At 35.7% G+C, this 48,017-nt stretch carries 43 protein-coding genes, 1 tRNA gene and 1 pseudogene (1 of these 45 only partly in view); 35 read left to right on the forward strand and 10 right to left on the reverse strand.

Going from position 1 to position 48,017, the window contains the following annotated elements:
• From KA909_RS10820 to KA909_RS10830, 3 genes are all read left to right on the forward strand, one after another.
• A protein-coding gene (locus KA909_RS10820) for an MBL fold metallo-hydrolase (RefSeq protein ID WP_193838702.1) crosses the window boundary here: on the forward strand, positions 1-546 show its 3' portion. 120 nt of this gene lie to the left of the window's left edge; 546 of the gene's 666 nt are visible here — the last part of the coding sequence; the start codon falls outside the window, past its left edge; the stop codon is at positions 544-546.
• Between the two features lie 38 nt (positions 547-584).
• Entirely contained in the window at positions 585-1,121 is a 537-nt protein-coding gene (locus KA909_RS10825; protein WP_193838703.1) for a VOC family protein, read from the forward strand.
• Between the two features lie 250 nt (positions 1,122-1,371).
• Positions 1,372-1,662, forward strand: coding sequence for a hypothetical protein (locus tag KA909_RS10830; protein ID WP_193838704.1), 291 nt, complete (start codon positions 1,372-1,374; stop codon positions 1,660-1,662).
• Between the two features lie 239 nt (positions 1,663-1,901).
• Here the strand turns inward: KA909_RS10830 and lip are convergent, their stop codons facing one another.
• Positions 1,902-4,118 carry a YSIRK-targeted triacylglycerol lipase gene (gene lip, locus KA909_RS10835; protein WP_210130200.1) on the reverse strand — a complete coding sequence of 739 codons (2,217 nt, stop codon included), beginning with the start codon at positions 4,116-4,118 and terminating at the stop codon, positions 1,902-1,904.
• A 359-nt stretch (positions 4,119-4,477) separates the two neighbouring features.
• A tRNA-OTHER gene (locus KA909_RS10840) sits at positions 4,478-4,567 on the reverse strand.
• A gap of 237 nt (positions 4,568-4,804) precedes the next feature.
• Here KA909_RS10840 and KA909_RS10845 point away from each other — a divergent pair.
• Positions 4,805-5,668: a trypsin-like serine peptidase gene (locus KA909_RS10845; RefSeq protein ID WP_193838705.1), complete on the forward strand. Its 864-nt coding sequence runs from the start codon at positions 4,805-4,807 to the stop codon at positions 5,666-5,668.
• A 70-nt stretch (positions 5,669-5,738) separates the two neighbouring features.
• Positions 5,739-7,088, forward strand: coding sequence for a hypothetical protein (locus KA909_RS13865; RefSeq protein WP_210130201.1), 1,350 nt, complete (start codon positions 5,739-5,741; stop codon positions 7,086-7,088).
• Between the two features lie 256 nt (positions 7,089-7,344).
• Here the strand turns inward: KA909_RS13865 and KA909_RS10855 are convergent, their stop codons facing one another.
• Complete coding sequence (locus KA909_RS10855) at positions 7,345-8,211, reverse strand: helix-turn-helix transcriptional regulator (RefSeq protein WP_193838707.1); 867 nt, start codon at positions 8,209-8,211, stop codon at positions 7,345-7,347.
• A 243-nt stretch (positions 8,212-8,454) separates the two neighbouring features.
• On the opposite strand from KA909_RS10855, the gene KA909_RS10860 reads away from it, so the two are divergent.
• From KA909_RS10860 to KA909_RS10885, 6 genes are read left to right on the forward strand one after another with little or no spacing between them, the layout of a single operon-like run.
• On the forward strand, positions 8,455-9,426 hold the full coding sequence (locus tag KA909_RS10860; RefSeq protein WP_210130202.1) for a LacI family DNA-binding transcriptional regulator: 972 nt from the start codon (positions 8,455-8,457) through the stop codon (positions 9,424-9,426).
• On the forward strand, positions 9,423-10,304 hold the full coding sequence (gene rbsK, locus KA909_RS10865) for a ribokinase (protein ID WP_193838709.1): 882 nt from the start codon (positions 9,423-9,425) through the stop codon (positions 10,302-10,304). The genes KA909_RS10860 and rbsK overlap by 4 nt, the downstream gene beginning before the upstream one ends.
• Positions 10,297-10,686 carry a D-ribose pyranase gene (gene rbsD, locus KA909_RS10870; protein ID WP_193838710.1) on the forward strand — a complete coding sequence of 130 codons (390 nt, stop codon included), beginning with the start codon at positions 10,297-10,299 and terminating at the stop codon, positions 10,684-10,686. Before rbsK ends, rbsD begins: the two co-directional genes overlap by 8 nt.
• A 12-nt stretch (positions 10,687-10,698) precedes the next feature.
• A complete protein-coding gene (locus KA909_RS10875) occupies positions 10,699-12,195 on the forward strand; it encodes a sugar ABC transporter ATP-binding protein (protein ID WP_193838711.1) in 1,497 nt (498 codons plus the stop codon).
• Positions 12,176-13,114, forward strand: a complete 939-nt coding sequence (locus KA909_RS10880; RefSeq protein WP_053030146.1) for an ABC transporter permease subunit — start codon at positions 12,176-12,178, stop codon at positions 13,112-13,114. Before KA909_RS10875 ends, KA909_RS10880 begins: the two co-directional genes overlap by 20 nt.
• 19 nt (positions 13,115-13,133) lie before the next feature.
• Positions 13,134-14,051 (forward strand): D-ribose ABC transporter substrate-binding protein, encoded by a 918-nt coding sequence (locus tag KA909_RS10885; RefSeq protein WP_053030145.1) that lies wholly within the window; start codon positions 13,134-13,136, stop codon positions 14,049-14,051.
• A 341-nt stretch (positions 14,052-14,392) separates the two neighbouring features.
• On the opposite strand, the gene KA909_RS10890 is transcribed toward KA909_RS10885, so the two are convergent.
• A complete protein-coding gene (locus KA909_RS10890; protein WP_210130203.1) occupies positions 14,393-15,241 on the reverse strand; it encodes an oxidoreductase in 849 nt (282 codons plus the stop codon).
• An 81-nt stretch (positions 15,242-15,322) separates the two neighbouring features.
• On the opposite strand from KA909_RS10890, the gene panB reads away from it, so the two are divergent.
• The 4 genes from panB to KA909_RS10910 all read left to right on the forward strand — a co-directional run bounded on the left by panB (position 15,323) and on the right by KA909_RS10910 (position 18,463).
• A complete protein-coding gene (gene panB / locus KA909_RS10895) occupies positions 15,323-16,141 on the forward strand; it encodes a 3-methyl-2-oxobutanoate hydroxymethyltransferase (RefSeq protein ID WP_210130204.1) in 819 nt (272 codons plus the stop codon).
• Positions 16,134-16,988 carry a pantoate--beta-alanine ligase gene (gene panC, locus KA909_RS10900; RefSeq protein ID WP_193838713.1) on the forward strand — a complete coding sequence of 285 codons (855 nt, stop codon included), beginning with the start codon at positions 16,134-16,136 and terminating at the stop codon, positions 16,986-16,988. Before panB ends, panC begins: the two co-directional genes overlap by 8 nt.
• Before the next feature lie 3 nt (positions 16,989-16,991).
• Positions 16,992-17,375 (forward strand): aspartate 1-decarboxylase, encoded by a 384-nt coding sequence (panD, locus tag KA909_RS10905; RefSeq protein WP_011274512.1) that lies wholly within the window; start codon positions 16,992-16,994, stop codon positions 17,373-17,375.
• Between the two features lie 185 nt (positions 17,376-17,560).
• The gene (locus KA909_RS10910) at positions 17,561-18,463 is read left to right on the forward strand and encodes a hypothetical protein (protein ID WP_228480646.1); all 903 of its coding nucleotides are present in this window, start codon (positions 17,561-17,563) and stop codon (positions 18,461-18,463) included.
• Positions 18,464-18,490: 27 nt separating this feature from the next.
• Here the strand turns inward: KA909_RS10910 and KA909_RS10915 are convergent, their stop codons facing one another.
• Positions 18,491-19,165 (reverse strand): M15 family metallopeptidase, encoded by a 675-nt coding sequence (locus KA909_RS10915; protein WP_210130205.1) that lies wholly within the window; start codon positions 19,163-19,165, stop codon positions 18,491-18,493.
• Between the two features lie 187 nt (positions 19,166-19,352).
• Here KA909_RS10915 and KA909_RS10920 point away from each other — a divergent pair, with 187 nt between their 5' ends.
• The 8 genes from KA909_RS10920 to KA909_RS10955 all read left to right on the forward strand — a co-directional run bounded on the left by KA909_RS10920 (position 19,353) and on the right by KA909_RS10955 (position 26,276).
• Positions 19,353-20,204 (forward strand): MurR/RpiR family transcriptional regulator, encoded by an 852-nt coding sequence (locus tag KA909_RS10920; protein ID WP_193838715.1) that lies wholly within the window; start codon positions 19,353-19,355, stop codon positions 20,202-20,204.
• A 13-nt stretch (positions 20,205-20,217) separates the two neighbouring features.
• A complete protein-coding gene (locus KA909_RS10925; protein WP_193838716.1) occupies positions 20,218-20,520 on the forward strand; it encodes a PTS sugar transporter subunit IIB in 303 nt (100 codons plus the stop codon).
• A 24-nt stretch (positions 20,521-20,544) separates the two neighbouring features.
• Entirely contained in the window at positions 20,545-21,840 is a 1,296-nt protein-coding gene (locus tag KA909_RS10930) for a PTS sugar transporter subunit IIC (protein WP_193838717.1), read from the forward strand.
• 14 nt (positions 21,841-21,854) lie between these two features.
• The gene (locus KA909_RS10935) at positions 21,855-22,172 is read left to right on the forward strand and encodes a PTS lactose/cellobiose transporter subunit IIA (RefSeq protein ID WP_193838718.1); all 318 of its coding nucleotides are present in this window, start codon (positions 21,855-21,857) and stop codon (positions 22,170-22,172) included.
• 294 nt (positions 22,173-22,466) lie between these two features.
• Positions 22,467-23,555, forward strand: a complete 1,089-nt coding sequence (locus KA909_RS10940; RefSeq protein WP_193838719.1) for a DUF871 domain-containing protein — start codon at positions 22,467-22,469, stop codon at positions 23,553-23,555.
• A 13-nt stretch (positions 23,556-23,568) separates the two neighbouring features.
• Entirely contained in the window at positions 23,569-24,573 is a 1,005-nt protein-coding gene (locus KA909_RS10945) for an N-acetylglucosamine kinase (protein ID WP_193838720.1), read from the forward strand.
• A 144-nt stretch (positions 24,574-24,717) separates the two neighbouring features.
• Complete coding sequence (locus KA909_RS10950) at positions 24,718-25,584, forward strand: hypothetical protein (protein ID WP_210130206.1); 867 nt, start codon at positions 24,718-24,720, stop codon at positions 25,582-25,584.
• A gap of 140 nt (positions 25,585-25,724) precedes the next feature.
• Positions 25,725-26,276 (forward strand): DUF805 domain-containing protein, encoded by a 552-nt coding sequence (locus KA909_RS10955; RefSeq protein ID WP_193838722.1) that lies wholly within the window; start codon positions 25,725-25,727, stop codon positions 26,274-26,276.
• A gap of 91 nt (positions 26,277-26,367) precedes the next feature.
• Here KA909_RS10955 and KA909_RS10960 read toward each other — a convergent pair whose 3' ends face one another.
• Positions 26,368-27,549, reverse strand: coding sequence for a DUF418 domain-containing protein (locus tag KA909_RS10960; protein WP_193838723.1), 1,182 nt, complete (start codon positions 27,547-27,549; stop codon positions 26,368-26,370).
• A gap of 165 nt (positions 27,550-27,714) precedes the next feature.
• The gene (locus KA909_RS10965) at positions 27,715-29,322 is read right to left on the reverse strand and encodes a MutS-related protein (RefSeq protein ID WP_193838724.1); all 1,608 of its coding nucleotides are present in this window, start codon (positions 29,320-29,322) and stop codon (positions 27,715-27,717) included.
• Between the two features lie 266 nt (positions 29,323-29,588).
• Between KA909_RS10965 and arsB the strand changes: the two are divergent.
• The 3 genes and pseudogenes from arsB (at position 29,589) to KA909_RS10980 (ending at position 33,679) form a co-directional block, all read left to right on the forward strand.
• Positions 29,589-30,878, forward strand: a pseudogene (gene arsB, locus KA909_RS10970) (arsenite efflux transporter membrane subunit ArsB).
• A 470-nt stretch (positions 30,879-31,348) separates the two neighbouring features.
• A complete protein-coding gene (locus KA909_RS10975; RefSeq protein ID WP_210130207.1) occupies positions 31,349-32,050 on the forward strand; it encodes an NAD(P)H-dependent oxidoreductase in 702 nt (233 codons plus the stop codon).
• 234 nt (positions 32,051-32,284) lie between these two features.
• Entirely contained in the window at positions 32,285-33,679 is a 1,395-nt protein-coding gene (locus KA909_RS10980; RefSeq protein WP_193838726.1) for a YfcC family protein, read from the forward strand.
• Positions 33,680-33,838: 159 nt separating this feature from the next.
• Here the strand turns inward: KA909_RS10980 and KA909_RS10985 are convergent, their stop codons facing one another.
• Positions 33,839-35,035 (reverse strand): MFS transporter, encoded by a 1,197-nt coding sequence (locus tag KA909_RS10985; RefSeq protein ID WP_193838727.1) that lies wholly within the window; start codon positions 35,033-35,035, stop codon positions 33,839-33,841.
• A 142-nt stretch (positions 35,036-35,177) separates the two neighbouring features.
• Between KA909_RS10985 and KA909_RS10990 the strand changes: the two genes are divergently transcribed.
• The 8 genes from KA909_RS10990 (at position 35,178) to KA909_RS11025 (ending at position 44,064) form a co-directional block, all read left to right on the forward strand.
• Positions 35,178-36,080, forward strand: coding sequence for a LysR family transcriptional regulator (locus KA909_RS10990; protein WP_193838728.1), 903 nt, complete (start codon positions 35,178-35,180; stop codon positions 36,078-36,080).
• Positions 36,081-36,184: 104 nt separating this feature from the next.
• Positions 36,185-36,424: a hypothetical protein gene (locus KA909_RS10995; RefSeq protein WP_193838729.1), complete on the forward strand. Its 240-nt coding sequence runs from the start codon at positions 36,185-36,187 to the stop codon at positions 36,422-36,424.
• Positions 36,425-36,575: 151 nt separating this feature from the next.
• On the forward strand, positions 36,576-37,103 hold the full coding sequence (locus KA909_RS11000) for a YfiT family bacillithiol transferase (RefSeq protein WP_193838730.1): 528 nt from the start codon (positions 36,576-36,578) through the stop codon (positions 37,101-37,103).
• 140 nt (positions 37,104-37,243) lie between these two features.
• The gene (locus KA909_RS11005; protein ID WP_193838731.1) at positions 37,244-38,278 is read left to right on the forward strand and encodes an SDR family oxidoreductase; all 1,035 of its coding nucleotides are present in this window, start codon (positions 37,244-37,246) and stop codon (positions 38,276-38,278) included.
• Positions 38,279-38,459: 181 nt separating this feature from the next.
• Positions 38,460-40,070, forward strand: coding sequence for a xylulokinase (locus KA909_RS11010; RefSeq protein WP_210130208.1), 1,611 nt, complete (start codon positions 38,460-38,462; stop codon positions 40,068-40,070).
• Positions 40,071-40,104: 34 nt separating this feature from the next.
• On the forward strand, positions 40,105-41,385 hold the full coding sequence (locus KA909_RS11015; RefSeq protein ID WP_312883894.1) for an MFS transporter: 1,281 nt from the start codon (positions 40,105-40,107) through the stop codon (positions 41,383-41,385).
• Between the two features lie 14 nt (positions 41,386-41,399).
• Positions 41,400-42,182 carry a glucose 1-dehydrogenase gene (locus KA909_RS11020; RefSeq protein ID WP_053030120.1) on the forward strand — a complete coding sequence of 261 codons (783 nt, stop codon included), beginning with the start codon at positions 41,400-41,402 and terminating at the stop codon, positions 42,180-42,182.
• Positions 42,183-42,360: 178 nt separating this feature from the next.
• Positions 42,361-44,064: an ABC-ATPase domain-containing protein gene (locus KA909_RS11025; protein ID WP_193838732.1), complete on the forward strand. Its 1,704-nt coding sequence runs from the start codon at positions 42,361-42,363 to the stop codon at positions 44,062-44,064.
• Between the two features lie 52 nt (positions 44,065-44,116).
• Here the strand turns inward: KA909_RS11025 and KA909_RS11030 are convergent, their stop codons facing one another.
• The gene (locus KA909_RS11030; protein ID WP_193838733.1) at positions 44,117-44,515 is read right to left on the reverse strand and encodes a hypothetical protein; all 399 of its coding nucleotides are present in this window, start codon (positions 44,513-44,515) and stop codon (positions 44,117-44,119) included.
• A 149-nt stretch (positions 44,516-44,664) separates the two neighbouring features.
• On the reverse strand, positions 44,665-46,323 hold the full coding sequence (locus KA909_RS11035) for an FAD-binding dehydrogenase (protein ID WP_193838734.1): 1,659 nt from the start codon (positions 46,321-46,323) through the stop codon (positions 44,665-44,667).
• A gap of 161 nt (positions 46,324-46,484) precedes the next feature.
• On the opposite strand from KA909_RS11035, the gene KA909_RS11040 reads away from it, so the two are divergent.
• A complete protein-coding gene (locus tag KA909_RS11040; protein WP_053030116.1) occupies positions 46,485-47,867 on the forward strand; it encodes an NAD-dependent succinate-semialdehyde dehydrogenase in 1,383 nt (460 codons plus the stop codon).
• Positions 47,868-48,017 lie beyond the last annotated feature (150 nt).

Below are 48,017 nucleotides of genomic sequence, written 5' to 3' on the forward strand. Positions count from 1 at the left end.
GCAGGCAATATCATCATATATCACTCTCCTGGGTTAAATGAGGCAGATTCAGATATTCAATTATTAGGTGGTGCGACGCGCGTTTTAATGAATCATGAGCATGAATCTCTAGGTGGACACCCTCAGATTGATGTACCGTTTTGGATTCATCGAGATGATGTAGCCGCTATACGTCATACAGTGGCCATTGATGGGCAATTCGAACAACGTGAAACAATTGCAAATGATTTGGAAGTCATTCCTACACCTGGACATACGCCTGGTACAACCATGTTTCTATGGAATAATGGTGAACATCGTTTTCTGTTTACTGGTGATTTTTTATGTGTAGAAGGTGGCGAATGGCGTACTGTGATATTGCGTTCAAGTAATCGAGACGCATCGATTAAAAGCTTGGAAATGATTCGTGATTTAGCGTTTGATGCGATTGTACCTTGGGTTGCGATTGAGGGTGAAGATGCAATTTATTATGTTGAGAATGAAGAGGATAAACAAAATAGAGTGCAAAAGATAATTGACCGTATACGTCGTGGTGAAAATACGTAAACATAATATGAATAGCTTATTAAACGGGGTGATAGCATATGAATATCAATAGAGGCATTAATCATATTGGACTGACTGTACCTGATATCGAAGCGGCGACAGCCTTTTTCAAGGAGGGCCTTAATGGCAAGATTGCCTATGATAGTCAACGAAAGAACGACGCGCCACGTGGTGGAGAAACGGTTGAACGCATACTTGGCTTAGAAAAAGGGGCCGCCATTATTCATAAACGTATGATGGTCTTTGGCAATGGACCGAATATCGAAATGTTTGAATTTAAAGATGCGCATCAAGGTCAAGCGCAATCATTACAGGATATTGGTTTTACGCATATTTCATTTTATATCGAGGCAGAACATTTTGATGAAGCTGTTAAACAGTTAACACGTGCTGGTGGACAGCCAATATCTGAGCCTCATGCGAATACAAAATATGAAGATACGGAAGGTAACCGTACCGTTTATGTGAAAAGTCCATGGGGAAGCTTAATCGAATTACAAACCGTGCCGAATGGATTTTACTATCCAGATGATAGCGAAGCAGCCGTTTTTGTGCCGAAAAAGTTAGACGATTGATTAGTGAAAAATATATCAATATTCATTAATATGATACATTTGTCATATTTAAAAATTTAAGTATTTTCTCCTTTTGAATTAAGGTATAATGCCTTTATCAAGCCTTTCAAGGGGCTTAATGAGCTAGATGTTATAGGGGAGTTCGGGTTGTTTGATAGATACTATTTTGAATATCTATGCTTAAAAAGGGTATAAATTTAAAGACATAATTTTTTTGATATGTCAACAAAAATTTAAGGGAGTAATAGTCATGATTGATATTCAAATTCAAAAATCAGAATTAATCGAAGCAATTGAAAGTATTGTAAAAGAAAAAGTATATGTTGAAAGTGACGATGCATGTGAAGTATTAGCGACTGAGATTGTCAATGGCTTGGAAGAGTTGAATAGCGATGAAACGCAAGCGAATAATTTGCTAGGTCTAAATAGTGAATTGCAGCACAAGGTTGATCAATCAAATGACGCGATCGATAAAGTAACCGTCTCCACTGCAGGTAATGCCTCCAGTAACGTACAATCTATGAATGCGCGGGCAAAATAGTCAGTCGTGGTTAACGTAATCATGATGCACATGAGACTTTCAAGTACAATGGCAATCAACGACAAATGATAAGCACCACCTATGTTAAGAAGCAAATGCTTTTTAAGATAAGTGGTGCTTATTTGATTTGTCATTTATTTATGAAAATAAGACTTTCAAAATATTAAATAAAGAACCTATTAATTGAAGCACAGTACCAGACATGAGAGGACCTCCCTTCGGTTAGATTGAAATATGTGTTAAGCCTCACGTGTTAGCGACTCACTTTGAACTAAATCATCGGCTAAACTATGCCAAAATTGTTGTAGTTCGTCTCTAGTACGCTTCGTATCAGAACTATCTTGACCTACAAAATCGACATGGTCCCAATCGTGTTTCGTTGGAGTGACTTGCCAAACGCCTTTTTGATTCGTATCTGTAGCTTGAGTAAAGGCTTGATTAAATGGATGTTGTGACGAAATAACAGACACTAAGCCATCATTTTCTCGCCATTCCTTTTCAGCTACTTTGCCGATCACATTAGCAGTAAGGGTGAACGGGAAATATAAATTTAAATCTGATTTTTGACGTCCGAATAATGATGCATGTGTTGATTCACCAGTGTATGTTTTATATACAATATTTGGATTTAAAGATGTTTGGCGATTAAGGTTTGTCGCGCCTTCACGTGTTAAATCATAAAAGCCATTGTCTTTTGTATGCCATAATTTAGAATCTTTAACTCGTTTGGCGTAGTCGATATAAGATTCATTCGGTTGTTGTTTTAGACCCCACTGAGACAGACCGAAGTCTACACGTGAATCTTTATTGCCAAGTACTTTTCCTGCGTCAAAGACAATTTGACGAATAAGCGCCTCGTTACCTAATAAATCTGATGCATGTGTACCGTTATGCGGCGTACCAAGCGTCGTTATAGAAGAAATCATATTGTCGTGTTGACCTTGGTATAATGGTGAAATGTCACCACCATGAACACGTTGGTATTCCTGTTCTTCTGGATTACCATTTCTTAATAATGCCTCTAATTGACGAATGGTCTGACCACCCATACTATGTCCGACTAGATGTACTTTTTGGCCTGGTTGCCAATCTTTATAGACACCTTCGTATGTTTTGCCGTAACGCTCATGACCATATTTAGCAGCGTGTGCAGCCCCATAATCAACCGTTCCACCTTTAATATAGTAATAAAGTTCAACGGCACGATCGTAGTTACTACCAAACGCACTAATACTTGCTTCATAAGATTCATAACCGTTTTCTTCTAAATCTTGGCGAATGTTTAATTTATCGCCGCCCCAATAATGTGCTAATACGGATGGGTTTATATCATCAGTAAAACCACTAAAGCCATGAACTAAAATAATAGGATCTTGGTTTTTATACTGAGCTTGTTTCGCAACTTTATTGGTTTGATCTTTTGTGCCACTTGCCACTTGAGATTTAGATTGCGTATTAGTTGTTGCGACTGAATTATTTTTAAGTGTATTTAACCCTGATTGTGCATCTTTATCTTGCTTAGAAGGGTTGTCGTTATTGAAAGGGTTAGTTTGTGCATCAATAGAAATGTTAGCATGATCGTCCTTTTCTGTGTTGAGATCTTGTGATGCTTGAGTTGTCGTTGCTTCTTTTTTAGTTATCGTTTGTTGCTGTGACGGTGTGGTTGCTTTAAGTGCCTCGCTTTGATGGTTATCTTTTAGTTGTGATGACGCTTGTTGATTGTCGTCTTTGGATTGAGTGGATTGCGTTGACTGTTGTTGTTCAGTTGCTGCACTTTTGCTCGAATGTACGTCATTTGAAGACACACTTGTATCCTTAGATTTAACAGTATTTGAATGTGGTTGATTTAAGTCCTCTTGTTTAGTTTCAGATGTTTGGTTAGCTTGTGATTCAGTATGTGGTGTCACTTTCTTAGTTGAATCATTCGTCTTCGATGATGGTTCAGATGATTGTAAAGATGGTTCATCTTGCTCTGATGATGCTGTGTGTTCTGTTGATGTGACTTCGTTTGTAGTTGTTTTAGAAGTTGGTGTTTCAGTTGAATGTGTTTGTTGAGAAGTTGATGTCACTTCTGTATGTTGATTGTCTGTATTTGAATCTGACTTCTCAGATTCTTCAGTAGAAGGTTGATGCGTCTCTTTGGAAGAAACATGATCCTTAGATGCATCCGTTTGATGAAGTTCATTATGTAAGCTTGTTTGATTTTTATTTTCATTTTTAATTTGAGACACATCGTGCTTTGCTTGTTCAACGGATTGAACTTGTCCCTTTTGAGCCTCTGGTGTGTCATTATCCCCAATAGATTGTGCTGACGCCGTATCAGGAGTTCCCACTTCCTGTTGTTTCTCGGCTGCCTGTGCTGAGCCACCTCCCATGAATAGCAAAGTCGCTACTACAATTGATGACGCACCTACGCTTAATTTACGAATACTAAATCGGTTCTCTCTTGTTTTCATAAACAGCACCTCTATTTTATTTAATTTTTGAAAATGTAAATCAGTGAATCCATGTTAGATAAATAAATTAATAATTACACGTGGTAAGAATTCAAACAATTTGCTAAATATCGCCTTAATTTCTTCCATAATGACCTTCCTTTCTTTTGAAAAGAGAAAGCGTTTGCAGAACTAGATAAAAAAATATGTATTGATAAGGACAGTTCAAGTGGAGAAACGTATCTCTTTCAAAGTAATTTAAACAAATAGTAACCTTGCGCGCAGATAATTGTCAACTCATGCCAATATATAATTGTAGCGTCTGAGACGTAAACCATAAAAAAAAGACTGAAACGATCATCGTTTCAGTCTCAAAGTAGCGGAGAGGGAAGGATTTGAACCAACGCGAGCAAAAAGCTCCTACCAACCATAAATGATTGGCCTCTTTAGCCAGGCTTGAGTACCCCTCCATAACTATCTATGTGATATGTTGTATAGTTTACATGTAAAAATTTATTTTGTAAACAAAAAAATATTTTATATTTCTTATTAAATTTGAAAATAAGTATAAAATCTTAATAATTTATATATCTAAAGACGTATATTGTCCGTCTCATATTATATAATTATATTGAAAAATGATGATATTGAGCGATGTATGTCGTAAAATCGTTACTTTATTTAAGAAAGGTATTGAGGAGAAGACGATGTGGAAAACAAAAGTTGGTAAAACGTTTATTGCTAGTGTAGTGATTGGAGCATCGATGTTTGGTTATGCTGGACATCATGAAGAAGCGCAGGCTGTTGGTAATTATTACTATGATGGCACGCATGCAGGTGAGTATTCAGGGTATTTAAAAGCTAAAAAAATTGCAAAAAGTTCAATTTCTAACCAATATTATCCAAATGCATCTAAAAGTAATTTAAAATCTATTGGTCGTGTGTCGAATCTAAACGGTTGGAAGGTTAAAAACCCATACTATAAAGGTCAGGACTCAATGGGTACAGGTACGGTCATTGGTGCGCATACCTTTATTACAAATGCACATGTGATTGATGATCGCTTTGGTAAAGCTGCAGCACCAAAATATATTACCTTTCAATTGAATCGTAATGGTAAATCTATCCCGTATGCTTTTCATGCGAGTGAAGTGATTAAAGTACCGCAGTATGATATTGCCATCGTCCATACAAAAGAAAATATGTCGAAGTATGCTAAACCGATACGTATTGCAACAGATTCAGAAATTAAAAAATTGAAATTTAATACACCATTATATTCTTTAGGTTACTCAAAAATAAACGGAGACAACACGAAACCATATTACAGTAAATTACGTGTTACACAATTTTCTCCTAATGGCACCGAAATTCAAACGAAAGACTTTTTTAGATCAGGTGCGTCTGGTTCACCGATGTTAAATAGTAAATATAATACAATGTACGGTATGAGAACGTATGGCCATAATTTAGGTGGTACCGCGACTGATTTGTATGGTAAGCAAGAAATGGCTGGCGGAGAGTCATTTAAAGGGTACGCTGGTAAATTTGTCCGTCAGCATATTAAGTAAGTTGATTGAATAAATGGAATGACAAGCGTTTTGCAATTTATCTTACAAAGGGAATAAAGGGTGGCGAGAAATGAAGAAACAGTATTTAATGATTGGTGCAATAACGGGGACAATGTTATTAGCTGGTTGTAGTTTAAGTGACTTTGGACTTGGAAATGGAGCATCCGACGATAATAACAAATCATCACAAACGGATAAATCAAATAAAGATAAGGATTCTAAGTCTGATAATAGTACGAATCACACTAATAAGAATGAACAGGCCCATTCTGACAATAGCGTTGAAGATTTAAATCAAGCAGAGAAAGTGGCATTAGCGCTAAGTGATGACCGTGTGTCTAATATAGCGATAACTGCCAATGATTTAAAGCGTCATTCATACATTGAAAATAGTAATACTGGAAAAAGGCAACAAAGTATAGATAAATATGAATTACAAGCAACTGGAGAAGCAGTTGAAGACGCACCAGAAGGGATGACATTTTATAGTGCTTCACCTGGCAAAGGATCCTTTGCGACGTTAATCGGTGTGAGTGAGGATAAAGTAGCAGTAATAGGTACGCAAAGTCCAGGCAAATACCAACAATTTATTCAATCCGACTTAGGATACGAGCTTGATTTAAATGCGTTATATCGAAAGTATGGTAAGGATTCAGATTATAAAAAAGTGGCAAAACAAATTTCAATTAGTGGCGGTTCTAATAGTACGCATTCGGCCGACAGTAATGATAAAAATACGAAAGAATACTTTGCTAAAGTATGGCTGACAGCACGAAATGACGCGGATGAAATATTTAATGGAGAAGACCATACGTATGAACCTATAGATATGTCGGGCAAACCGATTAATTCATATAATGAAGATGCGTCAGAAGTGTATCCGGAGGGAACTATTGTATTAAGTCCATCTGTTACAGCGCTTGGTCACATTACGTTTAAAGATAATAATGATGGGACAGTCACATTTTATGATGTGCCAAGTCATTTCCAAGACCATCGTTGGATTGAAGATGGTTACTCTAAACAAGAAACTGCTCGAATTTTAAATAATGGTCAAACGAAGAAGTTGAAGAACGCGTCAGATTCAGAAATTGAAAAGGTAGCAAGTCATATTACGTCAGAAACAGCTAGACAACCTGAAGATTTCGATAGTTCAAACTCAGAAGATAGTAGTTCAGAAGATAACGATAAGAGTTCAAGTGATGAAACGGTGACACGCGATAATGTGATTGATAAAGTCGAAGCATACGAAGGGCATACCTTAGATACAGACACATACACCTATAAAGAACCAGAAAAAAATGCTGACGGCGATTGGGGCTTCTCATTTACTGATAAAAATGGTGAGTTAGCTGGATCATATATAGTAACCTCAGACGGTAGCGTTACGAAATATGATGAAAATGGTGAAGAAGAATAAGTTAATAATATATAAGGCACCTCGTTAATTTAGTTTAGTGATGTTTACTAAATCAACGAGATGCCTTTTTTGTAATTGGTCGTTACATTGATGAGGGATTGGGACAGAATGTGTTTTAAATTCATCTTTCCCAGCTGCTTTGCTTATAAAATCACTTTCGCGATTGTTTGTGCTGTGGTCCCGACCCCCAGCTTGCTTTGGCTGTGGACTTGCTTTGAATTTAGGGTTTAACTAAAAGACGTTTCGTCGAACCCTTCTATGATCGATATATGTCTTTAATTTCATCTAATCTATCCACAAAGCTATCAATGTACGATTGTGGTTTTAGAATTTTGGCGTATGGCGCTAACTGATAGGCAATATAATACGCATCAAAACGCGTACAATTCACCCATACCGTGATACTATCTTCGCTGTGTTCAACGACTTCCTTAATTGAAAACTGTTGTTGGAATTGGTTCCAAAAGTGTGTGTGAATTTGGAATAACACAGGATTACATGTGCCATCTTTCTTAAATTTTAAATTTAAAATCTTAACAGACAGAATATCTCGAAGAAGAATCGTTTCAATCTCATGGTCTTCCTCATATGTAAACCAATAGTCATAATGCATATATAAGATAGATAATGGTTTAACCACTATCTTTTTATCTTGAAGTTCAATGCGAACAATTTCTTTATTCACGATTGCTTTTTGCAGGAGCATAAGATGTTTCCCAGGCAATAATTCTTGTCTGATTTTAAATTGATGTAACGTACTCATTAAAACATGTTTATCTGAAACTTTCATTGAAGTAATTGAACTAAGTAAAAATTTATGAATATCGTGATGCAATATAGGCGTTAAGCTTTGAAGTTTAATGAGCAGACTCAAAATGCCCAAACTGTGTTTACTTTGAGTATCCTGCTTAAGTTCGTATCCTGCCAATTGATGATTATAAACGACTCTAGTATTACTAGGATTCCAAAACTCATTTTCATAAAAGAAAGTGTTAATCGTATTAATATCACGTTGAATTGATTTTTTACTTACATCAGTGAATTGATTTAAGTCTTGTTGCGTAACAACATAACCTTTAAGAAGCAAAGTTAAAATATTTAGTATACGAGTTGATTTATCCAAGAATTGGGTCCCCTTTGCATCAATTCTATATTTACTTTGAAAATTAATTATATAGTATCATATTATTTTTGCAATGTGTATAATTCCAAATTTAAAAAGTAGCGATATATCAATAAACATAACTAATAAGATAGCGTACATTTACAAAAGTAATAATCTATAAATGTTTTATTTAATATTGCATTTAAAAGAAAAAAGTGATAAATTTTTGTGTAAGCGGTTACACATAAAAGGAGTGGCAAAGTGAGAACGATTAAAGAAGTGGCTAAACAAGCAAATGTTTCAGTAGCCACAGTTTCAAGAGTGATTAATAAAAGTGGTTATGTTAAAGAAGCAACACGTAAAAGAATTGAACAAGTCATCAAAGACCTAGATTATTATCCAAATGAAACTGCAAGAACCCTATTCACAAAGAAATCTAAAACGATTGGACTGCTTTTACCAGATATGAGTAATCCATTTTTTACAATTGTTGCTAAAGGTGTTGAGGATACTGCAATTCAAAAAGGGTACCATGTCATGATTGGTAATGGTGAAATGCAAGAACATAAAGAACTTAACTATTTAACCACATTTAAAGTAAATAATTGCAGTGGCGTTATTGCTTCACAATTATCGACGCAATTTGCTTTTGATCAATTCAACTCCTATCAATTACCCTATGTTCTCATTGACCGCGTTACAGATAATCAACAATGTATCGAAGCAGATCATTATAAAGGTGGTCAATTACAAGCTGAGGCAATTATAGAAGGCAATGCGCAACGTGTATTAGTGATACATCAAGACCTGAATTATCGTTCGTTTGAAGAACGATTCAACGGTGCAAGAACGACGTTAGAAAGTCAGGGCATTCAATTATGGATTGAAGATGAGCGTGATATCACTATGGATAAATTACAGCGTTACATTAAGCACAATGATATCGATAGTGTGATATGTAGCAATGATGTATCAGCACTGAAAATGATGAAATGGTTACATGATTTACATATTACTATTCCAGATGACGTACAAGTCATTGGGTATGATGATATCCCGTTAGCTAAGCTATTTTATCCAAGTCTCACAACAATCAAACAACCTGCATATGACATTGGTAAGAAAGCAGCATTAGGTTTGATTCAACAATTAGAACATAATGACATCACAACGAAGGTAGTATTAGATGTTGATTTAATTTATAGAGAATCTACAAGGAGGAAGACAAAATGACAAGTATTTATGTAGTTGGAAGTTTATCTATTGATTTAGTCGTTTCTACGAATCGAGTACCAAGTAAAGGCGAAACCGTACTAGGTGAGTCATTCTTTACGACACCTGGAGGCAAAGGTGCGAACCAAGCTGTAGCAGCTGCCAGACTTGGTGATGATGTGTATATGGTAGGACGCATTGGGGATGACGATTTTGGAAATCAAATTTTCACAAATTTAGAAGACAACCATGTTTTAACGACATTTCTGAAACCCGTTACACATTCAGCATCAGGGACAGCGCATATTACATTATCAGACAATGACAATAGCATTATTGTGGTGCCTTCAGCTAATAATTATGTGACTTCAGCGTATGCATTGGAAGCATTAGATCAAGCGCAAGCAGGTGACATTGTATTAATTCAACAAGAAATTCCTGCCGAAACAGTTAAAGACGTCATAACTTATTGTGACGATCATGATTTAATCTCGATTCTTAACCCGGCACCATTCCGAGAAGTAGAATCAGAAGTCATTGATAAAGCGACATATATTACACCTAACGAAACAGAGAGTAACGCAATGTTCCAGACTAACATTGATGAAGCGTTAGCACATTATCCTAACAAACTGATTATTACATTAGGGGATAAAGGTGCTATGTATCATAACGGCACTAAAAAGGTTCATATAGCAGGATTTAAGCGAGAAGTTAAAGATACCACAGGTGCCGGAGATACATTTAATGGTGCTTTCGCAGTAGGATTACAAAAAGGATATTCCATTGCACAGGCCCTTACACTTGCGAATTTAGCAGCAAGTCACTCAGTAACAGGTATGGGGGCTCAAGGTGGTATGCCGACCTTTTCAGAAATAGAAGGTGAATTCGATGTATAAAACAGGCATATTAAACAGCGATATTTCAAAGGTACTTAGCGACTTAGGACATACAGATCAAATTGTAATTGGCGATTGTGGGCTACCAGTGCCTAAAGATGTTAAGAAGATTGACCTAGCATTAACGTTAGGGAAGCCTAGTTTCCTAGACGTTTATGACGTCCTTAAGCAACACATGGAAATTGAACATATTACGATAGCTGAGGAAATGGAAGTCAACAATGCACCTATTTATAAGCAAGTGACACATGACTTTTCAGACATAACACAAGTCGATCATGAAACATTTAAAGCATTAACGAAGGATGCGAAAGCGATTATACGTACAGGTGAAGCAACACCATATGCAAACATCATACTTCAAAGTGGTGTCATATTTTAAGGGGTGAGATTAATGATTCAAATGACTAATATTCATAAAGCCTTTGGTGATAACGAGGTGCTTAAGGGTGTTGACTTTACTTTGAAACCAGGTACCGTCCATGCCTTAATGGGAGAAAATGGGGCTGGAAAATCGACGCTAATGAAAATTTTAGTAGGTATTCATAAGAAAGATCAAGGTGTCATGACGTATTCTGATGTTGAAATAGAATATAGCAATCCTAAAGAAGCGGAAGAAAAAGGATTAACCTTTATACACCAAGAATTGAATTTATATCCAGAATTAACAGTACTCGATAATTTGTTTGTAGGAAAAGAAATCCGCAACAAAATGGGCATACTCAATACAAAAGCAATGAAACAACAGGCGGAACAAGTATTTAAAGAATTAGATTTTTACATTCCGTTAAATAAAGTAGTTAAAGATTGCTCGATTGGTGAGCAACAAATGATAGAAATCGCTAAAGCGATGATGACGAAAGCACAAATCATTATTATGGATGAACCGACAGCTACCTTAACAGACAAAGAAATCCGACGTCTATTCGATATGATTCGTAATTTAAAAGCAAAAGGTGTTGCCTTTGTTTACATTTCGCATAGAATGGCTGAAATATTTGAAATTTCAGATGAAATAACGGTCATGCGTGATGGCGTTTCTGTTATGTACGATGAAACACGTCATCTAACGTACAACCAAATTGTGAAAGCAATGGTAGGACGTGAATTAGATGAACAATTTCCACATAGAACGTATGAACCACAAGATATTATCTTAAATGTAAAACGTCTCAATAATCCGCTACATCACATTGAGAATCAGTCATTTTATCTTAAAGAAGGTGAAATATTAGGTGTAAGTGGCTTGATGGGTGCAGGACGTACGGAAATGATGCGCAGTTTATTTGGTGTGGATAAAGCAGACAATGACATTGAAATTAAAGGTCAACCAGTGACGATCACGTCCCCAATTGAAGCGATGAAACATGGACTTGCTTTTATAACCGAGAATCGTAAGGAAGAAGGATTAATTTTAGACTTCTCCATTCAAGACAATATGGTGTTACCTTCGTTATTTAGCTTTTCAAAACGTGGCATCGTAGACGATAAGAGTTCTGAGCAATTTGTTGATACGATGCGCAAAAGACTGAACATTAAATCGCCAGGCAAGCTACCAGCTGGTTCATTATCAGGAGGTAATCAACAGAAAGTCGTATTAGCTAAGTGGATTGGTACGGGTGCGCAAATCATCATATTGGATGAACCTACAAGAGGTATTGATGTTGGCGCTAAGAGAGAAATTTATCAACTTATGAATGAACTTACAGATCGTGGTGTGTCTATTATTATGGTCTCATCTGAATTACCAGAAGTCATTGGCATGAGCGATAGAGTGATGGTCGTGCATGAAGGTAATATCAAAGGAGATCTTACAGGAAATGAAATTACAGAAGAAAATATTATGACGTTAGCTACAGGGGGAACTTTAAATGAAACAGTTAACAGCTAAAACATCGTTCATGGAAAAGATCATTCCATTTATTGGTCTGATTTTATTAATTATTGTAGTGAGTATTTTAAATCCATCATTTTTAGATTTATCTAATTTACTCAACTTATTAAGACAAATTTCTATCAATGGTCTGATTGCCTTTGGGATGACATTTATTATCTTAACTGGTGGCATAGATTTATCAGTAGGTTCAATCCTTGCTTTATCATCTGCGTTTATTGCACTGATGATTACAAGCGGCGTTGATCCAATTATCGCCTTAATTATAGGTGTACTGATAGGCTTCGTTTTAGGTGCAGTCAACGGTTTACTAGTGACGAAAGGGAATATGGCGCCATTTATTGCAACACTTGCGACAATGACGATCTTCCGTGGATTAACATTAGTCATTACTGACGGCAATCCAATCACTAATTTAGGTGATAGCTATTTATTCCAATTATTTGGTAAAGGCTACTTTATTGGTATTCCGGTACCAGCAGTAACGATGATTATCGTATTTATCATTTTACTTATCATTCTTCAAAAAACAACGTTCGGTCGTCATACATATGCAATTGGTGGGAATGAGGTAGCAGCTAAAATTTCAGGTATTAAAGTGAATAAAATTAAAATCTTTATTTATGGTATTTCAGGATTAATGTCAGCGTTAGCCGGCGGAATACTAACATCACGTCTGAATTCTGCACAACCAACAGCAGGTATGTCTTATGAGTTAGATGCGATTGCCGCGGTCGTGCTTGGTGGTACGTCATTGACAGGTGGTAAAGGACGAATTGTTGGAACACTTATAGGTGTACTTATCATTGGTGTTTTAAATAATGGATTAAATTTACTCGGTGTGTCTTCATTCTATCAACAAGTCGTTAAAGGTGTAGTCATTTTAATTGCGGTATTAATTGACCGTAAAAAATAAGAGAAAGCAGGATAACAATATGAAGAAATTATTAGCCATTACATTAGCACTCGTCCTATTTTTAGCAGCGTGTTCCTTAGAATCACCTTTGAAAAATGATAAAAATGGTAAAACAAATAAGAAAAAATCAGAGATTACAATTGGTGTAAGTATTTCAACGTTAAACAATCCATTCTTCGTTAAAATTAAAAATGGTATTGAAAAAGATGCCAAAGCACAAGGGATGAAAGTCAAAGTTGTAGATGCACGAGATGATTCAGCAAAACAAACGAATGACATTGAAGATTTAATTCAACAACAAGTAGATTACTTAATTGTTAACCCGACAGATTCAAGTGCAATCTCAAGTGCGGTAGAATCAGCTAATAACGAGGGGATTCCGGTAATTACGTTAGACCGATCTGTAGATAAAGGTGATGTAGCGTCATTTATTGCGTCAGATAACGTTGAAGGTGGTAAAATGGCTGGAAATTACTTGGTAGATAAAGTCGGTAAAAATGCCAAAGTGGGTGAACTTGAAGGTGTACCTGGGGCAAGTGCGACTAGAGAAAGAGGTAAAGGGTTCCACGATGTTGCGGATAAGCAGTTAAAAGTCATCGCCAAACAAAGTGCAAAGTTTGATAGAGCAGAGGGGTTAAATGTAACGCAAAACATGCTTGAAGCACACCCTGATATCCAAGCAATCTTTGCCCAAAATGATGAAATGGCTTTAGGTGCAATAGAAGCAATTGGTGGTAAGGATATTCAAGTCATTGGATTTGATGGTAATGAAGATGCGATGAAATCTATTAAAAATGGCAAACTAGATGCGACAATTGCGCAACAACCTGAACTTATGGGTAAAGAAGCAATTAAAGTAGTTAATGGTCTAATGAAAGGCGATTCTGTCGATAAACAAATTAAAGTGCCATTAAAGTTAAAACAAAGTAAGAGTTAACTAGAAAAAAGAGCCTGGGACATATATCAATCAATGTCTCAGGCTACAAATATATATTGGCAGTAGTTGACTGAACTGAGAATGCGCTTAAATTAAGCTTTTCTCAGTTCTAGTCATCCTTGTCGGCGGGACCCCAGCAAAGAGCATTTCACTAAGAAATGATAAAAACAAAGCAAGTTGGGGTTCGGGGCCCCAGCAAAGAGAATTTCATCAAGAAATGCTACAAGCAAAGCAAGTTGGGGTCGGGGCCCCAGCAAAGAGAATTTCATCAAGAAATTCTACAAGCAAAGCAAGCTGGGAGTGGACGACGAATTTAAAAAGAATGCTGTTTCATTCCCTTTTTATTTTGCAATAGAATGATGTGACAGTAAAAGGGCGTAAACAGTGTCTAGGTGGGGTGTGTTGAGATTATAGTATCTCGCCTTGCTATAGATAAAGCCTTGAATGGCTTCAACTTCAAGCGGTTGGCTATTGATCACATCATAATACATACTCGTACCCATATGGTCAGGATAACCTGCATAAATCTGCATAATATCATCGACCAATGAATCAGGAAGCGTAATGCCCTCTGATAAAGCTACGTGTTGTCCCTCGTATAATAAGTTTCTACATAATTGTTCCACTTCTTTAATTTTTAAGATTTGAGCGGTATTATGACCAAGCGCAGTAATAGAATTAATGCCGAGGTTAACTAATAATTTATACCAAATTTTGTCTTCAATATGGTCTTCAAGTACGAGTTCAATTTTTGTGTGATCAAGTAATTGTTTTAAGCGCATTGTTTGAGCATCTTTTTGGACATGTAAGCGATAATCACGAAAATGTACGACTTCGTTTCCCGACTTTTGGCCACTAATATAAACAACAGCTTGGTAAGTGTGTTGAAATGGAAGACGAGATAGTAGGCCGTAGCCATTTTGAGCTAAAATAAATAGCGTTTCGTCATGGGCTAAACGATGTAACTTTGGAATTAAATGATTAAGCTGATGTGTTTTGACAGCAATGATTATAACGTCAAAGGTCGACGTCACGTCATCTATATTAAATACTTCTACCGCTTGATTTGCGGGTTGAATGGTTATGTATTTATTAGAACGACCAATTAGTGTGACGTTTGGCAACGATGTTTGTAGTTCATAGGCGATCGTAGTGCCAACCGCACCTGGTCCAATAACAGCAATTTGCATTTAAAACTTTCCTTTCTAGGTATTCTTACATATAATTATACGTATTATTATCGAACTTTTAATATAGGAGTTAATTTAAAAATGAAAAATTTAGCAAAATTAGTTGAAATGAAACAAGAAAAAACAAAAATTTCGATGATTACGGCATATGACTTTCCAAGCGCAAAACAAGCACAAGATGCAAATATAGATATGATTTTAGTGGGTGATTCACTTGGAATGACAGTGCTTGGTTATGAGACGACAACACAAGTGACGCTAGATGACATGATTCACCACGGCAAAGCGGTACGCAGAGGCGCAGATGATACTTTTGTAGTAGTAGATTTACCAATTGGCGCAGTTGGTGTGAGTGACGAACATGATTTGAAAAATGCGCTCACACTTTATCAACAAACAAATGCGAATGCGTTAAAAGCAGAAGGTGCACATTTAGTTAATTTCATTAAGAAATCAACGCAAATTGGAATACCAATTGTAGCGCACCTAGGTTTAATGCCACAAAGCGTGGGTGTTATGGGCTATCGTTTACAAGGTAGTACGAAAGATGCAGCTGAACAATTAATTCAAGATGCACATGCGGTACAAGAAGCAGGTGCAGTTGCCTTAGTATTAGAAGCAATCCCTAGTGACTTAGCTGGTTTAATTAGTGACCAATTAGATATACCAGTGATTGGTATCGGCGCAGGAAAAGACACAGACGGTCAAGTATTGGTTTATCACGATATGTTGAATTATGGTGTAGATCGTTATGCTAAATTTGTGAAACAGTTTGGTGATTTTTCAGTGGGAATTAAAGGCATCAAACAATATGATGAGGAAGTTAAGGCAGGGACGTTTCCAGCTGAAGCACACACATATAAGAAAAAGATATTGAACGAGGTAAATGTTAATGACTAAAGTAATTCAAACTGTAGCTGAGATGCAACACATTACGCAAGAATTGAAACGTTCGGGTAAGACAATTGGTTTTGTCCCTACAATGGGCGCCTTACATGAAGGGCATTTAAGTATGATGCGTCGCTCAGTTGAAGACAATGATGTTACGGTGATTAGTGTATTCGTCAACCCACTACAATTCGGACCAAACGAAGATTTCGATGCGTATCCACGTCAAATTGATCAAGATGTAGCTTTAGTTGAAGCTATACATGTGGATTACGTCTTTCATCCAACAGTAGAAGAAATGTATCCAGACGAATTAAGCATAACATTGAAGGTGGGACGTCTAGCGGAAGTCTTAGAAGGCGCACAACGTCCAGGTCATTTCGACGGCGTTGTGACTGTCGTGAATAAATTATTTAACATCGTCAGTCCTAATAAAGCTTACTTTGGTAAGAAGGATGCGCAACAACTTGCAATCGTTGAAAAAATGGTTGAAGATTTTAACCACCCAATTGAAATTGTTGGTGTTGATATTGTACGTGAAGCGGATGGACTCGCACGCAGTTCGCGAAATGTATATTTAACTGACGATGAGCGACAAGAGGCTGTTCACCTAAGTAAAAGTTTAGCATTAGCGCAAACGTTGTATAATCAAGGGGAACGTCGTAGTCATATTATTGTTGGTGAGATTAAGGCATACTTAACGGAACATACGCGTGGTCATATTGATGAAGTTGCAATTTACAGTTACCCCGGTTTAGAAGTTGCGACAGAAATACAAGGTCAAATCTTTATATCACTCGCTGTTAAATTCTCGAAAGCACGGTTAATAGATAATATTATTTTAGGAAGTGAATCGTAAGTTATGATTAGAACAATGATGAATGGTAAGATTCATAGAGCACGAGTAACAGAATCAAATTTAAATTATGTTGGAAGTATTACGATAGATGCAGATATCTTGGATGCAGTTGATATTTTACCGAATGAAAAGGTAGCCATCGTGAATAACAATAATGGTGCCCGCTTTGAAACCTATGTCATTGCTGGTGAACGAGGTAGTGGCAAGATTTGCCTTAATGGTGCAGCATCTCGATTAGTTGAAGTTGACGATGTGGTGATTATTATGACTTATGTTCAATTAGATGAACGTGAATTAGTTGATCATGCACCGAAAGTTGCTGTGATGAATGAAAAGAATGAAATTATTCAAATGATTCATGAAAAAGAAGGCACTATAATTAAATAAATAAATAAGTATGACGGCAGTCTAAAAATATTGAAATGATTTCGATCCGGTAGCTTAAAAGCTATCGGATTTTTGTGTATTTTTGTGTATGTTGTGGGTCAAAGTATTATAAGTAACGCCTCTATATATAACTTTTATATAGTATAATAAAATTATATAAATTGTTTAGATTAGAGGGCTTGTTTATGAAAAGATTTATATTACTTAGCATCACATTTATGTTGATTTTAACAGCTTGTAGTACGAATGAATCGTCCAAGGAAGGTAAAACTAATTCACATTCGAAACAAACGGATACTAAGACAACAGAAGACAATAAAAAACAAAATAAGGTTGAAAGTAAAAAGAAGAATGAAGAAAAAACTAAAGATATAGTAGCTAACTTTTCAGAAAAGGAAAAATTAGCTTTAGCATTTTGTGTCGACCATGTTGACCAATATACATTAACTAAAAATGAAATTTTAACTGGATTTTATTTAGCTATAGCACCAGCTGGAGAGTATCATTATAAATTAGTCGATTTCACATTAGTTAAGCATGATAAACCTGTTGCAAATGCGCCAAAAGATATGCATTTTTACACTGTATATCCTGATAAACGAAATTTTGCTGCAATCATCGGTGTGAATAATGAAAAGATATTCTTAGGAGGAACACAAGCCGCAATCATAGATTATAATGCATTGATGCAACATGGTAGAGAAGTGAATTTAAGCGATGTCTATTTAAAAAATAAACATAACAAAGCTTTGCCAGAATTAGTAAGTAAAATGCATATTGATAATAAGTATCCTGACATTAGTTATGATGAGAATGGCATCTCTTATAAACAGTTGGAGAGATTGGGTGGCGTAGGATTACATCTTAGAAATCAAATTTACCAAATTATTGCAGATTTTGAAGGTGTTAGTTTAACAGATTCAGGTTATTTGTGGGAAGATGTGAAGTTACTTAATTCAAATGGAGATTGGTCGGTACGATATCGCAATCAAGATGGAGAAATCGTTGGTTCCTATAGAAATAAAAATGGCACACTTCAAAAACTCGATGCTAATGGTAATGTAGTCAAAGAAAAAAAGGTTGAATAGTATTTAGAACGCTCAGAGAGTCATAAGTTAGCTTTCTGAGCGTTTTTTATAATGAACATATTCTTCTAAGGCTTTGCCAGATTGGGCTACTTTAGTAGCTGTGTCCTTTCCTAAGTAGCGAAGATGCCATGGTTCATATTGATAGCCCGTTACCTGTTCTTTACCTTTGGGATAACGCACAATAAAACCATAGTTATGAGCATTGCGTGCAATCCATTGCCCCTCTTTAGTCTCTCCAAAACATTCGCGTAAATTGCAATTTGATCCAATAGCACCTACATCATAACTTAATCCACTTTGATGTTCAGAAGTGCCAGGACGCGCACTATATCGATTCGCAGCTTGTTCGCCATCACGCGCAACATACTGCTGATACAAACTCACTTGTGTTTGGTAACTTCTGAAACCACTTATCTGATAAAGGTTTACACCCTCTTCGCCAGCATCAGCAAACATCCGTTGTAATGCACGTTGCGCTTTCGGGTTTTCACAAGGATTGTAATCAGGTGGGAGCTTTGTTGTTTTATTAACAATTAAAATATCGTCATAATACGTTCGACCATTTTTGATTTCTTTCTTGTGTACATGATGAGTTGATTTTTGTGATGACTCATGATTATTTTTGCTTTTAGAGTCATGATTATCATGACATGCACATAAAATTAAAGTACTCAAAATTAAAATTGCAATAAGCTTCTTCACAATATAATTCCTTTCCCAAAAAAGTTTGTTAATAGAGTATTCTTACAATGTAAGATTAGCATAAAAAAAGAAATGAAATAAGATATAAAATAACTAAATTACATACAAATTAGATTTTGACAAATGTAATAATATTTTGTAAATTGTAATTGAAGTGAAATATTACTCCTTTTAGAGGTGATGTTTATTGCATGGTAGTTTAATTTTTATTGAATCATCTTTAAGCGATTTAAACCCCTCGGAACGTAGAGTTGCAGAGTATATTCTTAAACATCCAGAAGAAATTATTAATTACTCAGTACAAAAGCTAGCCGACCTAACAAACGTAAGCGTAGCTACGATTGTTAGGTTATCTAAAAAGATGAAATGTAAGGGCTTTCAAGAATTAAAATTGAAAATCGCATTTGATTTAAACGAACCTGGGAATGTACAACGCGATTATGCAGAAATTGATGAAGATTATTCAATTGAAGAAGTCACGCAATCAGTATTTCATAACAATACTAAAACTTTAAAAGATACAGAAAGGATTTTATCCACAGTTAGTATTAAGCAAGCTTTTGAATTAATTATCAATTCAAGAAAAACTTGTATTTATGGAATTGGTGCATCAGCTATTATTGCACAAGATTTTAAACAAAAGTTAACGCGTATAGATTATTGGTGTGATGTAGGAAGTAGTTTTGATGAGCAAGTTACTTTAAGCGCTAACCTATCTTCTGAAGATGTTGTAATTGCAATATCAAATTCAGGTCAAACTAAAGATATAGTCTACGCTACGCAATTAGCTAAAGAAAAGGGTGCAAAGATTATTTCTATAACTAAATATGGTGATAATTCTATAGCTAAATTAGCAGATGTACAATTGTTTGTTAGTTCTTCCGAAAAAACGATACGAAGTGGGGCAATGAGTTCAAGAATTGCTATGCTAAGCATCATTGATATTTTGTATATTTGCATCGCTAGTGATGATTATTTAAGTAATCGCCAGAAATTAGAGAATACAAGAAATGCTATAAAAAACAATAAATTAAAATAGAGGAGTGTTTTAAATGAAAGTAATTATGGTTTGTTCAGGTGGAATGTCAAGTGCAATGGTAGTTGATTCAATTAAGAAACAAGCAGATAAAGAAAACTATAATCTTGAAATTAAAGCAGTAGGATCTGAAGAATTTGAAAATCAAATTGAACATTATGATTTAGGATTAGTTGCCCCACAAGTTAAACATCGTTTAGATAAATTTAAAAAAATGGGAGAAGAAGTTGGTAAACCAGTTGATGTAGTTGATCCAATGGGTTATACACCAATAGGTGCACCCAAAATTTTAAAACAAATTAAAGAATACGATAACTAATATACATGTTTAGGAGATGGTCTTATGCAAAAGATATTACAATGGCTTGAAAAAGTATTAATGACACCAATGGCAAAAGCATCGGAGCAAAGACATTTAGTTGCCATTCGTGACGGTATTATTGCAACATTACCATTGATTATCGTCGGTTCATTCTTCACTTTGTTTGCATCACCACCAATACCCTATCTCGCAGATTTAGTACAACCACATGCTGAGAAGATTATGATTGCAAATAGAATGACGTTGGGGTTAATGGCTTTATACGCAGCATTTTGTATGGGTTATAACTTATCAAAATCATATAAGATGGATGGTCTTTCAGGTGGCTTACTTTCATTAGCAACGTTTCTAATGATGAATATTCCATTGAATTTAGATGATAAATTAGCTAAAAAGGATGCCGTTGGATATGTATTGCCTATGGCAGATTTGGGAGGGTCTGGTTTATTTGTAGCTATCATTTCTATGATATTTGCAGTAGAAATAAGCAGATTAGTTATTAAATCTGGTTTTACTATTAAAATGCCTGAACAAGTCCCTAGTTCAGTTGCCAGATCTTTTGAGTCTTTAATTCCGGCTACTTTAGTTATTGTTATTTCATGGTTTATCCGTGTGATATTAAATGTAGATTTAAATAAGATTGTTAACATGCTATTTGAACCACTCGGTAAATTTGCAGGAGATTCATTGTTAGGCGCTTTGATACCAGTATTCTTTATCGTACTTTTATGGGCTGCAGGTATTCATGGTGTTGCTGTCATGGGTGCTGTTTTCCAACCAATTTGGTTCTCACTCTTAGATCAAAATATTGATGCTAAAGCAGCGGGAGAACAACTACCAAATATAGTTGTAGAACCATTTTTCCAATGGTTTGTCTGGATTGGAGGCGCAGGTGCGACATTAAGTCTGTGTATATTAATGGTTTTCTCTAAATCAGAATATCTTAAAAAAGTAGGTAGATTCTCAATTATTCCAAGTATATTTAACATAAATGAACCTCTCATTTTTGGGACACCATTAGTAATGAATCCAATTCTAGCTTTACCATTCATATGTATTCCTTTAGTTTTAACTACTATTACGTACTTCGTTTTTAAATTGGGATTAATTGCAAAAATTACCATCTTAGCACCGTGGACATTACCTGGACCTATTGGTGCATTGTTTGCGACTAATGGAGATTGGAAAGCACTTATATTAGTATTAATCAATATCATTATTGCAATTGTACTTTATTATCCTTTCTTTAAAAAATATGAGCGTGAAATGTTAGCTCAAGAACAAAGTCTTAATGAAGAGGCTACTGAAAAAGATTAGGAGAGGTAATTGTTATGGACAATAAAAATGAAACAGAGATATTTGAAATTATTGCACATGGAGGAAATGCAAAAAGTTTAGCTTATGAGGCATTAAACAGTGCTACTGAAGGCAACTTTGAAGAAGCGGAAAAATTTCTTGATGAATCAGAGAGAGAAATGGCAGAGGCTCATAAAACACAAACACGTTTAATACAAGATGAAATTAATGGTGAAAAAGTTGATACGTCGTTATTAATGATTCATGCACAAGATCATCTTATGACAGCATTAAGTGAAAAAAGTTTAATTGAAAAAATGATTGAGCTATACAAAAAGTTAGAAGAGAAGTGATATTCCATGAGACTTTTATATATCCTAGGATTATTATTTTTAATATTTTTTTGCTTCAAGTTATCACAGTTGATTATTAAGAAGGTTGCAATTAACAGATGGTTACTTTTAATTATTATGCCATTTATTATTGGTATTCCAGTTTTAATCTTTGATGAGATTAATTCATTCGGATGGACCGTTATTTACGTGTTGATCATATTCAATAGTATTTTATTTTTTGAACAGTCAAGACAATTACTTGAAAATAAAAAAATTAAAGGCGTTATTTATAAATCTGAGGAGGGCAAGTAAATGCATCGATTAGGTATTTCAATTTACCCTACACAATCTGATCTAGAGAGAATGAAGAATTACATTGATACCAGTGTGAAATATGGCTTCAAACGTATATTCACTAATCTGCTATCAGTAAAACAGGAAGATCGTGAAGTTTTTGAGAAGTTTAAGGAAATAGTGAAATATGCTAATGAGAACGGTATGGAGGTCATAGCTGATATAAATCGAGAAGTATTTAAAGATCTTCAAATAGATAATTTAGACTTATCATTTTTTAAAGATTTAGGTGTATCTGGAATTCGAATTGATTCTGGATTTTCTGCTCAAGAAACAGCGAAAATGACGCATAATAAGCAAAATATGTCTATTGAATTAAATATAAGTACAAGTGCAACATTTATCAATGATGTATTAAATTTTAAACCTGATAGAGATAAGTTAATAGGATGTCATAATTTTTATCCACAAAAATATACAGGCATATCATTTAAGCATTTTAAAAAAACCTCAGAATCATATAAACAGCATCAATTGACGACTGCGGCATTCGTAACATCTCAACACGGTAAAGTAGGGCCTTGGAAAGTAATGGAGGGGTTACCTACATTAGAAAGTCATAGAAATTTACCTATTGAAGTTCAAGCAAAGCACTTATTAATGACTGGATTAATCGATGATATTATTATAAGTAACGCATTTGCTTCTGAGGAAGAGTTATACGCATTATCTAAGATTAATTTATCAATGCCTACGCTTGATATAGAATTAAATCCTGAAATTTCTAGTTTAGAAAAAAAGATTGTGTTAGAAGAAGATCATTTTAATCGTGGCGATGTCTCAGAGTATGTTATTCGCTCAACAATGAGCAGAGTACATTTTAAAGATAAAGATTTCCCGCCTCATAATACTTCTAAAATTAAAAGAGGAGATATTTTGATTTGCAACGAAACTTATGGTCACTATAAGGGAGAAATGCAGATAGCACTTCAAAATATGGAAAATGATGGTGTAAAAAATGTTATAGGTAAAATAACTGAAAATGAACAATTTCTATTAGATATGATAGAGCCTTGGGAATCTTTCGTATTAAATGTGAAAGAATAGGATTGATATAACAATGAGTATTAATAAAAAATACTATATTGGTATTGATGGTGGAGGAACCAAAACAGAAGGTGTCATTGGTAATAATTACGGAGAAATTATTGGACATACCCTAGCAGAATCTACAAATATACAAGTTAAAGGTTTGGACACTGTTAAAGAGATATTAATGAATATGATATCTATATTGAGAAAACAAGCAAAGATAGACTTAAATGAAATTGATACGATTTATTTATCATTAAGTGGTGCTGGGAGAGAAGAAGAAAAACATCTGATTATAAAATCATTGGAAGCGTACAAATTACAAAAGATAAAAATTGTCGTTGAAAATGATGCTATATGTGCTTTGGCATCCGGGACATTTGGAGATTCTGGTATTGTGCTCATAGCAGGAACTGGCTCTATATCATATTATTTTAATAAAGAAACAAATGAAATGAATAGAGTCGGTGGATGGGGTTATTTACTAGGTGATGAAGGCAGTGGGTATGATATAGGCAAAAAAGCACTTACTGCAGTAATGAAAAATTATGATGGTAGAGGCCAATCAACTCAATTAACTGAAGCGGTTAAGCAACAATTAAACTTGGTACGAGAAACAGAAATAATTCCGTTTGTTTATCAAAATATGGAAATGAGATCAGAGATTGCTTCATTAACTAAAGTAGTGTTTGAGGTTGCCAACAGTGGTGATATGGTTGCTAAAGATATCATTAGTAACAGTATGAACGCATTGATTGAATTAATTAATGGTGCGTTTCTTTCAATTAATAAGTCACAATATCATCCACCTATTGTATTATGTGGAGGTCTATTCTCTAATATTCAGTTTAAAGAGACATTTATGAATAAATTAAAAAAAGTTTATCCGAGTAATGAAATTATAATACCTAAATTTCCACCGGTGATTGGAGCCTATACACTATCTTTAAGAGAAAATAGCGAAAATAGTTTTACTCATACAATTCAACAAACAATTGAACGTAGCTGGAAAGAGATTGATACATTAAGTTAAAAAAGAGTGTTCCTAAGATGATAAAGGAACACTTCTTTTTTGCAAGAAATACTTTCAATTAAGTATTTACAAAGTACACTTTTATAAATAAAATATAGTATAATTAATTGATTTTAAAAATGCAAATGATATGAGGAGACATAGATGAAAAAACTAGTATTTATATGTGGGGTGTTTTTACTTTTACTTGCAGCTTGTGGTTCTAATGATGGTTCTAAAGAAGATAATAGTAAAACGAAATCTAATGCAGAACAAACAAAATCTAAGAAGTCTAAAAAAGACCAAGAGTTGGAAAAAGAAGTAGCAAAACTTACTGAAAAACAAAAATTGGCTCTTGCCTTCTGTGTGGAAGATGTTGATCGCTATACATTGACTAAGAATGAAATTTTAACAGGTATTTATGAATACAGACTTGCGTCTGGTAATAAAAACTTTAAGCTAGTTGATTTCAAACTTGTGAAATATGCAAAACATATTGATAATGCACCTAAAGGTATGAATTTCTACAATGTATCACCTAATAAAGGGAACTTTGAAGCATTGATTGGTGTGAGTAACGACAAAATCTTTGTTGGACGTATGCAATCGGGTTCATTAGATTATAAAGACTTATTAGGCAAAGGCAAAGAGGTCAAACTCATTGATGTTTATAAAGCTAATAAAGATAACAAAGCTTTACCAGAATTAACTGACAAAATAAATATTGTAGATCAATTATCTAAAAAAGATAAAGAAGACAATAATCCATTATCTGCAGCATACTTAGAAAAATCAGGAACAGTTAATACACATTTCCGTAACCAAGTGTATCAAATGATTTCAGATTTCGAAGGTATTGCGGTAGGTAAGACAAACTATTTATGGGATGATGTTAAAATGGTTGGTCATAGTGGCGATTGGATTGTCAATTATCGAAATAAAGATGGCGAAATTTTAGGGACGTATAAAACTAAAAATAATAAAATTCTTAAATTAGCCCCTAATGGTAAAGTCATTAAACAAGAAAATTAATAAATCAGTATTATAGAGTTCTCATGTTAATTAATTTAGCCTGAGAACTTTTTATATAGGGTTTTATAATTATGTCAGTATGGTACGATGAAACTGAAGGGAAAGACGGCAATTAAAATCACACAAAGGAGTTTATGCTTATGAATCCAAAGGTAGGTTTTGGCGAAGCATTTAAGTTATTTTGGAAGAATTATTTTAATTTTAAAGGACGCTCAAGACGTAGTGAATTCTGGTTTATGCAATTATGGCATGTCATTTTTTACGGACCAGTACTTATTCTTTATATTGCTGCTTTAATCATGATTATGTTCTCAGTAGCATTAGAATCTGACGCGTTATCGATAGTAAGTATAGTCATGTTAGTTGGCACAATCATTTATATGATTTTATATGCAATTATTACTTTCATTCCGAATTTAGCATTGACAGTCAGACGCTTCCATGACACCGACCGTACGATGCTTATTCCAATTTTATCGGTTATATTAGGTGTGATATCTTTTATTAGCCAATTGATTTGGGATATTAATGACCCTAACGGTGACAATGGTTGGGCATTATTGTTTATTCTTCTTCTTGCACTCGTTCAATTTGCTATTTCAATTTATCAATTAGTGATTACATGTTTAAATAGTAAATTTAATAAGAATAAATATGGAGTAAGTCCTAAGTTTAAAGGACATTATGAATAATTCATTGTTTTAAAAAATGCTTTTAGCGATATAAATTAAGGTTCAACGTGTAGTTTATCATTATAACCACGTTGAACCTTTTTTAGTATGTCTATTTTCGCTTACCTACATGCCATTTCCAATAAGTGAACATACGTAGAAGATATTCTAATGGACCATAGCGGAAGTGTCTTTGATGTAATGTTGCTAATACAACTAAAAGAATATAAATCACAATAAATAAAATGCTGGTATAGATGAGTATATCTTTGCCAAATAATCCTAGACCGTAACTATAGAAAATAAGTGTACCGATAATACTTTGAGTAATATAAACGGTGAGCGAGATTTTGCCGGCATTTTCTAAACCTTTAAAGATAGGATGTTTCCCATGACGTTGATATAAATATTTAAATAAACTCATATAACCAAATGATAAAACAGGTCCAAACATAGCAAGGAGTACACCGGGAATTGCATCGTTATTTAACCAAAGTATGGTTGATTTGGCAATAATCGCTATTGGTATCAGGTATATGAATAATTTCGACGACCAAAAGTGTCTTGCATCTTTTTCGAACCAACCAGATCTAGAAAGAAAGATGCCTAAAGTAAATAACGGTACCTCAAAAAGGATGGCTACCAAGAAGATGGCGCTCTTATTATCACCTAATTGATCTTTTAATTCTGCAAATTTAGGAGATGGCGCAATGTCATCTACATGATGAATGTCGTCATAACTACCTTGTGCGTAAATCTGCTGTACCTTATGGATATAAGCAGCAGCATCATGATTGTCGGATGTTGTAGACGATTGTGAATCATCAAACATAGACCAAAAGCCCATGATGAAGACGAGAGAAATGATGATAATATTAAACCATTTAAAGGCTTTCGTACTAAGTGAAATGAAAGGGATGACACATAACATCGCTAAACTATAAGCGGTTAAGATATCGCCTTCCCATATGTAAGATGCATGTATAAAGCCTAAAATCAGTAAGAAAATGGCACGACGTAATAATTTTAATCTAGGTCGGGGTAATCCTTTTAATTTCATAGACTGATACAACTTATCCATCGAAAAGCCAAATAATATGGCAAAAATAGGTAAAAAGCTCTCTTCAACAAGTATAATGATAAGATTGAATATGACTTGGTTGATGGGACTTAAATGGAAATGTTCGATGTAGTCTTTGCCGGATAAACTAAATTGAAATATAAGTAAATTAGCAAGAAATATACCTAATAAGCTGAAACCTCTTAAACTGTCAGCAAATGTAATACGTTTCATAATGTCACCTCAATACATACAGTAAACAATAATGATAAAATCTAGCATAAATGCACCTTAAATCTATCTTAAATAATTAATATCACAACAAAGTAGTGGGGTGATGAGAGTATAATTTAAGCTCAACACCCCACATATGCCGATAATGTTTTACATGAAACAATGTTAATCCAAATCTTTAACTTGGTCTTTGGCACGTTTGTAAATGCTGTCAGGGAAGTGGGTAATACGCAATAATTCAATAGCGTTTCGCGTATTGGCTTTACCTGTTTTAATCTTATAATCGAAATGAATTTCATTGTTTTCAATCGTTTCATTAAAGTGATAGTTATGATAATTGTCTTTTAACAATTCGGAAAGTTCGATATCATGTGTTGCTGCTACAATTCTGTAATTGTGCAAATGATTCAAATACGATAATACGGATTCTGAAGCCGCAATACGCTCAGTTGTATTGGTACCTTTGAAGATTTCATCTATGAAACAATAAACGGGCGATATCGTTTCTATGTCAAATAAGCGACGAATCGATTTGAGTTCAGCCATAAAGTAGCTATCGCCTGATAACACATCATCGGCATTTGCCATGGAAGTATAAACTAAGCCAGGTCGATAGCTAAATGTATCGGCTGTCGCAGTTTCAATCGTTTGTGCAAGGATAATGTTAATGGCTACAGCTTTCATAAATGTTGATTTTCCTGATGCATTTGACCCAGTTAATAGAATATTGTGTTTAATGTCGAGGTCGTTTGGGACGGCATTGTCCAGTAAAGGATGAACTAAGTTTGTGAATGATACGTTCTGTTCTTCTGAAAAGGCAGTCGGCTCACAATATGTGTCCAATGTGCGTCGATACATGGCTAATGAATAGTGATTATCTAAGGTACTCACATAGTCATAGCAGGCGAGCACTTCGTCTTGATATCGATAATACGTATGCTGGATGATATGAAAGAGGAAGTAGTCAACCATAAATGCCATCTTGATTAACATGATAAATGCGCCGCCAATATCTTGATCGCCCACTTTGCCAAGTAGACCGCTAAATAGACGCGCACCTTTAAAGTGATTAAAGTTCGTCTTAACTTCTGGTGTGCCTTCGATTTGGTCAAGATGATAGCCTTCTTTAAGTACTTTTGCTGTGTAGAATAGTGACTTTAAATCTTGATCATACGTGCGTTTAAGACTACCAGATAAAATAATATTCAATAGCACTGCGAAAATAGTTATAAGTACACCATTTGATGGCGAAAATAGAATGATAATAATGCCAATCAATGGTAAGAATGGACATATCATAAATAAATTATTACGTTTAATCGGTTTAAGTTGATCTGGAAAGATAGGATAAACCACTTTTCCGATAGAAGCGAGATGATAAGATACATTAACTCTAAAAGTTTCATTGTTATTAAAGTAGTCTAAGAGTTGATGGTCATTAACCTTAAACATATTGCGCAATGTAGCGAACCAACGCATTTCTCCAATAGCTGTGAAGTTAAAGTTACTGCGATGGAAGATTTCCTCCATATTTAAATCTGACCATGTTTTATCGTCAATAAGATTGTCGTGCTGATCACGCTTGAGCTCAAATTGATAATCGAAACGAGCATTTGGACGTATAAAGTTCTCAATTGGCTTCTTATTACGCCAAAGTGTATGTATATGATGAATCAACTTTCGCTTGTCTGATATGCTCAAAGCAATATTCACAATTAACCCCAGAATGATGATGCCAATCACCAATAATGCATAAGTCTGATAAATATTCATAACTAAACTCCTTAAAAATTTAATTCGTTTATGCAATTATTTCATAATATGATGTAATTAACAAAAATAGATAAATCACGCTATATCAGTATAAAAATAATATAGGATTACTCAGATAACCTTTGTCACATAGATTTCACGTCATAGCTCGTGATATGCTTAATAATGGTATAGGAGGCTTTGGTTGATATGATAGAGAAACAAATAGCATCTACATATAATTTAATGAACTATAACATGTGCGTGTGCCATGGTGAATGTATATGATGACATTTCTAGCAATCACTATTTTTGTCATAACGCTCATTTTTGTCATCTGACAACCGAAAGGATTAGATATAGGAATAACGGCCGTTATAGGCGCAGTTTTAGCACTCATTACTGGGGTTGTGGGTTGGTCAGATATTGTAGAAGTAACGCATATTGTTTGGAATGCGACGCTAACATTTGTGGCGGTCATTTTAATCTCATTGATTCTTGATGAAATAGGTTTCTTTGAGTGGGCTGCCTTACATATGGTTCGAGCATCTAAAGGTGACGGTTTCAGAATGTTTGTGTACATCATGATTCTCGGTGCGATTGTCGCAGCTTTCTTTGCGAATGATGGTGCTGCGCTGATTCTAACGCCAATTGTGTTAGCTATGGTACGTCATCTTGGCTTCAATAAGAAAGTCATCTTTCCTTTTGTTATCGCAAGTGGTTTTATCGCGGATACAACGTCATTACCATTTACAGTAAGTAACTTAGTGAACATCGTTTCAGCGGATTATTTTAATATTGGTTTTGTAGAATATTTGAGTCGTATGTTTATGCCCAATATATTTTCATTAATTGCAAGCATCATTGTCCTTTGGCTGTATTTCCGAACGTCTATTCCGAAGACAGTCGATATTCAAAAGGTTCAAAGTCCTAATACTGCAATCAAAGATCAGAAACTATTCCGTATGTCTTGGCTTGTTTTAGCAATACTCCTAATAGGTTATCTTGTCAGCGAGTTCATACACGTACCAGTGTCTCTAATAGCCGGCTTTGTCGCCATTATTTTCTTACTCTTGGCACGTCAATCAGACGTTGTTTCTACTAGAAAAGTCATCAAAGGTGCGCCATGGAATATCGTGATTTTCTCACTAGGTATGTATCTAGTCGTCTTCGGACTTAAAAATGTGGGTATCACAACTGTCTTAGGGCATATATTCGCATCGATATCTACGCATGGCCTATTTACCAGTATTATGGGTGTAGGCTTCATATCCGCAATACTATCATCCATTATGAATAACTTACCGACTGTTTTAATTGATGCGATTGCCATACATCAATCACAAGTAACAGGTATGCTTAAAGAAGGTATGATTTACGCTAACGTCATAGGTTCTGACTTAGGTCCGAAGATAACACCTATAGGTTCATTAGCCACCTTGTTATGGCTTCACGTTTTGGCTCAAAAAGACGTTAAAATATCATGGGGTGTCTACTTTAGAACGGGCATCGTTATTACAATTCCTGTACTCTTTATGACGTTGTTAGGTCTGTTTCTGACATTACTCATTTTTTAACATAGCAATCATATTTTAAGAGGGATATGACAGTTAGGCATTGATACGTAGCTTTTAAGAATAGATGGACATCAGGTTTAAATCATCTGATAACATGTTAAAAGTATATTCAAGAGAAGTTAGATTGCTCGCCATCCCAAAATGTTAAAGTATAATTCGACCATTCAAACAGTTAATGACTAACTTTTATACATCTTGCAGTCTAACCTCCTTGTAATATAAGGCTTAGATATATACATAATTGAATATACATAAATTGTCATTAGAAGACCTTTGAGCGTCTAGTACTAGTGACTTAAGTGAGATAGCGGATGTGTCGTCTATGATCCGTCTATCTCATTTTTTTATGCCTTTTAAAAACTTAGTTAAAAAACATGTTAATGACATTAAAACGAGCATAACTTTTGGTGAAATGATGGTGTCATAGTATCTTAAATCTATAACTATACCAATTCTATAGAGGTGAGAGTGTGAAAGCATTAATTGTATACGCCCATCCTGAACCAAAGTCGTTCAATGGTGCATTAAAAGATAAAGCTGTAGAAACATTAGAGGCACAAGGTCATGAAGTTAAAGTTTCCGATTTATATGCAATGAACTTTGATCCAGTAGCTCGAAAAGAGGATTTTGAAAATCTGACAGATCCTGACTTCTTCAAATATGCAGTGGAGCAAAAACATGCCTATGATAACGATGAACTGACATCAGTGATTAAGGGAGAATTTGAAAAATTATTATGGGCTGACTTAGTCATTTTCCAATTTCCATTATGGTGGTTTAGTGTTCCAGCTATTCTTAAAGGTTGGTTTGATAAAATCTTTATTTTTGGTGGCATTTACGGTGGAGAATATGACCGTTACGATAAAGCACGCTTGACTGATAAAATCGCAATGATTTCAACGACAACGGGTTCACCCGAAGGCAGTTATACTGCCAATGGTTTCTCAGGAGATATACACGAACAAGTACTATTCCATATTAATCACGGCATGATTTATTTTTCTGGAATGACACCGTTAGAACCATTTATCGCTTATCAAGTAAGTCATAGTGAAGCAGTAAGACACGACTATCTTGAACAATTAGCCGAAAAATTAAAAAATATTGATGCAATTCCTAGAATTAAATATCCTAAATTAGCCGATTTCGATGATAATGGCCAATTAAAATAAATGTTTGGTAGTTAGAAGTATCGGGCGTGGCGCAGTGAATTCAAATAGAATACTGTGTCACTCCCGATACTTTTTTAGTTCACCAATTTTCAAAGCCTGCTAGCACACGTATGAAATAACAACAATAACAAATGTAATTTAAATTGTAATAGTATATCTGATTGTAAATAGGGTATGATGTAAATAATCATTGAGTGAATGATAGTAATATTCTATATAAGGTGCTGATGAGTCATGGAAGAGAAGAAACGGAAGACATTTAAGTTTAAGACGCCGCATACATATGCATTATTAATGTTTGTCATTTTTCTAGCTTGGTTGCTAACATATATCATTCCTGCTGGTGAGTATGCACGTGAAAAGAAGGGTGACCAAACGCTTGTCGTTTCAGGAACATACCATACGGTAGAATCGGCAAATGTCAATTTTCTCGAAATATTCAGAGCCATTCCTGAAGGTTTGATTAGTGGTGGAGAGATCGTATTCTACATATTCCTTGTGGGTGGCGCCTTTGGCATTATTCATAAGACAGGTGCTTTTGAAAATGGTGTTAACAAAGCAATGAGAATGCTAGGAAAGGCCAACTTTCTTATGATTCCGTTAACGATGACGGTATTTTCAATATTAGGGTTTACAATTGGTTTAGCAGAAGAAACGATTATCTTTGTACCAATTGGAATCATCATCGCACGCACATTAGGATACGATGCTTTAACAGGTGCAGCTATGGTGATTTTAGGTGCTGCGAGTGGTTTCAGTGGAGGGATGTTAAATCCATTCACAGTTGGGGTAGCTCAAACTGTCGCTGAATTACCCATGTTCTCAGGCTGGGGCTTACGTACGATTATCTATTTATTTATCTTAACCGCCGCCATTTCAACAGTGATGTTATACGCTAATAAAGTGAAGAAAGATAAATCTAAGAGTATTGTGTATGAGCTCGAAAAAGAAGAAGGACATACAGTACAAGAAGTTACTTACCAACATTTTAGTAAACGACAAGCAGCAAGCTTATTGATTATCGTTGCTACAATTTTATTTAATGTATTTGGAATATTTGTATTTGATTGGACATTTAATGAAATGAGTGCCAATTTCTTACTTGCAGGTATGATTGCTGGTTTAGTAAGTGGACTCGGTTTAAATGGCACATTTGATGCTTTAATCGAAGGGATGCAAAATATTTTATTTGGTGCAATGATTGTTGGATTCGCTAAAGGTATTGTTGTTATTTTGGAAAATGGCAAAATCATCGATACGATTGTTCATGGTATGACAATGCTGTTGTCAGATATACCAGCTTCATTTGTTATTATTGCGATGTTTATATTGCAGTTTCTACTTAATTTCTTTATACCATCTGGATCAGGACAAGCATTAACAACCATGCCCTTAATGGTACCAATATCGGATTTGCTTCATATTAATCGTCAGTTAACTGTCCTTGCTTTCCAATATGGAGATTCAATAAGCAATATTTTATTCCCAACGTCAGCAATCTTAATGGGTGCGCTAGCTGTTGGACGTATTACCTATACACAATGGATAAAATTTGTATGGAAATTGATACTGCTTTGGGTGGTTATTTGTGCAGTAGCCATGTCGGTGGCACTTATAATTGGATATTAAAATGTGTATTTAAATCTAGATATAAACAGTGTGAAAATAAAATGAGGCAAGACTGACGTTTGTCTGAAGTTAGAGGGAAGTGTGTCTAGTGAATGCTGTCATAACAATGGGTAAGCGCGTTCCTAACATTACAGAAACGCGCTTGTTTCATATGATCAATTAGTTGTCTACTGTTGTATTGAATGGATGTTTATGATGTTTACCATGGACGATATAATACACAATAATTGCGACGGCTAATAGTAGAGCCATGGCTAAATATAAGTTGCGATATCCCATAAATGGAATGATTAGTCCAAGTATAAATGGTCCCATACCGGCACCGAAATCTACGAAAATAAAATAGGTTGATGTTGCTAACCCCATTTTGTGCTTAGGAGATTGCTGAATTGCAATGGCTTGTGCAGTGGGAATAATGGTGCCATAACCAAAGCCGATAAATGCTGCTGATATAAGTAAAAATAATGATGAGGTTGTCATACTCAATATAACTAAACCAACTACAAAGCTAATCATAACTGGATACATTACTTTATTTTCACCATAATGATCATAAATTTTACCAGTGAAAGGTCGGGTTACAAATGTCGCTAAGGCATATACAACAAAGAAATAACTTGCTGCAGTAACTAAATTTAGTAACTCGGCATAAATGGATAAGAAAGATAGCACACTTGAATAAGCTATGCCAACCAACATTGTAACCATTGAAATCGGTAAGGCTTCTCGTTGTAAATAAGCGTGAATGCCTTTAGGTTGAGCATTCGCTTCATCTTTGTTTGAGGCGATATTGATTGGAAGCCTTTTAACAAAAGTAGTGAAAACTAAAGCAATTACGATACTGATTAAACTAATCGTAAAGATAGAAGAAAAACCTAGACGCTGATTTAAAATTAACCCGAAAAATGGTCCTAAAGCTGACGCTAATGTCACACTTAATCCATAATAACCGATACCTTCACCTTTACGTGCTTCAGGAATAATTCTTGAGGAAATTGTGCCAGTTGCTGTTGATGCGAATCCAAAAGCAATGCCATGTATGAAACGAACTAACATGAGAATCCATATATTCGTAATAGTGAAGTATAAAGCAATTGCGACCACTGAAGCGATGACACTATAAAATAATATCGATTTCGGTTGGAGGTAATCAATGATACGACCCGAACCTAAGCGCCCACCTAACATACCAATAATAAATACACCTGCTGCTAAGCCTCCAATGCTTTCAGATGCGTGATATTCGTCAATAGTAAACGCTGTGACCGTTACGATAAGCATGTAATGTATTAAATACATAAAGAAGTTCACTAATGTAACGAAGATAAAATCTTTTGTCCATAAGCGATGTTCCATCATGTCCCTCCTAAAATAGTTAGAGTGACTTAGACTCTATATTGTTTTTTAAGCGCATGGTTTATTATATAAATAATTAAAACTAATGTATAATTAGAATAAATGAATTTAATATAAGTAGAACTGATATAAAGGGGTATATATGAATTTCGAACAATTGAGTTATGTTAAAACAGTGTATGAACAGGAATCTATGATTCATGCCAGTGAACGTATGCACATTAGTCAATCAGCAATGAGCCAATCTATAGCGCATTTAGAAGAAGAATTAGGTTATAAATTATTTTATCGTTCTAGAAAAGGGACAGTACCTACAGAAATCGGTAAACGTCTCATTCCTAAAATGTTAGATATTATTGAAGCCAAACAGGCGCTGCTTTCAGAAGTTGATAGTATTGAAACACATTTTGAAGGTAGAATTAAAATTGCTACGAATCCAACCTTGTTCCATAAATTACTTCCTAAAGTACTCTCTCAATTTAAAAAAGATCATCCCAATGTAGACATCGAAGTCATTGAATCTGACAAAGAAGATATATTAAGAATGATTGAAGACCATGATATTGATTTAGGATTGATAGGTAAGACCAATCATTCTGAAATATCAAATCATATTATTGAATTTCCGCTTTATTTTGGTTCGAATTTTAAATTGATCGTGCCAGCTAAATCGAAACTTTCGTTTAAAGAAACCGTGGATCTTGAGGATATTAAAGCGTACCCATTTGTCTTATATGATCGTAGCTTTTATCATCATCATTTAAAGAAATTTCAAGAAGCGAATGGAGATTTGAAGATTGTCTTCCGTACAAATAATCCAATTGTCTTAATGAGAACTGTTGCTGAAGGGCTAGGTGTCGGTATTGTATCAAGCTTTATGGTTGAGAATGAGCCTTTTTTAAACAATGAATTGATTAAAGCGTTACCTTTAGGACGATCTTTCGATTATACAGTTGACTTTGTAGCCATCACACATCAAGAACATCAAAATGATCCAACCGTGCTTGAATTTATTAATTATTTAAAAGACTATAAGACGTTGTAAACAACATATGACAAAGATGTGTCGATTTTGTTATAAAAATTTTGCTCAATTTAAATAAATTTTAGTATATAATACTGTGTAACACCGATTGAAAGGAGCAACTTATGAATTTAAATAACATTAACTTAGTTTCAGGTATTTTATGCTTATTATCATTTCTATTAGTAGTTTCAATTATGTTTACTAGCATGTTCTGGTTTCTTCCAGGATTGTTCGTCATGTTATTAGCTATTATTGCGAGTGTTTTAGGCATCTTGAAAGGCAACAAAGCCATTAATATTACAATGTTGATTTTAAATATTGTATTTTTAGTTATTTTCTCAAGCCCGTTATTACTAGCATAAGCGTGTGAGAAAATCATATATTTTGAATTTATATAAGATAGCGGCTACAGAAATTAATCGATAACATTAATTTCTGTGGTCGCTTCTTTTTATTACGTCTTATTAAGGGTAAATAGAAGGTATAACGAAAGATAACTAAGGGGGATTTATCATGGACGTAAGATTTCCGATAGGAGAATTTGAAGCACCTAGTAACCCGTCATTAGTCGATGTGAAGGAATGGATGAGTGACATAGAAGTGTATATTGACCATCTTAGTGCAACGGTCAATTCGTTAACTGATGCGCAATTAGCACGTCGTTATCGAGAAGGCAGTTGGACAGTCAGACAATTAGTACATCATATCGCAGACTCTCAAATTAATTTATATGAAAGATTAAAAATGGCGCTTACTGAGACACAGATAACAGCATATATGTTTGATCAAGAACGTTGGGCTGAACTACCAGATTCAAATTTACCTATCCAAGTATCAATGAATATTTTAGATGGGCTCAATCAACGCATTGTTGAAATGGGGAATCATGTTACAGAAGATGATTTAAAACGTTCGATTAAGCTTTCAGATGGTAGCCAAGTACCAGTTTCAGAATTATTGGCAAAATTATCATGGCATGAGCGTCATCATCTAGAACACATCAAGATTGCTTTATCAGACCAAGATGTGTCACAAGCATAAAGTGTTCAAAAATAATTATATGAAGAAGTCTCTACAACCTAAGAATGAACTTTATCAAAAGTAAGTGTTAATACGCATACTAAAAGTATAAAACTGTTATAATCTGAACTTACTAAGAGATAGATAGGGGAGGAAGTTTCATGAAGGAACAAGTTTTAGTAACTGGAGGTACAGGCTTCTTAGGTTTGCGTATAGTCGCAGAGTTGTTAAAACAAGATTATGGCGTACGTGCAACAATTCGTTCATTGTCTAAGAAAGAAACGGTACTTGAAACATTGAAAGCACAACAAATTGACACGCAAAACCTAGCGTTTGTTGAAGCGGATTTATCTAAAGATGATAACTGGGAAGAAGCTATGGAAGATTGTACATATGTGATGAGTGTCGCTTCGCCTGTAGTAATGGGGAGTGTAAGTGTGACCGATGAACACTCCATTAATAAACAAGCAGTTGAAGGGATTCAACGTATTTTAAGAGCTGCTGAGAAGACAGATGTCAAACGTGTCATTATGACAGCAAACTTTGGGGCAGTTGGATTTAGTAATAAAGATAAGTCGAGTGTGACAACAGAAGCATATTGGACTGACCCTAATGAAAAAGGACTTTCTGTGTATGAAAAATCTAAATTGATTGCAGAACGCGCAGCATGGGACTTTGTTAAAGCGACTGAAAATCATATTGAATTTGCGACCATCAATCCCGTGGCAATACTTGGTCCTTCGTTGAATCAACATATGTCATTGAGCTTCCAATTTGTAGAGAATATCGCCAGTGGCAAAATGAAACGTATCCCTAATATCCCAATGAATATTGTCGATGTCAGAGATGTGGCATTAATGCATGTTTTAGCAATGAAGACACCTGAAGCCAATGGCAAACGCTTTATTGCTACTGCAGATGGACAAATCACTATGCCTGAAATTGCACAATTAATTAAACAAGAACGCCCTAAACTATCAGACAAAATTTCAACTAAGACAATTCCAGATTTTGCGATTAAGTTAGGCGCTAGATTTAATAGTGAAGCACAAGAAGGAAAGTTATTACTTGAAATGAATAGAAATGTCAGTAACCAACAAGCACGAACAATTCTAGGATGGACACCAAACTACACACAAGAAGAAGCCATCTTAGCATCTGTTGATTGTATGATAGAACACCACATCTTAAAATAAATATAAGTGAATACGCCATTTAAGGTAGCACCTTTATCTATAATATTGTAATTAGAAGATAAAGGTGTTTTTTTACTTACAAAATTTAGAAAGCGCTTACTTTTTCTCTTGTTTCATGAAAAATACATATGCTAGTATAAATCTATGATAACGTTTTCATAACAAAAAGTAAGGTGAAACGATGAATAATACAGAGATTAAACAATTTATTGAAGCAGGACATTTAACGGTTGGTATTGAATTCGGATCAACACGAATTAAAGCGATAGCGATTGATGATCAATGCCAAACACTCGCAACAGGTTCATTTGAGTGGGAGAACAGTTACCGTAACGGTTATTGGACATATTCGATGAATGACGCGTGGGTAGGTATTCAACGTGCATATGGCGCAATGACGCAAGAACTTAAAGACAAATATGATGTGACGGTGCATCAACTCGCTTCATTAGGTATTAGTGGTATGATGCATGGCTACTTACCATTTGATGACAATGATGATTTACTCGTGCCATTTAGAACTTGGCGTAATAACAATGCTAATAAAGCAGCTGAACAATTGCGTGAAGATTTCCAAGTCAATATTCCAGAACGTTGGAGTATTGCGCAACTTTATCAATCAGCATTAGATCAAGAAGCACATGTTGAGAAAGTACGTTATATGACGACACTTGCGGGATACATACACTGGTATTTAACTGATGAGAAAGTATTGGGTATCGGAGATGCATCAGGCATGTTCCCAATTGATAGTGAAACACAAGACTATCGTGAAGATATTATTCAGCGTTTTAATAAGAAATTTTCTGAAAAGGGTTACACACAAGACATAAGAGACCTCTTGCCTAAAGTGGTTGTAGCAGGAGAGTATGCCGGACGTCTTACGGAAACGGGTGCGAAATTAGTAGACCCGAACGGTGAGTTACAAGCTGGATGTCCATTATGTGCACCTGAAGCGGATGCGGCTACAGGAATGGTAGCGACGAATAGTGTAGCACCAAGAACAGGGAATATTTCGGCAGGAACAAGTATCTTCTCAATGATTGTTCTTGAAAAGCCAATCAAAGATGTTTATCCAGAGGTAGATATTGTTACAACACCAGATGGTTATGAAGTAGCAATGATTCATGCGAATAACTGTACATCAGATATTAACGCGTGGGTTGATTTATTTGGCGAAGTTTTTGAAACGATGGGCGTTCAATATGATAAAGGTGAACTATTTACCAAATTGTTTGAACGTGCTTTAAAAGGCGATGATGATTTAGGTAAGTTATTGTCATTTGGTTATATTTCAGGTGAATTTATTACTGATGTACAACATGGCTATCCAATGCTTGTACGATCAGTAGATAGCAATTTTAATTTAGCTAACTTAATGAAAACGCATATTTATAGCGCGTTTAGTACGTTGAAAATTGGTATTGATTTACTAAAAGAAAAAGAAAATATTCATATTGATTCAATGTTTGGTCATGGTGGCATCTTTAAGACTGAAAAAGTTGCGCAATCCTTCTTAGCAGCCGCTTTAGATAGTCCAGTGCGTGTCATGCAAACTGCGAGTGAAGGTGGCGCTTGGGGTATCGCTGTCTTAGCAAGATACATGATTGAAACAAAGACATCTAATTTAGCAACTTATTTAAATGATTTCGCATTTAAAGGAACAGAATCAATGACTATAACGCCAACTGAAGATGAAGTTGCACATTTTGAGCAGTATACAGAACGTTTTAAACAAGGCATTCCACTTGAAAGTCTTGCGCATGAACAATTTCATTCAGAACATAAATAACAACTAATAAACAAAGGTAGAAAGTGGGATTAAAGTGACGAACGAGATAGAAAAACGAGAACGTCAATTTTTAGGATTGCCTATGGTATTAATATGGGGTTATATTGCCGTAGCAATCTTCATGACCGGAGATGGTATGGAACAGGCGTTTTTATCTAAATATATTATGAGCCTGGGCTTTGATAATTCAGAAGCTGGTAATGTCTTAACCGTTTACGGTTTAGTGGTAGCAATTGCTTCGTGGTTATCAGGTGTGATGGCTGAGATTTTTAGCCCAAGACGTGTGATGACATTCGCATTTATCATTTGGATGGTCTTCCATGTTGGATTCTTAGTCTTTGGTTTAGAACAACAGAACTATGCCATGATGATGATCATGTATGGTATTCGTGGTTTAGCATATCCAATGTTTATTTATAGCTTTGTCGTATGGATTACATATTCTTCACCAAGTTACAAGCTTGCGTCAGCCATGGGTTGGTTCTGGGCAATGTATTCAATTGGTATAGGTGTATTAGGTTCATATTTACCAAGCTTTTCAATTCCAGTGATTGGTGAGATGGGCACTTTATGGTCATCATTAATCTTCATCTTAATTGGCGGATTAATCGCGATGTTCTTAGTTAAAGATAAAAAAGGTAAAGACGTAGAAGCGCAACATATGACTAAGAAAGAAATGTTAAGAGAGTTTGGTCGAGGGATTACCATTCTTAAAAATAAGAATGTAGCAGTTGCCTTTGTCGTACGTATTATTAACCAATTGTCATTATTCGGCTTGGTTGTATTCTTACCTCATGTTTACACTGCAGATTTCGGTTTCACTACGTCAGAATGGTTACGTGTATGGGGCTTAATGTACATTATTACCATATTCACAAACTTATTCTGGGGTATTATGGGCGATAAAATTGGTTGGGTACGCCAAGTCCGTTGGTTCGGTTGTATTGGTATGGCCGTATCCACATTAGCGTTTTATTACTTCCCATCATGGAGTGGGCCTAATATCATCGTGACAACGTTAATTGCGATTATGTTTGGTTTCGCAGTTGCTGCGTTCGTCCCAATGTCAGCTATATTCCCAACGTTGGTGCCAGAACATAAAGGTGCCGCAGTATCTGTACATAACCTAGCAGCAGGATTAAGTAATTTCCTGGGTTATGGACTTGCAAGTGTGATGCTCATCTTCGCTTCAGCAGAAGTGACTATTTGGGCTTATGCAGTGATTTATGTATTAGGCTTTGTTCTTACATTCTTTATGAAAGTACAACAGCCTGGAAGACAAGTCAAAACAACAATTAGTTCACAATCAAATTAAAAAGGATGATAAAAATGACAAACATTATTGATCAATTTAAAGTAAATGGTAAAGTAGCAATCGTAACAGGTGGTGCCATGGGTCTAGGTAAAGCGATGGCAGAAGCATTGGCACAAGCAGGCGCAGATATTGTAATTGCAGACATTAAATTAGACTTAGCGCAAGAAACAGCGAAAGCAATTGCTGATAATGAAGGTGTTAAAACAACGGCATTAAAAGTAGACGTAACTAATCCAGAAGACGTTAACAAAATGGTGGATGACGTCGTAAATGAGTATGGCAAAGTAGATATCTTAGTCAACAATGCGGGTATGACCATTAATGAAAAAGCAGAAGATGTTTCTTACGAAAATTGGTTAAAAGTAATTAACTTAAACTTAAATGGTGTCTTTTTAGTAGCACAAGCAGTAGGACGTCAAATGATCAAACAAGGCTATGGTTCAATCATTAATACTTCATCTATGTCAGGCTTAATTGCCAATAAACCTCAAGAACAAGCATCTTATAATGCGTCTAAAGCAGGCGTTATCATGTTAACGAAAAGTTTAGCAATGGAATGGTCTAAATATGGCATCAAAGTAAACACAATTGCGCCAGGATACATGAAAACGGCATTAACTGAACCAATGTTTAATACTGGTGGCGAAATGATTGACTATTGGATGGGAGCAACACCAATGGGTCGTCCAGGTGAACCAGAAGAGCTAGGTGGCATTGTTGTATACCTTGCATCAGATGCGTCATCATTCGCACAAGGTAGCGTATTTACAATTGACGGTGGTTACACAGCATTATAATCATATTTAATGATTGCCAAAGATAAATAGGTACAATATACATCTCAACAGTAGGTGAAAATCCATCTGTATGAGGTGTATTTTTTATAAGCAGATCAGGAATTTCAAGAATGACGTTATGCTTGCCGGTTAGGTCGGGTAAACAGTACATATAGACGTATTGAACGGAGGAATAATGATGAAACGCTCGACAGATCTCGATAAGACATTGAAATCTTTAGATGGACAAAAATACGGCGCGTATAAAAGAATTAAAGGAACATATGCCTTTAATCAATTTCGTTTAGCTATTGATCATGTACAGGTGGATCCTTTTGCGCCACCTTCAAAAATGCGACTTATGATCCAACGAGATGTTGCTCAAATTCCGGATCATTTACTAGATACGAAAGACAAACGGCTTGCAGTATCGGACTTCTTGACCCGAGCGTTTGCCTATCAAGTCGCAACGTTTAATCGCACTGTAAAAGGTTCTGGGAAAAATGGAAAAATCTTTATCGATCATTGTGGCCAAGAAATGCTAGAACGCACGTCGGTTGTAATCAATGATAAAACCATTGAAGTGCGCATTGAAGTTGGTATGCCAGCTGCAGGACGTAAGATTCTTGGAAAAGCTGCAGCGCAAACACTGATCAACGGTTTACCAAAGATTGTAAATCAAGCCATTATGTATCAAAATATTGATCAGCAAGCACTCCAACATCAAGTGACAGTAAAACTCGACCAAACGTATATTAGAGAACAACTTGAACAACAACATCTAGTTGCTTTCGTTGCGAATAATGCTATTTTACCAAGGAAAAGTGGTGTGTCTGATGAACCAATGAAAGGTGCGATTCGATTTACGAGTCCAACAACGCTTGAAACGACGTTTAACTTACCAAGTGGTCGGGCAGTCACAGGGATGTCTATTCCTGAAGGCATTACATTGATTGTTGGTGGGGGTTATCATGGTAAATCGACCTTATTAGAAGCACTTGAACGTAGTGTTTATGATCATATTCCAAATGATGGACGTGAATTTGTAATTACACGTCATGATGCTATGAAGATACGTGCTGAGGATGGACGTGGTATTCACAACGTTAACATTAGTCCGTTTATAGATAATTTGCCTGGTAAGAAGGACACGACGCATTTTTCAACTGAGAATGCGAGTGGCAGTACCTCTCAAGCGGCAAATGTGATGGAAGCATTGGAAACGCAAACGTCAACATTGCTTATAGATGAAGACACATCAGCAACGAACTTTATGATACGTGATGGGCGCATGCAGAAATTGATTGCGCCTGATAAAGAGCCCATTATACCATTTTCAAATAAAGTGAGACCACTCTTTGAAACACATCACGTTTCAACCATTTTGATTGTCGGTGGCTCTGGTGATTACTTTGACGTAGCCGATCAAGTATTAATGATGGATGAGTATCATTTGAAGGATGTGACGGATGAAGCGAAAGCCATTGCACAATCAGACGGCTATCAACGCGACACACAAGTAGAAACGTCATTTGGTGAGATTCCATCTCGGGTGCCGTTAGCCACTTCTTTCTCTAAAAAGGGAAAAGATGATCGATTGAAAGCGAAAGGACTACGCACAGTCATGTACGGCAAGGAAGCAATTGATTTATCTGGTTTAGAGCAACTGGTCGACGATAGTCAAACCAATGCATTGCCGGTTATGATTAATTACTTTAGACATCAACTGATAGATCATCATTTAAGTCTTATTGAGGCGACGAACCAAATGTATGAGATGATTGAAAAGCATGGCATCGAAGCGGTATCTAACTTCGATGGTCATCCAGGTAATCTAGCGCTACCACGTAAACAAGAATTTATTGGAACGTTAAACCGTTACCGTGGATTAAAAGTGAAATAACATAACAAAAGCACATTGCACTTGATAGTTAATCAAGCTTTGCAATGTGCTTTTAATTCGTTAAGAAAAAGTCTACGGTAATATCATCATCATAATATCTTTCGTCATATTCTTCAATTGACGTATTAGGCAGTATGCTTAAGCTTTTGACATAATCAATACCATAGTCTTCGACATAGCCGTGTTGGCCATGTTTAACATAAGGCGTTACTTTTGATTTAAATTTAACAACTTGATGTAAAAATGGATCTTGGTCGTGATAATATCGCTTCGCTGCATAAACCCAAACATGATCGAAATATTGACCGCCGATGTTCACATCAGTTAATAAAATTTTCGAGAAAATAGGTTTATTTGGGATGTGTATTTTAGGTGTTATAGTAATATGTTCAATTCGACCTATGACGGTTACAGTTTTATTTTTCAAAGATTTCAAGCTATCGCGAGGCATACCATCACCTTCTTTTGCAAAAATTGTAAAATTGATAACTATTACTTGAAAAAAATAATATTTGATATAATTTTACAATAAAATGCATAAAAAGTGGTGGGATATACATTTTGAAAATACTTTATTTCGGAAGTGTATATTTATGAAAATTACTGTATATAATGGTGGATACCTTCAGCTGCACGTATGCCACTAAAGATACAACCACCAAGGAAAGTGCCTTCTAAAGCGCGATAACCATGGACACCGCCACCACCAAAACCAGAAGCTTCACCTGCCGCATATAGACCTTGTATCGATTGCATCTTTGAATTAAGTGCTTGGCCTTCTAAATTTGTTTGAATGCCACCAAGTGTTTTACGACTAATAATATTTAATTTGACGGCAATTAAACGTCCGTTTCTTCCACTTAATATTTTATGAGGTTTGGCCGTACGTATTAATTTATCGCCTAAGAACTGGCGTGCATTATTGATGAAGGCGACTTGTGGATCTTTCGTAAACGGATTATCAATTTGTAAGTCGCGTGCTTTGATTTCTTCCTTAATCGCTTCATAATCAAGTAACGTACTACCAACTAAGTCGTTCATCTTTCGAACAAGCGTACCTAAATCATCAGCGATAACAAAGTCCGGGCCATTATTCATAAAGGCTTCTACTGGAGAGGTTGCTTTACGACCTAAGCGTTCTTGAAGTAGCAACTTGATATCTTTGTCCGTTAAATCAGGGTTCTGTTCAGAGCCTGAAAGGACGAATTCTTTCTTAATAATGTCTTCTGTTAAGATGAACCACGAATAGTCGTAACCTGTGTTCATGATAGTTTCTAATGTATGTAAGGTGTCGAAACCAGGATAATCAGGCGCAGGCATACGTTTGCCAGTAGCGTCAAACCACATAGAAGATGGACCTGGAATAATACGAATGCCGTGGTTCGACCAAATTGGGCTATGATTCTGGATACCTTCAGTGTAGTGCCACATACGATCTTTATTCACGATGTTTGCACCTGCATCTTCAGTAATTTGAATTAACCGGCCATCCGTTGAATCAGGTACCCCTTGAATCATAGTTTTTGGTGGATTACCTAAACGTTTAGGCCAGTATTTACGAATAAGTGGCATGTTGGCACCAATGCCACCTGAAGTAATTAACAGTGCATCCACTTCGAAATGGAATGTATCTATCACGGTACGGGATGATTTCTCACCACGTGCCACATCACTTGGTTCTAAAATATTTCCAGCAATGTGTGTCACTTGATTATGTTTGATACCAATATCTGTTACTTGATGACGTGCGAGAAATTCAAATTGACCTTCTTGTTCTTTTTCAAGGACGTAACGACTAAACGGCTCAACTAATCCAGGACCTGTCCCCCATGTGATATGGAAACGTGGCACAGAATTGCCATGACCTGAAGCAGACGTACCGCCACGTTCAGCCCAACCTAAGATCGGTGTTAGGCGTACGCCCATCGATTTTAAATAATTTTCCTTTTCAAAAGTCGCAAAGCGCACGTAGGCTTCAGCCCATTGTTTCGCCCAATAATCTTCATCCTCCGGGCGGTCAAATTGAGCAGAGCCAAACCAATCATTCAGCGCAAGTTCATACGAATCTTTAACCCCTAGACGTTGTTGGATCTTAGAATTTACAAGAAACAACCCGCCAAATGACCAGTAAGCCTGTCCGCCTATCGCTTGACGTGGTTCCTGGTCTAACATTGTGACGTGATAGCCTTTCTTTAATAATTCTGTCGCAGCAACTAACCCACTTAACCCTGAACCAATGACAAATATCTTTTTATTCATAACAAACTCCTTACAACCATTGTTTTATGTAGTCTACATATTTTATCAAGTAATATTGTCATACGAAAGTGACAACCTAAATGTTAACAAAACGGTTTGATAGATTATCAACTTCTACGGGTATATACTTGTATCAAATGTTCTTAAAGGGGTGGATGTAAATGGCAACATTAGAAGTGCTTAATCCAGCGACAAACGAAGTGATTCAAACATTAGACTATACTGACGAAGCAACAGCGAAACAACAAATTGAGAAAGCACATGAAGCGTTTAAATCTTGGAGAGAGGTAGATGCACATGAACGTGCAGACAAATTATATAAATGGTTCGCTTTGATTAACGAACATAAAGAAGAATTGGCAGAACTTATTACTAAAGAGGGCGGTAAACCTTTAAAAGAAGCACAAGGTGAAGTAGACTACGCGAATTCATACGTTTCTTGGTATGCCGAAGAAGCCAAACGTATTTACGGACGTACCATTCCTGCGAATACACCGAATAAAAACATTATCATTAAGAAATTCCCGGTAGGTGTAGTTGGCGCTATTACGCCATGGAATTTCCCAGCGGCAATGATTACACGTAAGATTGCGCCAGCATTAGCTGCAGGTTGTACCATTGTGTGTAAACCTGCGACGCAAACACCATTAACTACGATTCGTCTCATTGAATTGGCGCATGAAGCGGGAATCCCAGAAGATGCCGTTCAATACGTTATTATGTCAGGTAAAGACGCAGGTGAATTGTTCACGAAACATCCAGTGATGCAGAAAGTGACGTTTACTGGCTCAACTAATGTAGGTAAGAAACTTATTGCGCAAGCGGCTGAATCCGTTGAAAATGTCACAATGGAACTGGGTGGCCTGGCACCACTGATTGTTCATGAAGACGCCGATATTGACTATGCGGTAGACCAAACAATTGCTTCAAAATTCCGAAATGCGGGTCAAACATGTATCTGTGCAAACCGTGTATACGTACATGAAGCGGTTGAAGATGCGTTTGTTAAGCAATTAACGCAAAAAGTTCATGAACTGAAAGTCGGAAATGGTATGGATAAAGACGTTACGATTGGGCCGTTAATTAATGAAGATGGCGTGAAGAAAGTCGTTAATCAATTGGAAGATGCGGCATCTAAAGGTGCTCAATTATCACGTTCTTTAGAGGATGCACAAGCGTTAGGTGGTAACTTCTTGAAACCTGTTGTCGTATCAAATGCGAACCAAGAGATGTTAGCCATGCAAGAGGAAACATTTGGTCCTATCGTGCCTGTTGCAACATATTCAGATTTAGAAGATGCGATTCAAATGGCGAATGATACACAATTTGGCTTAGCTGCTTATTTCTTTACAAATGATTATCGCACAGGCTTCCACTTATATCATTCACTTGATTATGGCGTGATCGGTTGGAATGACGGTGGACCATCAGCAGCCCATGCACCATTCGGCGGTATGAAAGAAAGTGGTTATGGCCGAGAAGGTGGCACAGAAGGTATTGAACCTTATTTAGAAACAAAATATTTATCAATCGGTAATATTTAAGCTACAACGGGAGTGGGACAGAATTCTTTTTAAATTCGTTGTCCACTCCCAGCTTGCTTTGTTTGTAGAATTTCTTGATGAAATTCTCTTTGCTGGGGCCCCGACTCCCAACTTGCTTTGCTTGTAGAATTTCTTGATGAAATTCTCTTT

Source organism: Staphylococcus sp. GDX8P54P (genome assembly GCF_017893165.1).
GTDB lineage: Bacteria > Bacillota > Bacilli > Staphylococcales > Staphylococcaceae > Staphylococcus > Staphylococcus borealis.

What these genes read in the sequence shown, in the direction of transcription:
- KA909_RS10875 (WP_193838711.1), top strand. Translation starts at nt 10,699, where the DNA reads ATGATTCAAATGACTAATATTCATAAAGCCTTTGGTGATAACGAGGTG.
- KA909_RS10985 (WP_193838727.1), bottom strand. Translation starts at nt 35,035, where the DNA reads ATGGAACATCGCTTATGGACAAAAGATTTTATCTTCGTTACATTAGTG.
- KA909_RS11040 (WP_053030116.1), top strand. Translation starts at nt 46,485, where the DNA reads ATGGCAACATTAGAAGTGCTTAATCCAGCGACAAACGAAGTGATTCAA.
- KA909_RS11030 (WP_193838733.1), bottom strand. Translation starts at nt 44,515, where the DNA reads ATGCCTCGCGATAGCTTGAAATCTTTGAAAAATAAAACTGTAACCGTC.
- KA909_RS10930 (WP_193838717.1), top strand. Translation starts at nt 20,545, where the DNA reads ATGCAAAAGATATTACAATGGCTTGAAAAAGTATTAATGACACCAATG.
- KA909_RS10950 (WP_210130206.1), top strand. Translation starts at nt 24,718, where the DNA reads ATGAAAAAACTAGTATTTATATGTGGGGTGTTTTTACTTTTACTTGCA.
- KA909_RS10910 (WP_228480646.1), top strand. Translation starts at nt 17,561, where the DNA reads ATGAAAAGATTTATATTACTTAGCATCACATTTATGTTGATTTTAACA.
- KA909_RS10885 (WP_053030145.1), top strand. Translation starts at nt 13,134, where the DNA reads ATGAAGAAATTATTAGCCATTACATTAGCACTCGTCCTATTTTTAGCA.
- lip (WP_210130200.1), bottom strand. Translation starts at nt 4,118, where the DNA reads ATGAAAACAAGAGAGAACCGATTTAGTATTCGTAAATTAAGCGTAGGT.
- KA909_RS10845 (WP_193838705.1), top strand. Translation starts at nt 4,805, where the DNA reads ATGTGGAAAACAAAAGTTGGTAAAACGTTTATTGCTAGTGTAGTGATT.
- rbsK (WP_193838709.1), top strand. Translation starts at nt 9,423, where the DNA reads ATGACAAGTATTTATGTAGTTGGAAGTTTATCTATTGATTTAGTCGTT.
- KA909_RS11025 (WP_193838732.1), top strand. Translation starts at nt 42,361, where the DNA reads ATGAAACGCTCGACAGATCTCGATAAGACATTGAAATCTTTAGATGGA.
- KA909_RS11010 (WP_210130208.1), top strand. Translation starts at nt 38,460, where the DNA reads ATGAATAATACAGAGATTAAACAATTTATTGAAGCAGGACATTTAACG.
- rbsD (WP_193838710.1), top strand. Translation starts at nt 10,297, where the DNA reads ATGTATAAAACAGGCATATTAAACAGCGATATTTCAAAGGTACTTAGC.
- KA909_RS13865 (WP_210130201.1), top strand. Translation starts at nt 5,739, where the DNA reads ATGAAGAAACAGTATTTAATGATTGGTGCAATAACGGGGACAATGTTA.
- KA909_RS10880 (WP_053030146.1), top strand. Translation starts at nt 12,176, where the DNA reads ATGAAACAGTTAACAGCTAAAACATCGTTCATGGAAAAGATCATTCCA.
- KA909_RS10830 (WP_193838704.1), top strand. Translation starts at nt 1,372, where the DNA reads ATGATTGATATTCAAATTCAAAAATCAGAATTAATCGAAGCAATTGAA.
- panC (WP_193838713.1), top strand. Translation starts at nt 16,134, where the DNA reads ATGACTAAAGTAATTCAAACTGTAGCTGAGATGCAACACATTACGCAA.
- KA909_RS11020 (WP_053030120.1), top strand. Translation starts at nt 41,400, where the DNA reads ATGACAAACATTATTGATCAATTTAAAGTAAATGGTAAAGTAGCAATC.
- KA909_RS10935 (WP_193838718.1), top strand. Translation starts at nt 21,855, where the DNA reads ATGGACAATAAAAATGAAACAGAGATATTTGAAATTATTGCACATGGA.
- KA909_RS10955 (WP_193838722.1), top strand. Translation starts at nt 25,725, where the DNA reads ATGAATCCAAAGGTAGGTTTTGGCGAAGCATTTAAGTTATTTTGGAAG.
- KA909_RS10980 (WP_193838726.1), top strand. Translation starts at nt 32,285, where the DNA reads ATGGAAGAGAAGAAACGGAAGACATTTAAGTTTAAGACGCCGCATACA.
- KA909_RS10965 (WP_193838724.1), bottom strand. Translation starts at nt 29,322, where the DNA reads ATGAATATTTATCAGACTTATGCATTATTGGTGATTGGCATCATCATT.
- KA909_RS10825 (WP_193838703.1), top strand. Translation starts at nt 585, where the DNA reads ATGAATATCAATAGAGGCATTAATCATATTGGACTGACTGTACCTGAT.
- KA909_RS10890 (WP_210130203.1), bottom strand. Translation starts at nt 15,241, where the DNA reads ATGCAAATTGCTGTTATTGGACCAGGTGCGGTTGGCACTACGATCGCC.
- KA909_RS10925 (WP_193838716.1), top strand. Translation starts at nt 20,218, where the DNA reads ATGAAAGTAATTATGGTTTGTTCAGGTGGAATGTCAAGTGCAATGGTA.
- KA909_RS11000 (WP_193838730.1), top strand. Translation starts at nt 36,576, where the DNA reads ATGGACGTAAGATTTCCGATAGGAGAATTTGAAGCACCTAGTAACCCG.
- panD (WP_011274512.1), top strand. Translation starts at nt 16,992, where the DNA reads ATGATTAGAACAATGATGAATGGTAAGATTCATAGAGCACGAGTAACA.
- KA909_RS11005 (WP_193838731.1), top strand. Translation starts at nt 37,244, where the DNA reads ATGAAGGAACAAGTTTTAGTAACTGGAGGTACAGGCTTCTTAGGTTTG.
- KA909_RS10945 (WP_193838720.1), top strand. Translation starts at nt 23,569, where the DNA reads ATGAGTATTAATAAAAAATACTATATTGGTATTGATGGTGGAGGAACC.
- KA909_RS11035 (WP_193838734.1), bottom strand. Translation starts at nt 46,323, where the DNA reads ATGAATAAAAAGATATTTGTCATTGGTTCAGGGTTAAGTGGGTTAGTT.
- KA909_RS10990 (WP_193838728.1), top strand. Translation starts at nt 35,178, where the DNA reads ATGAATTTCGAACAATTGAGTTATGTTAAAACAGTGTATGAACAGGAA.
- panB (WP_210130204.1), top strand. Translation starts at nt 15,323, where the DNA reads ATGAAAAATTTAGCAAAATTAGTTGAAATGAAACAAGAAAAAACAAAA.
- KA909_RS10940 (WP_193838719.1), top strand. Translation starts at nt 22,467, where the DNA reads ATGCATCGATTAGGTATTTCAATTTACCCTACACAATCTGATCTAGAG.
- KA909_RS10995 (WP_193838729.1), top strand. Translation starts at nt 36,185, where the DNA reads ATGAATTTAAATAACATTAACTTAGTTTCAGGTATTTTATGCTTATTA.
- KA909_RS10960 (WP_193838723.1), bottom strand. Translation starts at nt 27,549, where the DNA reads ATGAAACGTATTACATTTGCTGACAGTTTAAGAGGTTTCAGCTTATTA.